54 protein-coding genes and 1 riboswitch (2 of these 55 only partly in view) are annotated in these 56110 nt (G+C 72.1%); of the genes, 23 read left to right on the forward strand and 31 right to left on the reverse strand.

Annotated features, from left to right (window positions below; genetic code table 11):
- A protein-coding gene (locus ACZ67T_RS07240) for an MFS transporter (protein WP_469982089.1) crosses the window boundary here: on the reverse strand, nucleotides 1-13 show its start. 1166 nt of this gene lie to the left of the window's left edge; the window shows 13 of its 1179 coding nt (coding positions 1-13); the start codon lies at nucleotides 11-13; the stop codon falls past the left edge of the window.
- 154 nt (nucleotides 14-167) lie between these two features.
- Between ACZ67T_RS07240 and ACZ67T_RS07245 the strand changes: the two genes are divergently transcribed.
- The 4 genes from ACZ67T_RS07245 (at nucleotide 168) to ACZ67T_RS07260 (ending at nucleotide 3980) form a co-directional block, all read left to right on the forward strand.
- Complete coding sequence (locus ACZ67T_RS07245; RefSeq protein WP_469982091.1) at nucleotides 168-785, forward strand: TIGR03086 family metal-binding protein; 618 nt, start codon at nucleotides 168-170, stop codon at nucleotides 783-785.
- Between the two features lie 156 nt (nucleotides 786-941).
- Entirely contained in the window at nucleotides 942-1739 is a 798-nt protein-coding gene (locus ACZ67T_RS07250) for an HAD family acid phosphatase (protein ID WP_469982093.1), read from the forward strand.
- Nucleotides 1740-1846: 107 nt separating this feature from the next.
- Entirely contained in the window at nucleotides 1847-3250 is a 1404-nt protein-coding gene (locus ACZ67T_RS07255; protein ID WP_469982094.1) for an NCS2 family permease, read from the forward strand.
- A gap of 28 nt (nucleotides 3251-3278) precedes the next feature.
- Entirely contained in the window at nucleotides 3279-3980 is a 702-nt protein-coding gene (locus ACZ67T_RS07260) for a hypothetical protein (RefSeq protein ID WP_469982096.1), read from the forward strand.
- 53 nt (nucleotides 3981-4033) lie between these two features.
- Here ACZ67T_RS07260 and ACZ67T_RS07265 read toward each other — a convergent pair whose 3' ends face one another.
- Both ACZ67T_RS07265 and ACZ67T_RS07270 read right to left on the reverse strand, forming a co-directional pair.
- A complete protein-coding gene (locus ACZ67T_RS07265; RefSeq protein ID WP_469982098.1) occupies nucleotides 4034-5497 on the reverse strand; it encodes a penicillin-binding transpeptidase domain-containing protein in 1464 nt (487 codons plus the stop codon).
- A 247-nt stretch (nucleotides 5498-5744) separates the two neighbouring features.
- Nucleotides 5745-6518 carry an IclR family transcriptional regulator gene (locus tag ACZ67T_RS07270; protein ID WP_116502788.1) on the reverse strand — a complete coding sequence of 258 codons (774 nt, stop codon included), beginning with the start codon at nucleotides 6516-6518 and terminating at the stop codon, nucleotides 5745-5747.
- 134 nt (nucleotides 6519-6652) lie between these two features.
- Between ACZ67T_RS07270 and ACZ67T_RS07275 the strand changes: the two genes are divergently transcribed.
- From ACZ67T_RS07275 to ACZ67T_RS07290, 4 genes are all read left to right on the forward strand, one after another.
- Nucleotides 6653-8185, forward strand: a complete 1533-nt coding sequence (locus ACZ67T_RS07275) for an aldehyde dehydrogenase (NADP(+)) (RefSeq protein ID WP_469982099.1) — start codon at nucleotides 6653-6655, stop codon at nucleotides 8183-8185.
- A 69-nt stretch (nucleotides 8186-8254) separates the two neighbouring features.
- Nucleotides 8255-8863 carry a DUF1349 domain-containing protein gene (locus tag ACZ67T_RS07280; protein WP_100592461.1) on the forward strand — a complete coding sequence of 203 codons (609 nt, stop codon included), beginning with the start codon at nucleotides 8255-8257 and terminating at the stop codon, nucleotides 8861-8863.
- 116 nt (nucleotides 8864-8979) lie between these two features.
- Nucleotides 8980-9696, forward strand: a complete 717-nt coding sequence (locus ACZ67T_RS07285) for a DsbA family oxidoreductase (protein WP_469982101.1) — start codon at nucleotides 8980-8982, stop codon at nucleotides 9694-9696.
- A gap of 115 nt (nucleotides 9697-9811) precedes the next feature.
- The gene (locus ACZ67T_RS07290) at nucleotides 9812-10864 is read left to right on the forward strand and encodes an aminotransferase class V-fold PLP-dependent enzyme (protein ID WP_469982103.1); all 1053 of its coding nucleotides are present in this window, start codon (nucleotides 9812-9814) and stop codon (nucleotides 10862-10864) included.
- A gap of 79 nt (nucleotides 10865-10943) precedes the next feature.
- Here ACZ67T_RS07290 and ACZ67T_RS07295 read toward each other — a convergent pair whose 3' ends face one another.
- Entirely contained in the window at nucleotides 10944-11444 is a 501-nt protein-coding gene (locus ACZ67T_RS07295) for a MarR family winged helix-turn-helix transcriptional regulator (protein ID WP_469982105.1), read from the reverse strand.
- A 179-nt stretch (nucleotides 11445-11623) separates the two neighbouring features.
- Between ACZ67T_RS07295 and ACZ67T_RS07300 the strand changes: the two genes are divergently transcribed.
- Complete coding sequence (locus ACZ67T_RS07300) at nucleotides 11624-12691, forward strand: alkene reductase (protein WP_469982107.1); 1068 nt, start codon at nucleotides 11624-11626, stop codon at nucleotides 12689-12691.
- Nucleotides 12692-12773: 82 nt separating this feature from the next.
- Here the strand turns inward: ACZ67T_RS07300 and thpD are convergent, their stop codons facing one another.
- The 5 genes from thpD to ACZ67T_RS07325 form a co-directional block, all read right to left on the reverse strand.
- Nucleotides 12774-13667 carry an ectoine hydroxylase gene (gene thpD, locus ACZ67T_RS07305; protein WP_469982109.1) on the reverse strand — a complete coding sequence of 298 codons (894 nt, stop codon included), beginning with the start codon at nucleotides 13665-13667 and terminating at the stop codon, nucleotides 12774-12776.
- Between the two features lie 5 nt (nucleotides 13668-13672).
- On the reverse strand, nucleotides 13673-14071 hold the full coding sequence (locus tag ACZ67T_RS07310; RefSeq protein ID WP_100592467.1) for an ectoine synthase: 399 nt from the start codon (nucleotides 14069-14071) through the stop codon (nucleotides 13673-13675).
- Nucleotides 14072-14131: 60 nt separating this feature from the next.
- Entirely contained in the window at nucleotides 14132-15403 is a 1272-nt protein-coding gene (gene ectB, locus ACZ67T_RS07315) for a diaminobutyrate--2-oxoglutarate transaminase (protein ID WP_469982111.1), read from the reverse strand.
- A gap of 107 nt (nucleotides 15404-15510) precedes the next feature.
- Nucleotides 15511-16005, reverse strand: coding sequence for a diaminobutyrate acetyltransferase (gene ectA / locus ACZ67T_RS07320; RefSeq protein ID WP_469982302.1), 495 nt, complete (start codon nucleotides 16003-16005; stop codon nucleotides 15511-15513).
- A gap of 387 nt (nucleotides 16006-16392) precedes the next feature.
- Nucleotides 16393-17511 carry a pyridoxal-phosphate-dependent aminotransferase family protein gene (locus tag ACZ67T_RS07325; protein WP_469982304.1) on the reverse strand — a complete coding sequence of 373 codons (1119 nt, stop codon included), beginning with the start codon at nucleotides 17509-17511 and terminating at the stop codon, nucleotides 16393-16395.
- A 111-nt stretch (nucleotides 17512-17622) separates the two neighbouring features.
- On the opposite strand from ACZ67T_RS07325, the gene ACZ67T_RS07330 reads away from it, so the two are divergent.
- Nucleotides 17623-18717 carry an amidohydrolase family protein gene (locus tag ACZ67T_RS07330; protein WP_469982113.1) on the forward strand — a complete coding sequence of 365 codons (1095 nt, stop codon included), beginning with the start codon at nucleotides 17623-17625 and terminating at the stop codon, nucleotides 18715-18717.
- A 332-nt stretch (nucleotides 18718-19049) separates the two neighbouring features.
- Nucleotides 19050-19982, forward strand: a complete 933-nt coding sequence (locus ACZ67T_RS07335; RefSeq protein WP_469982115.1) for an SCO1860 family LAETG-anchored protein — start codon at nucleotides 19050-19052, stop codon at nucleotides 19980-19982.
- A gap of 75 nt (nucleotides 19983-20057) precedes the next feature.
- On the opposite strand, the gene cobC is transcribed toward ACZ67T_RS07335, so the two are convergent.
- From cobC to cobM, 5 genes are read right to left on the reverse strand one after another with little or no spacing between them, the layout of a single operon-like run.
- Nucleotides 20058-21116 carry an Rv2231c family pyridoxal phosphate-dependent protein CobC gene (gene cobC / locus ACZ67T_RS07340; RefSeq protein ID WP_469982116.1) on the reverse strand — a complete coding sequence of 353 codons (1059 nt, stop codon included), beginning with the start codon at nucleotides 21114-21116 and terminating at the stop codon, nucleotides 20058-20060.
- A complete protein-coding gene (locus ACZ67T_RS07345; protein WP_469982118.1) occupies nucleotides 21106-22038 on the reverse strand; it encodes a sirohydrochlorin chelatase in 933 nt (310 codons plus the stop codon). Before ACZ67T_RS07345 ends, cobC begins: the two co-directional genes overlap by 11 nt.
- Entirely contained in the window at nucleotides 22035-23783 is a 1749-nt protein-coding gene (cobJ, locus tag ACZ67T_RS07350; protein WP_469982119.1) for a precorrin-3B C(17)-methyltransferase, read from the reverse strand. Before cobJ ends, ACZ67T_RS07345 begins: the two co-directional genes overlap by 4 nt.
- The gene (gene cbiE, locus ACZ67T_RS07355; RefSeq protein ID WP_469982121.1) at nucleotides 23780-25081 is read right to left on the reverse strand and encodes a precorrin-6y C5,15-methyltransferase (decarboxylating) subunit CbiE; all 1302 of its coding nucleotides are present in this window, start codon (nucleotides 25079-25081) and stop codon (nucleotides 23780-23782) included. The genes cobJ and cbiE overlap by 4 nt, the downstream gene beginning before the upstream one ends.
- A complete protein-coding gene (cobM, locus tag ACZ67T_RS07360) occupies nucleotides 25078-25905 on the reverse strand; it encodes a precorrin-4 C(11)-methyltransferase (RefSeq protein ID WP_469982122.1) in 828 nt (275 codons plus the stop codon). The genes cbiE and cobM overlap by 4 nt, the downstream gene beginning before the upstream one ends.
- A 161-nt stretch (nucleotides 25906-26066) precedes the next feature.
- On the opposite strand from cobM, the gene ACZ67T_RS07365 reads away from it, so the two are divergent.
- The gene (locus ACZ67T_RS07365) at nucleotides 26067-26798 is read left to right on the forward strand and encodes a ZIP family metal transporter (RefSeq protein ID WP_469982123.1); all 732 of its coding nucleotides are present in this window, start codon (nucleotides 26067-26069) and stop codon (nucleotides 26796-26798) included.
- A 23-nt stretch (nucleotides 26799-26821) separates the two neighbouring features.
- On the opposite strand, the gene cobI is transcribed toward ACZ67T_RS07365, so the two are convergent.
- The 10 genes from cobI to ACZ67T_RS07415 all read right to left on the reverse strand — a co-directional run bounded on the left by cobI (nucleotide 26822) and on the right by ACZ67T_RS07415 (nucleotide 40660).
- Nucleotides 26822-27586 carry a precorrin-2 C(20)-methyltransferase gene (gene cobI / locus ACZ67T_RS07370; protein ID WP_469982124.1) on the reverse strand — a complete coding sequence of 255 codons (765 nt, stop codon included), beginning with the start codon at nucleotides 27584-27586 and terminating at the stop codon, nucleotides 26822-26824.
- Nucleotides 27583-29037: a cobyrinate a,c-diamide synthase gene (locus ACZ67T_RS07375; RefSeq protein ID WP_469982125.1), complete on the reverse strand. Its 1455-nt coding sequence runs from the start codon at nucleotides 29035-29037 to the stop codon at nucleotides 27583-27585. The genes cobI and ACZ67T_RS07375 overlap by 4 nt, the downstream gene beginning before the upstream one ends.
- 8 nt (nucleotides 29038-29045) lie before the next feature.
- A complete protein-coding gene (cobO, locus tag ACZ67T_RS07380) occupies nucleotides 29046-29645 on the reverse strand; it encodes a cob(I)yrinic acid a,c-diamide adenosyltransferase (protein ID WP_469982126.1) in 600 nt (199 codons plus the stop codon).
- Nucleotides 29645-31705, reverse strand: coding sequence for a putative cobaltochelatase (locus ACZ67T_RS07385; protein ID WP_469982127.1), 2061 nt, complete (start codon nucleotides 31703-31705; stop codon nucleotides 29645-29647). The genes cobO and ACZ67T_RS07385 overlap by 1 nt, the downstream gene beginning before the upstream one ends.
- Entirely contained in the window at nucleotides 31702-35382 is a 3681-nt protein-coding gene (gene cobN / locus ACZ67T_RS07390) for a cobaltochelatase subunit CobN (protein WP_469982129.1), read from the reverse strand. Before cobN ends, ACZ67T_RS07385 begins: the two co-directional genes overlap by 4 nt.
- Entirely contained in the window at nucleotides 35379-36914 is a 1536-nt protein-coding gene (locus ACZ67T_RS07395; protein WP_469982131.1) for a cobyric acid synthase, read from the reverse strand. Before ACZ67T_RS07395 ends, cobN begins: the two co-directional genes overlap by 4 nt.
- Nucleotides 36911-37852: a cobalamin biosynthesis protein gene (locus ACZ67T_RS07400; protein ID WP_469982132.1), complete on the reverse strand. Its 942-nt coding sequence runs from the start codon at nucleotides 37850-37852 to the stop codon at nucleotides 36911-36913. Before ACZ67T_RS07400 ends, ACZ67T_RS07395 begins: the two co-directional genes overlap by 4 nt.
- Before the next feature lie 111 nt (nucleotides 37853-37963).
- Nucleotides 37964-38105: riboswitch (cobalamin riboswitch) on the reverse strand.
- Nucleotides 38106-38215: 110 nt separating this feature from the next.
- Complete coding sequence (locus tag ACZ67T_RS07405) at nucleotides 38216-38437, reverse strand: hypothetical protein (protein ID WP_469982134.1); 222 nt, start codon at nucleotides 38435-38437, stop codon at nucleotides 38216-38218.
- A 15-nt stretch (nucleotides 38438-38452) separates the two neighbouring features.
- Entirely contained in the window at nucleotides 38453-39727 is a 1275-nt protein-coding gene (locus ACZ67T_RS07410) for an inorganic phosphate transporter (protein ID WP_469982136.1), read from the reverse strand.
- Nucleotides 39728-39916: 189 nt separating this feature from the next.
- Nucleotides 39917-40660: a lysozyme gene (locus ACZ67T_RS07415; protein ID WP_469982137.1), complete on the reverse strand. Its 744-nt coding sequence runs from the start codon at nucleotides 40658-40660 to the stop codon at nucleotides 39917-39919.
- 203 nt (nucleotides 40661-40863) lie between these two features.
- Here ACZ67T_RS07415 and ACZ67T_RS07420 point away from each other — a divergent pair, with 203 nt between their 5' ends.
- The 3 genes from ACZ67T_RS07420 (at nucleotide 40864) to ACZ67T_RS07430 (ending at nucleotide 44309) form a co-directional block, all read left to right on the forward strand.
- Nucleotides 40864-41541, forward strand: a complete 678-nt coding sequence (locus ACZ67T_RS07420; RefSeq protein WP_469982138.1) for a class II aldolase/adducin family protein — start codon at nucleotides 40864-40866, stop codon at nucleotides 41539-41541.
- A gap of 67 nt (nucleotides 41542-41608) precedes the next feature.
- Nucleotides 41609-42736, forward strand: coding sequence for an alpha/beta hydrolase (locus tag ACZ67T_RS07425; RefSeq protein WP_469982139.1), 1128 nt, complete (start codon nucleotides 41609-41611; stop codon nucleotides 42734-42736).
- Between the two features lie 157 nt (nucleotides 42737-42893).
- Nucleotides 42894-44309, forward strand: a complete 1416-nt coding sequence (locus ACZ67T_RS07430) for a hypothetical protein (RefSeq protein WP_469982141.1) — start codon at nucleotides 42894-42896, stop codon at nucleotides 44307-44309.
- Between the two features lie 16 nt (nucleotides 44310-44325).
- Here ACZ67T_RS07430 and ACZ67T_RS07435 read toward each other — a convergent pair whose 3' ends face one another.
- Together ACZ67T_RS07435 and ypfJ are read right to left on the reverse strand one after the other, a co-directional pair.
- Entirely contained in the window at nucleotides 44326-44742 is a 417-nt protein-coding gene (locus ACZ67T_RS07435; protein ID WP_469982143.1) for a VOC family protein, read from the reverse strand.
- Between the two features lie 100 nt (nucleotides 44743-44842).
- On the reverse strand, nucleotides 44843-45721 hold the full coding sequence (gene ypfJ, locus ACZ67T_RS07440) for a KPN_02809 family neutral zinc metallopeptidase (RefSeq protein ID WP_469982144.1): 879 nt from the start codon (nucleotides 45719-45721) through the stop codon (nucleotides 44843-44845).
- A 223-nt stretch (nucleotides 45722-45944) separates the two neighbouring features.
- Here ypfJ and ACZ67T_RS07445 point away from each other — a divergent pair, with 223 nt between their 5' ends.
- From ACZ67T_RS07445 to ACZ67T_RS07455, 3 genes are all read left to right on the forward strand, one after another.
- The gene (locus ACZ67T_RS07445; protein WP_469982145.1) at nucleotides 45945-47543 is read left to right on the forward strand and encodes an ABC-F family ATP-binding cassette domain-containing protein; all 1599 of its coding nucleotides are present in this window, start codon (nucleotides 45945-45947) and stop codon (nucleotides 47541-47543) included.
- Between the two features lie 417 nt (nucleotides 47544-47960).
- A complete protein-coding gene (locus ACZ67T_RS07450; RefSeq protein WP_189492003.1) occupies nucleotides 47961-48185 on the forward strand; it encodes a helix-turn-helix domain-containing protein in 225 nt (74 codons plus the stop codon).
- A gap of 129 nt (nucleotides 48186-48314) precedes the next feature.
- Complete coding sequence (locus ACZ67T_RS07455) at nucleotides 48315-49127, forward strand: enoyl-CoA hydratase/isomerase family protein (protein ID WP_469982147.1); 813 nt, start codon at nucleotides 48315-48317, stop codon at nucleotides 49125-49127.
- Between the two features lie 33 nt (nucleotides 49128-49160).
- On the opposite strand, the gene ACZ67T_RS07460 is transcribed toward ACZ67T_RS07455, so the two are convergent.
- The gene (locus ACZ67T_RS07460; protein ID WP_469982149.1) at nucleotides 49161-49895 is read right to left on the reverse strand and encodes an Asp23/Gls24 family envelope stress response protein; all 735 of its coding nucleotides are present in this window, start codon (nucleotides 49893-49895) and stop codon (nucleotides 49161-49163) included.
- Nucleotides 49896-50012: 117 nt separating this feature from the next.
- On the opposite strand from ACZ67T_RS07460, the gene ACZ67T_RS07465 reads away from it, so the two are divergent.
- From ACZ67T_RS07465 to amaP, 5 genes are read left to right on the forward strand one after another with little or no spacing between them, the layout of a single operon-like run.
- A complete protein-coding gene (locus ACZ67T_RS07465; protein WP_469982151.1) occupies nucleotides 50013-50474 on the forward strand; it encodes an Asp23/Gls24 family envelope stress response protein in 462 nt (153 codons plus the stop codon).
- Nucleotides 50475-50533: 59 nt separating this feature from the next.
- Complete coding sequence (locus ACZ67T_RS07470; protein ID WP_356289619.1) at nucleotides 50534-50719, forward strand: hypothetical protein; 186 nt, start codon at nucleotides 50534-50536, stop codon at nucleotides 50717-50719.
- A 3-nt stretch (nucleotides 50720-50722) separates the two neighbouring features.
- A complete protein-coding gene (locus tag ACZ67T_RS07475; protein ID WP_469982153.1) occupies nucleotides 50723-51067 on the forward strand; it encodes an Asp23/Gls24 family envelope stress response protein in 345 nt (114 codons plus the stop codon).
- Complete coding sequence (locus tag ACZ67T_RS07480) at nucleotides 51064-51726, forward strand: DUF6286 domain-containing protein (protein WP_469982155.1); 663 nt, start codon at nucleotides 51064-51066, stop codon at nucleotides 51724-51726. Before ACZ67T_RS07475 ends, ACZ67T_RS07480 begins: the two co-directional genes overlap by 4 nt.
- Nucleotides 51723-52310, forward strand: coding sequence for an alkaline shock response membrane anchor protein AmaP (amaP, locus tag ACZ67T_RS07485; protein ID WP_469982157.1), 588 nt, complete (start codon nucleotides 51723-51725; stop codon nucleotides 52308-52310). The genes ACZ67T_RS07480 and amaP overlap by 4 nt, the downstream gene beginning before the upstream one ends.
- A 91-nt stretch (nucleotides 52311-52401) precedes the next feature.
- On the opposite strand, the gene ACZ67T_RS07490 is transcribed toward amaP, so the two are convergent.
- From ACZ67T_RS07490 to ACZ67T_RS07505, 4 genes are all read right to left on the reverse strand, one after another.
- Nucleotides 52402-53157 (reverse strand): SDR family oxidoreductase, encoded by a 756-nt coding sequence (locus tag ACZ67T_RS07490; protein WP_469982158.1) that lies wholly within the window; start codon nucleotides 53155-53157, stop codon nucleotides 52402-52404.
- 5 nt (nucleotides 53158-53162) lie between these two features.
- On the reverse strand, nucleotides 53163-54947 hold the full coding sequence (locus tag ACZ67T_RS07495; RefSeq protein ID WP_469982160.1) for a glycoside hydrolase family 15 protein: 1785 nt from the start codon (nucleotides 54945-54947) through the stop codon (nucleotides 53163-53165).
- A gap of 89 nt (nucleotides 54948-55036) precedes the next feature.
- Nucleotides 55037-55831: an SURF1 family cytochrome oxidase biogenesis protein gene (locus ACZ67T_RS07500; protein ID WP_469982162.1), complete on the reverse strand. Its 795-nt coding sequence runs from the start codon at nucleotides 55829-55831 to the stop codon at nucleotides 55037-55039.
- A 55-nt stretch (nucleotides 55832-55886) separates the two neighbouring features.
- Nucleotides 55887-56110, reverse strand: partial view of a hypothetical protein gene (locus ACZ67T_RS07505; RefSeq protein ID WP_100592621.1) — the 3' portion only. Its footprint extends 10 nt past the window's final position; 224 of the gene's 234 nt are visible here — the last part of the coding sequence; the start codon falls outside the window, past its right edge; the stop codon is at nucleotides 55887-55889.

Genomic DNA, 56110 nt, shown 5'->3' on the forward strand with positions numbered 1-56110 from the left:
AAGTGAACGTCATGCCAGGTCATCGTGGTGCTAAGGCCCCCGGCGGGGGATCGGGAGGATGCCCTAGGCGGATACGCCGATGACTTTCGGGCGGGGCCGGGGTCTACAGATGAGTACGCAGTGCGAGTCCTGGATTCGTGAGTCCTGAAACAGGCAAGGAGCCCGACATGTCCGACGCGACCGATGTCACCGATCAGACGGCTCAGCAGATGGTGGACTTCGGCCCGCAGACGCGGATCGTGGCGCGCCTCGCGGACGGAGTGGGCGAGGACCAGCTGGACCTGGCGACCCCGTGCCCGGAGTACGCGGTGCACAACCTGCTCGGGCACATCCTCGGCCTGACCGTCGCCTTCGCAGACGCCGCCCGCAAGAACCTGGGCCCGACGACGGACACGAGCCCGACGGCGTTCCTGCCCGACATCACGGACGGCTGGCGCGACGCGCTGGCCAAGGCGCTCGACGACCTCGCGGAGGCCTGGCGCGACCCGGCGGCCTGGCAGGGGATGACCCGGGCGGGCGGGGTCGACCTGCCCGGAGGGGTGGCGGCGACGGTCGCCCTGGACGAACTCGTCGTGCACTCCTGGGACCTGGCGAAGGCGACGGGCCAGGACTACGCCCCCGACGAGGCCGCCCTGCGCGCCGCCCACACCTTCCTGCTCCAGTCCGCCGAGGGCCCCCGCCCCGACATCTTCGGCCCGGTGGTCCGGGTGGAGGACTCCGCGCCCCTGCTCGACCGGGCGGTGGGCCTGAGCGGCCGGGACCCGGGCTGGAATCCGGCTTCCTGACACGTCACGTCAGTTCAGGTGACACAGGGCGTACGAGGCGGCCGGCAGGACGAGTCGGGCGAACGCCATGCGGGCGCCCAGGAACTGCTGTGGATCAGATATCGATCGGGCAAAGGGCCTCGCGTCCGGTGGTGTGACGCGCGTAGAAAACGTGTCATGCAGAAGCCCCTACGTATCGCGGCCGTTGCTGCCGCATCCTGTGCCCTCGCCGGTGCCGCCCTCTACGGGACCGGTGTCGCGAACGCCGGTGGAGAGTCCGCGCACACCACCGCCGAGCCCAAGAACATCGGGCAGCTCGTCAAGGAGATCGACTCCTACTACGGCACCGCCCTCGACGCGGACGGCGTCTACCAGGCGTCTCCGTCCAGCCAGTACGCCCAGGACCTCGGTCGTATCGAGGCGGGTGCGAAGAAGCAGATCGCCAACGCTGCCGCCGGGCACCACCGCAAGGGCGACAGGCCCGCCGTCGTCTTCGACATCGACGACACCCTTCTCCTCAGCCTCGACTATGAGAAGAAGACCAACTACGTCTACAACGACGCCACGTGGAAGGAGTACGTCGCCAAGGCGAACCGGCCCGCCGTGTTCGGGACGCCCGACCTCATCGCGTACGCGCAGAAGAAGGGCGTCGAGGTCTTCTACAACTCCGGGCTGAGCGAGGCGCAGCGCGCGTCCGCCGTCGAGAACCTCAAGAAGGTCGGCATCGGCGTCAACCTCGACGCCGCCCACATGTTCCTCAAGGACAAGGCCAACCCGCCCGCCTACCTGAGCGGTTGCGCCACCGCGAGCGCCTGGAACTGCACCACCGTGCAGTACAAGTCCGGCACCCGTAAGCACATCGAGTCCCTCGGCTACGACGTCGTCGCCAACTTCGGCGACCAGTACTCGGACCTCGAGGGCGGCCACGCAGACCGGACGTACAAGTTCCCGAACCCGACGTACTTCGTCGAGTGATCACGGCCGTCCGCGCCCGCATTCTGTAACACCGCGAAAACCTGAAACGGGCTCCTCGGGGGAACAATCCAGCCACCACTCGGCACGGCTGACCCGAGGAGCCCGTCATGCTCGCCCCGTTGGACCGTTACTTCCGTATCTCCGCACGTGAATCCACGTACATTCGCGAAGTACGCGGCGGATTCGCCACGTTCTTCACCATGGCCTACATCCTCGTCCTGAACCCGATCATCCTGGGCAGCGCGAAGGACAAGTTCGGGCATCAGCTCGACGGGGCCGAACTCGTCACCGCCACCGCCCTCGTGGCCGCCGTGATGACCGTCATCATGGGCGTCGGCGGCAATCTGCCGCTCGCCCTCGCGGCGGGCCTCGGCCTCAACGCCGTCGTCGCCTTCCAGATAGCCCCGCTGATGAGCTGGCCGGACGCGATGGGGCTCGTCGTCCTGGAGGGCCTGCTGATCTGCGTCCTCGTCGTCACCGGGCTGCGCGAGGCCGTGATGCGCGCGATACCCCAGCCGCTGAAACAGGCCATCAGCGTCGGCATCGGACTGTTCATCGCGTTCATCGGCTTCGTCGACGCCGGGTTCGTGACCCGGATCCCCGACATCGCCAACTCCACCGTGCCGGTGCAGCTCGGCGGCACGGGCACCCTCTCCGGCTGGCCCGTCCTCGTGTTCTGCCTCGGCGTGCTGCTGACCATCGGCCTGCTCGCGCGCAAGGTGAAGGGCGCCATTCTCATCAGCATCGTCGTGATGACGGTCGTGTCCGTCATCATCAACTCCCTTGCCGATGTGAAGAGCTGGGGCCTGACCACGCCCGAGATCCCGGACGACGTGTTCGCCGCGCCCGACTTCGGGCTGCTCGGCGACTTCAGCCTCTTCGGCGCCTTCGGCAGAACCGGCGTCGTCACCGTGGTCCTGCTCGTCTTCACCCTCATCCTGTCGGACTTCTTCGACACGATGGGCACGGTCGTCGGGATCACGGCCGAAGCCGGGCTGCTGGACGAGAAGGGTCAAGTACCCGATCTCGGCCGGGTGTTGTTCATCGACGGTGCCGCCGCCGTCGCGGGCGGCGCGGCCTCCGCCTCCTCCTCGACCACCTACATCGAGTCCGCCGCCGGTGTCGGCGAGGGCGCCCGTACCGGATTCGCCAACCTCGTCACGGGCGGCCTCTTCGCGCTCGCCCTCTTCCTGTCCCCGCTCCTGACCATCGTGCCGCTCCAGGCCGCGGCCCCAGCCCTCGTCGCGGTCGGCTTCCTGATGATGACGCAGGTCAAACACATCGACTGGGACCGGTACGACATCGCGGTGCCGGCGTTCCTGACCATCGCCGTGATGCCGTTCACGTACTCGATCACCAATGGCATCGGCGCCGGATTCCTCGCGTACGTCGTCATCAAGACCGTCGTCGGCAAGGCGCGTGAGGTGCACTGGCTGCTCTGGGGCGCCTGTGCCCTCTTCCTCGTGTACTTCGCGATCGACCCCGTGGAGCAGCTGCTCGGCGTCGGGTAGGCGTGATCCGGTGATCTACCGTGGTGCGATGACCGGCTATCTCGACCGCCTCGCGGAGCTGCTGCGCGAGGCGCACGGGCTTCCGCCGGACCATGTCGCCGCCACGGTCGCCGATCTCGCGACGTATCTGGCGCAGGCCGGGGGAGCGGACCCGCAGGACGCGTTCGGTCCGGTCGACGCGTTCGCCCGGCGTCTCGCCCCGTCCGGGACGTCCGCGGCCGACGAGCACCTGGAGACCTGGCGCTGGCTCGCCGACACGTATGCCGACGAGCACCTCCTGAACCGCTTCGGCGGCGAGGGCTGGGAGGTCGAGCGGGTCGACCCGCTCGGCCGCTTCGTCAGCCACCGCGACCCGGAGCGGCCGCGGCGCTGGGAGTACCGGCGCGAGCTGATCACCGGGGGCGGCGAACGTCTCGGCGAGCGGCTCGCGCGCGACGGCTGGGAGCCGTGCGGCAGCTGGGCCGTGTACGCGTGGTTCAAGCGGGAGAAGGCGGTCGGTGCCGGCCAGGCGCCCGCGCCACCCGAACCGCCGCCGGTCCCGCGGCGCCCCGCGTTCCCCGGGCGCCGGCGCGGCTACGTACTCATGGGTGCCGCCCTGGCCCTCGTCGCCGCCGTCGTGGTGGCGGCGAGCACCGGCACGGGCTTCGGCGTCGGTCTCGCGCTGGGCCTGCTGGTGGGAGCGGTGGCGCCGCCGGTGACGGTCTGGGCGGTACGCGCCCGGCGCCGCTAGGGCCTTCACGGCGAGGGGCCGGGACACCTGCTCCGGCCCCTCGCCGAGCCCGCCTACCCCTTGAGCGCCGCCGACATCATCGCCTTCGCGATCGGCGCCGCCAGACCGTTGCCGCTCACCTCCGAGCGGGCCGCGTCCGACTGCTCCACGACGACCGCCACAGCGACCTCCTTGCCGGTGGAGTCGTCCTTCGCGTACGACGTGAACCAGGCGTACGGCGTCTTGCTGTTGTTCTCGCCGTGCTGGGCCGTGCCCGTCTTGCCGCCCACCGTCGCGCCCGCGATCTGCGCGTTCGTACCGGTGCCCTGCCCCACGACCGTCTCCATCGCCGACTGGAGCTGCGAGGCCGTCGACGTGCTGACCACGCGCGTGTCGTCACCGTCGGCGAAGCTCTTGATCGCGTTGCCGTCGGCGTCCGTGACCTGCGAGACCATGTGCGGGGATGCCTGCTCGCCGCCGTTGGCGATCGTCGCCGAGACCATCGCCATCTGCAGCGGCGTCGCCGTCACGTCGAACTGTCCGATGCCCGACAGACCCGTCTGCGCCTTGTCCATGTCCTTCGGGTACACGCTCTGCGAGGCCCTCACCGGCATGTCCTGCTCGGCGTCGTTGAAGCCGAACTTCTCGGCCATCGCCCTGACCTTGTCCTGGCCCAGGTCGACGGCGATCTTCCCGAAGACGTTGTTGCAGGAGTACTGCAGCGCCGTACGGATCGAGGCGTCCTCGCAGGGCGCGGACGCGCTCTCGTTCTTCAGGTCGGTGGTCGTGCCCGGCAGGCGGAACGGGTTCGGGCTGTCGGTCTTCGCGTCCACCGACGAGTAGAGCCCGTCCTCCAGTGCGGCCGCCGCCACGACCAGCTTGAACGTGGATCCCGGCGGCAGCGCCTGCTTGATCGCGCGGTTCAGCGTCGGCTGGTCCTTGTCCTTCGACAGCGCCGTCCACGCCTTGCCGTCGGTGGACGAGTCCGAGCCGCTGATCTTCGACGGGTCGAACGACGGCGTCGAGACGAGACCGAGCACCTTCCCGGTCTTCGGATCGATCGCGACGGCCGCGCCCTTCTTGTCGCCGAGCGCGCGGTACGCGGCCTTCTGTACGGACGGGTCGATGGTCGTGACCACGTCACCGGGCTCGGTGTGCTTACCGGTGACCGCGTCGACGGGGTTCTTGAGCCGGGTGTCCGTGCCGTCGAGGATGTTCCGGTAGATGCCCTCGAGCTGCGTCTGGCCGTACACCTGGGAGCTGAAGCCCGTCACACCCGCATAGAGATCGCCGTCCTTGTACGTGCGCTTGTACGCGAGGTCGGTGCCGTCGGCCGTTCTCTTCGAACCGGTGACCGCTTTACCGCCCACGATGATGTCGCCCAGGGGATACGCGTACTGCTTCATCACGTTCCGCCGGTTGTTCTTGTTGTCCGCGAGGGCCTGGCCGTCGTAGTACTGCACCCACGTCGCCCTCACCAGCAGAGCGAGCACGAGGAGCAGACAGAAGACCGAGGCGCGTCTGATCGTCTTGTTCATCCCGCACAGAAGACGAGCGGCTACGAGCGAATCGTTCCGTTCCGGCCCGGTTTCTCAGTGAATCCTCATCATGAGATCCGTGTCACGCGCGCCAGGGCGTGGCCGTTCTTGATGAGGCCCAGGAGCGCGCCGCCGGGGATCCCGACGGCCTTTGACGCGTTCGGGAGACGGGGCCGCCCCCGCCGACGGCCCCGCCCGCCTCCGCCGTGCGGGGGAGACGGGGCCGCCGCCCGGGAAGGCTTGCGTGTCAGAGCCGGCGCGTCGCCAGGGTCAGCCGGTCGCGGGCGTCGAACAGGGCGTCCTTCACCATCTGCTCGTGCGCGGGCGTCAGGCGCGCCACCGGCACCGAGCAGCTGATCGCGTCGCGCGCCGGCGTGCGGTACGGGATCGCGACGCCGAAGCAGCGAAGCCCCAGCGTGTTCTCCTCGCGGTCCACCGCGATGCCCTGCTCGCGCACCGCGTGCAGCTCCTCGATGAGCTTCTCGCGGTCGGTGATGGTGTGCTCGGTGAGCGCCGGGAGCGTCTCGGGGAGCATCTTGCGGACCTGCTCGTCGGTGTGGGTCGCGAGCAGCGCCTTGCCGAGGGACGTGGAGTGCGCGGGCAGCCGGCGGCCGACGCGGGTGAAGGGCCGCAGGTAGTGCTGCGACTGGCGCGTGGCGAGATAGACGACGTTCGTGCCGTCGAGGCGCGCCAGGTGGATGGTCTCCGTGGTGTCGTCGGAGAGCCGGTCGAGGGTCGGGCGGGCCGCGGCCACCACCTCGTCGCCGTCGATGTACGACGTGCCGACGAGCAGGGCGCGTACGCCGATGCCGTACCGCGTGCCCGTCGCGTCCGTCTCCACCCAGCCGAGCTCGACGAGCGTGCGAAGGAGCATGTACAGGCTGGACTTGGGGTAACCGACCGCTTCCTGGACGGCCGCCAGGGAGTGCATTCCGGGCCGGCCCGCGAAGTATTCGAGCAGTTCCACGGTCCGTACCGCGGACTTGACCTGAGCCCCGCCGCCCGTCTCACCTGCCGACATTCCCTTGACCCCTTCGTTCGACCAGAATTAGTGTCCCGAGTCCGTAGCGTATTCATCATCAGGGACAGCGTTCAGCATATCGAACAGCTGCTGTTCGTCGTCAGGTGAGCGGCACAAATCTGGAGGAACCCGCGGTGGCAGCAGCACCAGTCTGGAGTGTCGACCCCCGAACCGGGAAGCAGCGGGAGCAGGTTGCGGTGGAAGCCACAGCCGAAGAGGTGGACCAGGCGGTCCGCGCCGCGCGCGCCGCCACGGGCGCCCTCGCGGACCGCACCGTGCGCGCCGCCTTCCTGCGCAGCGCCGCCGAGCTCCTCGACGCCTCCAAGGACCACCTGGTGGAGGCCGCGGACGCGGAGACCGCGCTCGGTCCCGTCCGCCTCACGGGTGAACTCGCCCGCACCAGCTACCAGTTGCGCGCCTTCGCGGACATCGTCGACGAGGGCGCCTTCCTGGGCATCGTCATCGACCACCCCGACGACTCGGCGACCCCGCCGATCCCGGACCTCCGCCGCTACAAGGTGCCCCTCGGCGTCGTCGCCGTCTACTCGGCGTCGAACTTCCCGTTCGCCTTCTCCGTGCCCGGCGGCGACACCGCGAGCGCGCTCGCCGCGGGCTGCCCCGTCGTCGTCAAGGCCCACCCCGACCACCCGGCCACCTCCGAACTGGTCGCCTCGGTGCTGCGCAGGGCCGCCGCCCGGCACGGCATTCCGGAGGGCGTACTCGGCCTGGTCCACGGCTTCGAGGCGGGCGTCGCGCTCGTGAAGCACCCGCTGGTCTCGGCCGCCGGATTCACCGGTTCCGTACGGGGCGGGCGCGCCCTGTTCGACGCGGCGGCCGCCCGCCCCGTGCCGATCCCCTTCCACGGCGAACTCGGCTCCCTCAACCCCGTGGTCATCACGGCGCAGGCCGCGGCCGAGCGTGCCGAGCAGATCGGCGCCGGGCTCGCGGGCTCCATGACGCTCGGCGTCGGCCAGTTCTGCGTGAAGCCCGGTCTCGTCTTCGCGCCCAACGGTGCCGACGGCGACCGTCTCGTCAAGTCCCTCACGGACGCCGTCAGCGACACCGACGCGGGCGTGCTCCTCGACCACCGCATGCGCGACAACTTCGTCGCGGGCGTCGCCGAGCGCGCGGAGCTGCCCGACGTGGACGCCCCCGTGACTCCGGGCGCGGGCAGCGAGCACACCGTCAGTCCCGGCTTCCTCACGGTCCCGGCCCAGCGCCTGGCCGCCGACGGCGGCGGCCACGACCTCCTCCTGGAGGAGTGCTTCGGTCCGGTGACGGTCGTCGCCCGCTACGAGGACGACGCCGAGGTCACCTCCGTGCTCTCGCGGCTGCCCGGCAACCTCTCGGCCACCGTCCACCTGTCCGAGGGCGAGGCCGCGGGCCAGGGGCGCGGGGCCGAGATCCTCGCCGAGCTCACCCCGCTCGCGGGCCGCGTCCTGGTCAACGGCTGGCCCACCGGCGTCGCCGTCGCCCCCGCCCAGCACCACGGCGGCCCGTACCCGGCCACGACGTCCACCTCGACGTCCGTGGGCGGCACCGCCGTCGAGCGCTGGCTGCGCCCGGTCGCGTACCAGAACACCCCCGAGGCACTGCTGCCGCCGGAGCTGCGCGACGACAACCCGCTGAGCCTGCCGCGCCGTTACGAAGGCCGCCAGGAACTCTGACCCCGCCCGCCTCTCACCGGGGGCCCGGCCCAGGCCGGGCCCCCGACCCTCACCTGGAAAACTGACCCGATGGACATCGAACTCCCCGAACTCCCGTTCCCGCTGCGCACCTACGGCCCCGACGGGCACTGGTCGTACGAGGACGGGGTGCTCACCGGCTGGGCCGGACCCCGCCAGGACCGCTTCGTGCCGCCCACCGGCACGGCCCTGGACCCGGCGTCCGACGCGCCCCGCCTGCTCGGGGCGCCGAAGGGCGACTTCCAGCTGCTCGCCCGGGTCACGGTCGGCTTCACCGCCGCCTTCGACGCGGGTGTGCTCTATCTGCACGTCGGCGAGCGCGAGTGGGCCAAGCTCTGCCTGGAGCGCTCGCCCGACGAGCCGACCGTCTGCACCGTCGTCACGCGCGGCCACTCCGACGACGCGAACGCGTTCGTCGTGGGCGGCAGCACGGTGTGGCTGCGCATCAGCCGCACCGGTTCGGCGTTCGCCTTCCACGCCTCGCCGGACGGCGAGAAGTGGACCTTCGTCCGGATCTTCTCGCTGGGTGACGAGGAGTCCGCGGGCGCGGCCCTGGTCGGCTTCATGGCGCAGGCCCCGGTCGGTGACGGCTGCGTCGTCACGTACGAGGCCATCGAGTTCCGCCCGAGCTGGCCGCAGGGCCTGAAGGACGGTTCCTGACACCTCGGGAACCCAGGGGCACCTGACCGCCCGGCCCGGGGAATGAGCCGCCGGAGCCGGGCGTTGAAGGGGGTCGCAGGGCACACCCTGCGCCGTACGAATCTGGAGTGACCCCCATGCGCGTCGAGATCTGGTCCGACATAGCCTGCCCCTGGTGCTACGTCGGAAAGGCCCGTTTCGAGAAGGCCCTGGCCGCCTTCCCGCACCGTGACGGCGTCGAGGTGGTCCACCGCTCCTTCGAGCTCGACCCGACGCGCGCCAAGGGCGACAGCGGACTCGTCATCCCGATGCTCGCGCAGAAGTACGGCATGACCGAGGACCAGGCGCAGGCCGCCGAGCGCAACCTCGGCGAGAACGCCGCCTCCGAGGGCCTCGCCTACCTCACCGAGGGCCGCGACCACGGCAACACCTTCGACATGCACCGCCTCCTCCACTTCGCGAAGGAGCAGGGCCGCCAGGACGAGCTGATCGGCCTCCTGTACCGCGCGAACTTCGCCGACGAGCGGTCCGTCTTCGCCGACGCCGACGAGCACCTGATCGGCCTTGCCACCGAGGCCGGACTCGACGCCGACGAGGCCCGCGCCGTCCTCGCCGACCCCGCCCGGTACGCCGACGACGTGCGCGCCGACGAGCGCGAGGCCGCCGAGCTCGGCGCGAACGGCGTGCCTTTCTTCGTCCTCGACCGCAAGTACGGCGTCTCCGGCGCCCAGCCCGCCGAGGTCTTCGCCCAGGCCCTGGAGCAGGCGTGGGGCAGCCGCTCGCCGCTCCAGGTCATCGACAGTGGTGACGCCAAGGCCTGCGGCCCGGACGGCTGCGCGGTCCCGCAGAACTGACACGGGCCGCGGGAGCGGCGCGCGGCCCCGGGAGCAGCACTGATAAGAGACGCTTAGGAGTACTGCTCAACAACGCGCAATGGACCGACAGTTGGCCAGGCGGCACAGTGGGCTCATGGAGACTCTCGATCACGCGCTCGTGCGCGCCGAGTTCGCACCCGTCACCAGCTATCTGAACACCGCGAGCACCGGGCTGCTCCCGTCCCGCACGGTGGCGGCCATGAAGGACGCGGTCGCCTCCGTCGCGGCCGGCCGCCCCGCCGACATGTTCGCGGACGTCGAGGCCGCCCGCGCCGCCTTCGCCCGGCTCGCCGGGGTTCCGGCCGACCGGGTGGCGGCCGGCGCCTCGGTGGCCGTCTACACCGGAGTCATCGCCGCCTCGCTCCCGGCGGGCGCCGAGGTCCTCACCGCGCAGGACGACTTCAGCTCCACCGTGAACCCCTTCTACGTACGCGGTGATCTCAAGGTCCGCACCGCGCCCCTGGAAGGGATCGCCGACGCCGTCCGGTCCGGCACCGCGCTGGTCGCCGTCAGCGCGGCCCAGTCCGCCGACGGACGCGTCGCCGACCTGCCGGCGATCCGCGAGGCGGCCCGCGCCCACGGCGCCCGCACCTACATCGACTGCTCCCAGGCCGCGGGCTGGCTGCCCGTCGACGCGGACGCGCAGGACTACACGTCCACCGTCGGCTTCAAGTGGCTCCTGTGCCCGCGCGGCGTGAGTTTCCTCGTCGTCCCGCAGGACATGGGATCCCTCAGCGCGGTCTTCGCCGGCTGGGTCGCGGGCGAGCGTCCGTGGGACAGCTGCTACGGACCCGTCGAGGAGCTCGCCCGCTCCGCGCGGCGGTTCGACGAGAGCCCCAGCCTCTTCTCGTACGCGGGCGCGCGGCACTCCCTGGCGCTCATCGAGGAACTCGGCGTCGACGCGATCCGCGCCCATGACCTCGCCCTGGCGGATCGCTTCCGTGCGGGCCTCGCCGCACTGGGCCACGAGCCCGTGCCCGCGCCGGGCTCGCCCGTGGTCTCCGTCCCGGGCCTCGGCGCACGGCAGCCGGAGCTGAGCCGGGCCGGCATCGAGGTCTCCGACCGCGCGGGCAATCTGCGGGCGGCCTTCCACCTGTACAACACGGATTCCGACGTCGACCGGCTCCTCGAGGCGCTGACGGGCTGAACCCTGCGGGCCGGACCTGCCCGTCGGGCCGCTCCGGCTCCGCCACCCATCCGGACCAGGCCCGCCCGCGATCCCCGGATCACCCGTCGGCGGGCTCCGCCCCCGGGCAGCTCGCCGGATCCGTGCACAGATTCGCCTCGACCTTGGCGAGCAGCCGCAGGAGTTCGCTCCGCTCCTCCTTGTCGAGGCCGCGCAGCGTGTGGTCCTCCAGGTCGCCCCACTTGTGCTGCACGTCACCGAGCAGGCCGCAGCTGGCGTCCGTCGTCTCCACGAGCACCGCCCGCCGGTCGCGCGGGTCGGGGGAGCGGCGTACATGACCGGCCTGTTCGAGCCGCTGGAGCATCTTCGTCACCGTGGACGGGTCCAGGTCGACGGCCTTGATCAGCTCCGACTGGCGCACGGGCCCCCTGTCCCACAGGTGCATCATCAGGAACTCCTGGCCCGGATAGAGGCCGAGCCCGCGCAGCAGCTTTCCCGCGGTGATCCGGTGCAGCCGCGCCACACGGGAGAGCGCATGGCTGACGGGTCCGCAACGGGCCGCCTCGGGCAGGTGCTCACTACGGGCTGGCTCGTCCGTCATGGCGACTCCTGATCGCTTCCGGCCTGGCCGTGGAGTCCGGTCTCTCCACGGGGGGTTCGGTCTTCACCCAGAGATTACCTTGGTCGGCCAATGAATGGGTTACAGTGGCACGCGGCTCGATTACTTGGCCGACCACATATTGGTCGGCGTTACGTTGCCTGCCCTTGGATGGAGTAGCCATGACCACCGCCTTCGATCCGATCGACCTCTCCGGCGTCCAGCTCGCCAACCGCATCGCCATGGCCCCGATGACCCGCAGCCGGGCCGGCGAGGGCGGCACCGCCACCGACCTGACCGCCGAGTACTACGCGCAGCGCGCCTCGGCCGGCCTGATCATCACCGAGGGCATCCAGCCGTCCGCCGTCGGGCAGGGCTACGCATGGACCCCGGGCCTGCACAGCGACGAGCAGATCGCCTCGTGGCGCAAGGTCACCGACGCCGTGCACGCCAAGGGCGGCAGGATCTACGCGCAGATCATGCACGCGGGCCGGATCAGCCACCCCGTGCTGCTGCCCGAGGGGGAGACCCCGGTCGCCCCGTCCCCGGTCGCCCCGGCGGGACAGGGCTTCACCACCGAGGGCATGAAGGACTTCACCACCCCGCGCGCGCTGACCGGCGACGAGGTCCGCGCCACCATCGCCGACTTCGCCACCGCCGCCCGCAACGCGATCGAGGCCGGCTTCGACGGCGTGGAGCTGCACGGCGCCAACGGCTATCTCATCCAGCAGTTCCTCGCGCCCAACACCAACCTGCGCGACGACGAGTGGGGCGGCAGCGTGGAGAACCGCATCCGTTTCGCCGTCGAGGTCGTCAAGGCCGTCGTCGCCGAGATCGGCGCCGAGCGGACCGGCCTGCGGATCTCGCCCGGGAACGCGTACAACTCCATCGAGGAGAGCGATCCGGCGCCGACGTACACCGCGCTGGTCAAGGAGATCGAGCCGCTCGGCATCTCCTACCTGCACGTCCTCGAGAGCTCCGACATCCGCGAGCTGACCCTGGCGCTGCGCAAGCAGTTCTCGGGCACGTTCGTCCTCAACGTCCTCAGCGACGGACCCACCGGGCACGGCGACCTCTCGGTGATCGAGGACGGCATCGCCGACATCATCACGTTCGGCGCGCTCTTCCTCGCCAACCCCGACCTGCCGGCCCGCCTGAAGACGCAGGGTCCGTACAACACCCCGGACCCGGCCACGTTCTTCGGCGGCGACGCGAAGGGCTACACGGACTACCCGGCGCTCACCGCCTGATTCCTTCGGCCTGACCGCTTCCGCAGACGCGAGTCGGGGCGGCTCCCGACCGGGAGCCGCCCCGACTGTGCGCGCACGAAGGTCACTTCACCGGGGTGAAGTCCCGGGCCCCGATGAACTCGGGCCGTCGCACCGGAGCCGCGAACGGCTCCACCGCCGTGTTCTCCACGCTGTTGAACACGATGAAGACGTTCGAGCGCGGATACGGGGTGATGTTGTCCCCGGAGCCGTGCATGGCGTTGCAGTCGAACCACGTTGCCGAGCCGGCGCTGCCCGTGAACAGGCGGATGCCGTGCCGGTCCGCGAACTTGGTCAGCGCCTCGTTCGACGGCGTGCCCGCGTCCTGCATCTGGAGGGACTTCTTGTAGTTGTCCCTCGGCGTCTCGCCCGCGCAGCCCAGGAACGTCCGGTGCGAGCCCGGCATGATCATCAAGCCGCCGTTGGTGTCGTAGTTCTCGGTCAGCGCGATCGAGACGGACACGGTCCGCATGTTCGGCAGGCCGTCCTCCGCGTGCCAGGTCTCGAAGTCCGAATGCCAGTAGAAGCCACTCGCCCCGAAGCCCGGCTTCACATTGATCCGTGACTGGTGGACGTACACGTCCGAGCCGAGGATCTGCCGCGCCCGGCCCACGACCCGCTCGTCGTGCACCAGCTTCGCGAACACCTCGCTGATCCTGTGCACCTCGAAGACGGACCGCACGTCCTGCGACGTGGGCTCGACGATGGAACGCTCGTCGGCCTTGACCGCAGGATCCGTGACCAGCCGGTTCAACTCGGCCTGGTACGTGCCGATCTCGTCCGGACCGATCAGCTCCTCGATCGCGAGGAAGCCGTCCCGCTCGAAGCCCGCGAGGTCCGACTGGCGGATCGGACCGCGCGCGCCCGGCGGCGACCAGACCACGGGGTCGACACGAGGCGTCGCCACCTCGGAGGCGCCACGGGTCGGGTAGAGGTCGGTACGTGTCTGCGTGCTCATCGAGATCAGGCCTCCTCGGTCAGTAGCGGGTAGACGCCGTTCTCGTCGTGGTCCTCCCGTCCGGTCACGGGAGGGTTGAACACGCACACGCAGCGGAAGTCGGTCTTGGGGCGCAGGGTGTGGCGCTCATGGCCGTTCAGGAGGTACATCGTGCCCGGCTCGATCCAGTGCTTCTCGCCGGTCTCCTTGTTGGTGAGCTCGGCCTCGCCCTCGACGCACAGCACGGCCTCGATGTGGTTGGCATACCACATGTCGGTCTCCGTGCCCGCGTAGAGGATCGTCTCGTGCAGTGAGAAGCCGACCTTCTCCTTGGCAAGGACGATGCGCTTGCTCTCCCAGGTGCCGGTCGCCGACTTCACATGCCGGTCGGTGTTCTCGATCTCCTTGAACGAACGGACAATCACGGTGGGTTGCTGCCTTTCTCTTCTACGTGGTGAGGGGGCGCCTGCCCGCTCGAGCGGAGGTCAGGCGGTCTCGCGCACGGCCCGGGTGAGCGTGCGCAGTCCCTCTTCCAGCTCCTCGGGCGTGATCGTCAGTGCCGGAAGCAGCTTGACGACCTCGCTCTCGGGGCCGGAGGTCTCGATGAGCAGACCGAGTTCGAAGGCGCGCTTGGCGACCTTGTTCGCCCGGTCCTTGTCGCGGAATTCCAGGCCCCACACCAGGCCGCGTCCGCGGTACTCGACGGTGTCGTCGCGGAACTCGTCGCGGAGCGCGCCGAGGGCCTCGTCGATCTGCTGGCCGCGGGCGAGCGTCTGCTTCTCCATGGCGGGGCCGTCGGTCCAGTACGTCTCCAGGGCGGCGGCGGCCGTCACGAACGCGGGGTTGTTGCCGCGGAACGTGCCGTTGTGCTCGCCCGGCTCCCAGATGTCGAGCTCAGGCTTGAACAGGCACAGGGACATGGGGAGCCCGTACCCGCTGATGGACTTCGAAACGGTCACGATGTCCGGCGTGATGCCCGCCTCCTCGAAGGAGAAGAACGCACCGGTGCGGCCGCAGCCCATCTGGATGTCGTCGACGATCAGGAGCATGTCCCAGCGCTCGCAGACATCGGCCAGCTTGCGCAGCCACTCCGCGCGGGCGACGTTGATGCCGCCCTCGCCCTGCACGGTCTCGACGATCACGGCGGCGGGCGTGTTCAGGCCCGAGCCGGAGTCCTCGAGGAGGCGCTCGAACCAGATGAAGTCCGGGGTCTGCCCGTCGAGGTAGTTGTCGAACGGCATCGGGGTGCCGTGCACCAGCGGGATGCCGGCGCCCGCGCGCTTGAAGGCGTTGCCGGTCACCGCGAGGGAGCCGAGCGACATGCCGTGGAAGGCGTTCGTGAACGACACGATCGACTCGCGGCCCTTGACCTTGCGGGCCAGCTTCAGGGCCGACTCGACGGCGTTGGTGCCCGTCGGGCCCGGGAACATGACCTTGTACGGCAGGTCGCGCGGGCGCAGGATGATGTTCTGGAACGACTCCAGGAAGGCGCGCTTCGCCGTCGTCGACATGTCGAGCCCGTGCGTGACGCCGTCGCGCTCCAGGTAGTCGATCAGAGCGCGTTTGAGGACCGGGTTGTTGTGCCCGTAGTTGAGCGATCCCGCGCCCGCGAAGAAGTCGAGGTACTCGTGGCCGTCCTCGTCGAACATGCGGCTGCCCTGCGCCCGGTCGAAGACGGTGGGCCAACCGCGGCAGTAGCTGCGCACCTCCGACTCAAGGGTCTCGAAGACGCTCAGGTCCGGCTGGGTGATGGTCACAGCGAATCTCCTGGGAGATGGGAGTGGGGGTGGCTTGAAAGAGGTCGAGCGGTCATGCGGTGATGCGGTCTTGCGGTGACGAGAAGTGATGAGGGGCCGGTCGTGGGTCAGGCGATCGGCCCGATGCGGTGGAGCACCTCGGGCTCGTGCCCGTCGTCCGGGAAGAGGCCCGCGTCGAACAGCACCGTCTGCGCGACCTGCGCCCCGTTACGGCGCGCGAACGAGGCGAACAGGCGCTGCGAAGCGGTGTTGTCGGGAGAGATCGTCGTCTCGAGCACGGTGGTCGCGCGGTCGGCGGCGACCTTCGCCCAGAGCCCGTCGAGCAGTGCCCCGGCCAGACCGCGCCCCCGGTGCGCATGGTCGACGGCCACCTGCCACACCACGAGGGTGCGCGGGTTCTCCGGCCGGATGTACCCGGTGATGAACCCGGCGACGGAGCCGGCGGAGTCCCGCGCCACGACGGACGTGGCGGCGAAGTCCCGGCACCACAGCAGATAGCTGTACGAGGAGTTGAGGTCGAGCACCTTCGAGTCGCGGGCGATGCGCCAGATTGCGGCTCCGTCGGCCACGTCGGGCCGGTCGATCCGCAGGCTCTCGGGCATTTCCAGGAATTGCGCGGTCATGGGAATTCAATTTACCGAGCAAGTTCGGGGATTGCATCGCGAGGGAGGGTTACGTAAATGCCTCTTCTGTGTTATCGCGCGGGTGGGAGCGCGCACGCGAGACGTTGAGGGGTATGTGGCGATTCGCCTGGGACAAACTGCGCAGATCGCGTATCATGTGGAATGCGTCACAGGCGCGTAACCGGCATGAGACGCGTCCGAATTACGCCGTTTCCCGTTGTTGAAATCTTAGTGTTTACGTCTCCGGAAAGCGGGCAGACGAATATGGGAAGCTGTGCTGAGAAATGCGCGAGAATTGACTCGGAAAACATAAAGAAGGCGCCACCCCATTGAAGGGGCGGCGCCTCGCTTTGTGAAGTCGGGGGACTACAGGGGCTGCACCCAGGCCGCCGCGACGGCCCTGCGCGCGCCCTCCAGGTCCACCGGCGCGCCGGACCCCTCCATCTCGGCGAGCGCGCCGCCGAGCGCCGCGAGCGAGGACTGCACGACGCCCCGGGTGGCCTGCGGGCCGTAGTGGTTGACGCGGATCATCTCCTTGGCGAGCGCCCCGCCGCCGGCCACCAGCGGCAGCACCGGGTCCACCGCCAGCGCCCGCGCGACCAGCTCCGAGGCGTCGATCCCCGCCGGGGCACGCAGCGTCGTCGCGACCGGCGCCGCGTCGCGGGCCTCGTACACGTACGGCTCGATGCCGCCGCCCAGCGCGAGCGCGCCCGCCCGCGTGGCCGCGGCGGCGCCGGCGTGACGGGCCGTCAAAGCGTCGAGGCCCTCCGCCTCGATGCGCTCGACACACGCCTCGAGGGCGAGCATCTCCAGCTGGGCCGGCGCGTGCAGCAGCGCCTTGCGCCCGCCGTCGATCCAGCGGTGCTTCCAGTCGAGCAGCGACAGGTACGAGTGGCGCGGCGCCTGCGGGTTGGACTCCATCCGCTCCCACGCCCGCGCGCTGACGGACACCGCGGAGACGCCCGCCGGGCCGCCCATGGCCTTCTGCGCGCCGATCACGCACAGGTCCACGCCCCACGCGTCGGGCAGGACCGGCTCGGCGGCGATCGACGCCACCGCGTCCAGGTAGAACAGCGCGCCGTGCTCCCGCACCACCTCGCCGATCTCGGCGACCGGGTTCGTGTTGCCGGTCGCGGCCTCCGCGTGCACGAGCGAGACGAAGTCGGTCTCGGGGTGCTCGGCGAGCGCGTCACGCACCTGCTCGGCCGTCACGGCGGTGTGGAACGGGACCGCCAGGTCGTACACCGTCGCGCCGCTGTCCCGCAGCCAGTCGCCGAAGGTCTGGCCGTAGGGGCCCGTGATGATGTTCAGGGCCACGGTGCCGGGGCGCGCGGTGCCGCGGATCGCGCCTTCGAGGGGCAGCAGCGCCTCGCCCTGCATGATCACGACGTCCTGCGAGGTGTCGAGCAGCCCGGCCACGCGCCGCTCGATGGAGGCGAAGTGCTCGGCGCTCAGGGGTGCCAGGTCAAGAAAAGGGTGGGTCACGATCGTGCTCTCTTCGCTCTCTTCGCTCACATCGCCCGTGATCTTCGTTCACGAGTTCGTACGGCGGGGCTGCCGCTCCGAGCGTACCCACCTGCCTCATAGGCTTCAGACATGAGTGAGCGCGCGGTGCTGCACGTGAAGGGGCGGGTCCTCGTCGGGCCCGACGACGTCAGGGACGAGCTGTGGGTCGTGGGCGGGCGGGTGACGTACGACCGGCCTGCCGGGCCCGGCCTCGACATCACCACCGTCGGCGGGTGGGCCATGCCCGGACTCGTCGACGCGCACTGCCATGTCGGCCTGGACACGCACGGCCCGGTGCCCGCCGACGTCGCCGAGAAGCAGGCCCTCACCGACCGCGAGGCCGGCACGCTTCTGATCCGCGACGCGGGCTCCCCCTCCGACACCCGCTGGATCGACGACCGCGAGGACCTGCCGAGGATCATCAGGGCCGGACAGCACATCGCCCGCACCCGCCGCTACATCCGCAACTACGCGCACGAGATCGAGCCGCCCGAGCTGGTGGCCTACGTGGCACGGGAGGCGAAGCGCGGCGACGGCTGGGTGAAGCTGGTCGGCGACTGGATCGACCGGGACGCGGGCGACCTGACCGCGTGCTGGCCCCGCGAGGAGGTCGAGGCCGCCATCGCGGAGGCGCACCGGCTCGGCGCACGCGTCACCGCCCACTGCTTCGCCGAGGACTCGCTGCGCGACCTCGTCGAGGCGGGCATCGACTGCATCGAGCACGCGACGGGCCTCACCGAGGACACCGTCCCGCTGTTCGCCGAGCGCGGCGTCGCGATCGTCCCGACCCTCGTCAACATCGCCACGTTCCCGCAGATCGCGGCGGCCGGCGAGACCAAGTTCCCCCGCTGGTCGGCCCATCTGAACCGCCTGTACGAGCGCCGCTACGACACGGTGCGCGCGGCGTACGACGCCGGGGTGCCGGTCTACGTCGGCACCGACGCCGGCGGGTCGCTCGCGCACGGCCTGGTGGCCGGGGAGGTCGCCGAGCTGCTCAAGGCCGGACTGCCGGCCGTGGACGCGCTCTCCGCGACGTCGTGGGGCGCCCGCGCCTGGCTCGGCCGCCCCGGCCTGGAGGAGGGCGCCTCGGCCGACCTCGTGGTCTACGAGTCGGACCCCCGCGCCGACGTCCGGGTGCTGGCCTCGCCCCGGCGCGTGGTGTTGCGCGGGCGCATCGTGGGCTGAACCCCTGCCGGCGGACCCGGGTTGACGGAACGTGACGCCGACGCCCGCCCGCTCGTTGCACACCACTCGTGCGCGCCCGCGCGGCCACCCGCGCGTTCGGCACGCGCCCGTCGGCCGGGTGACAGCAGTGGGGCAACAGGGAACAACCGAGCCCAGAGATTCGAAGACCAGCTCGGAAACCCCACTTTGGAGTGAACTCACCTCAGGTTGCTGCCCGTTCACTCTCGGTGCGTAAAGATTCCCTCCATCGAGGCCGACGGCGCGCCCCAGCGATGTCCCCCATGGCGGGGCGGGGCCGACGGCTCCATTTCTCTCGTGGGGGTCCCATCAGCATGCCCAGCACCACCTTTCGCGCGCCCGCACACCGCCTCGCCGCGTCGGCTGCCGCCACGGCCCTGGCCGTCGCCCCGGCGCTCCTCGCCACCGCGGGCACCGCGCACGCGACGGGCGGCCACGGCGGCAGGTCGAGTGCCGTCGTCCTCCGTACCGGCCTGGACGTCTCCCTGCTCAACAAGACGGTGAACGTCCCGCTCACGGCCACGCTCAACGAGGTGCGGGCCCCCGCCAGTGCCGAGAAGACCGCCCTCACCGTGAAGCTGGACGGCGTCGACGGCGGGCGCCCGTTCAGCGTCCTGCGGGCGGACGTGGCGACCGCGAAGGCCACCGTCGACGACCACGAGGCGGCGGGATACAGCAACCTCGCCCACGCCAAGGTCCACATTCCGGGCCTGCCGCTGCTCTCGCTCATCGAGGTCGGCCAGGTCACGTCGAAGGCGGTCTGCGAGACGGGTGAGCGGCCCGTCGCCGAGTCGAACGTCCTGGGTGCGGTCAAGGTCCTCGGCAAGAGGGTGACCCTGTCGGCCGGTGGCACCACGGAGGTGAAGGTCCCGGGCGTGGGCGAGGTCCGGCTCGACCTCTCGAAGACGCACACCACCTCCCGTACGGCTGCCGCCTCGGCGCTGGAACTGAAGGTGTCCGTCAACCCGCTCAAGCTGAACGTGGCGGAGGTGGAGGGCACGGTGACCCTCGCGGGCGCGACCTGCGAGACGCCCGCGGCGGCGCCCTCGCACAAGCCCCCGGCCAAGCCGGCCGACGACGTGAAGCCCCAGGGCGGCGCCGCCGAGCCGATCGCCAAGCCCGCTGCCAAGACCGACCTGGCCGAGACCGGGGGGAACTCGATGACGCCGTACCTCGCGGGCGGCGCCATCGTGCTGCTGGTCGCCGGTGGCGGGGCCGTCGCCGTCGCGCGCCGCGTGCGCTCCTGACCCGAGGGCCCGAGGGGGGACCGGAGGGGAGCGCAGGGGCGGGAGTCGGGGACTCCCGCCCCTGCGCATGTCCTGTCAGGCGCTCGTCAGCGCCTGGTCGAGCGCCTGGAGGAACCGGCCCGTCGTCGCCCTGTCCCGCACCGCGAGACGCAGCCACTGCGTGCCGAGGCCCGGGAACGTGTCGCCTCTGCGCACCGCGAAACCCCGCTCCCGCAGCCGCGCGCGCAACCCTGCCGCACCGGGGGCCCGTACGAGCACGAACGGACCCTCCGCAGGGCCCGCCACCGACACGCCCTCCGCCGCGAACTCCGCGAGTCCCGCGACCAGATGGGCCCGGTCCGCCGCGATCCGGTGCGCCGCGTGCGCGGCCTCCGCGAGGGCGCGCGGCGACACACAGGCCTCGGCCGCGGCCAGCGCCGGCGTGGACACCGGCCACAGCGGCTGCGCCCGCTCCAGCTCCGCGATCGTGTCCGGCTCCGCCAGCACATAGCCGATCCGTAGCCCCGCCAGCCCCCATGTCTTCGTCAGGCTGCGCAGCACCACGAGCCCCGGCACGTCGCTCCGGCCCGCGAGGGCCTCGCGCTCGCCGGGGACCGCGTCCATGAATGCCTCGTCCACGACCAACACCCGCCCAGGGCAGGCGAGTTCGGCGATGAGTGCGGCCGGGTGCAGGACCGACGTCGGGTTCGTCGGATTGCCGATCACCACCAGGTCCGCGTCCTCGGGCACGGCCGCCGGGTCGAGCCGGAAGCCGTCCTCCTCGCGCAGCAGCACCCGGTCCACGGCATGCCCCGCGTCCCGCAGTGCCGCCTCCGGCTCCGTGAACTGCGGGTGCACGACCACCGGATGACGGACCTTCAGGGCGCGGGCGAGCAGTACGAACGCCTCCGCGGCCCCCGCCGTGAGCAGCACCCGTTCCACGGGCAGCCCGTGCCGGCGGGCCACCGCCTCGCGGGCCGCCCGCCCGTCCGGATACGCGGCGAGCCCGCCGAGCGAGTCCGCGATGTGCTCGCGCAGCCACACCGGGGGAGTGTCCGAGCGGACGTTCACCGCGAGATCCGTGAGGTCCGCGCCCGTGCCGCGGACCTCGGCGTCGCCGTGGTGGCGCAGATCGTGGCCGTCGTCAGTGCGCATGCGAGTGGGAGTGCCCGTGACCGTGCGCGTGGCCGTGGCCGTGGTGGTCGCCGTCGTCGTCCGGGTGGAAGTGCGGCTGCTGCGGAAGCCCCACCTTGTCCTCGAAGCCCGGCAGCGCGATCCGGTACACGCAGGTGTCGCAGTTCATCCGCAGGTCGCCGCGGACGGCCTCCTCGTACCGCTCCATGACCAGGTCGATCAGCTCGGGCTCCGGGCCGATCACGTCGGCGGAGAGCACCTCGACGTCCGGGTGGGCCGACGCCCAGCCCTCCGTCTGCTGCCGCACCCGGTCCGGCAGGATCCCCGTGAACAGGAAGTACGGCAGGACGACGACGCGCCGCGCGCCGAGCTTCACGCACCGGTCGAGGCCCGACGGCACGTCCGGCGCGGCCAGCGACACGAACGCCGTCTCCACGCCCGCGTAGCCGCGGCCCTCCCACAGAAGCCGCGCCGCCTTGTGCACCTCGGCGTTGGCGTCCGGGTCCGTCGAGCCGCGGCCCACCAGCAGGACCGTCACGTCGGCCCGGTCCTGCGGCGTGCGCGCCCCGCCGCCCAGCGCCTCGTCGAGACGCCGCTCGAGCACCTGGAGCAGCGACGGGTGCGGACCCAGCGGACGCCCGTACGTGTAAGAGATCCCCGGGTGCCGCTCCTTCTCACGGGCGAGCGCCGCCGGGATGTCGCCCTTGGCGTGCCCCGCCGACACCAGCATCAGCGGCACCGCCGCGAACCGGCGCACCCCGCGCTCCACGAGCTCGCCCACCGCCTCCGTCAGCGGCGGCGGCGACAGCTCGATGAAGCCGCCCGCCACGGGCAGGTCGGGACGGCGGCGGCCGAGCTCCCTGACGAAGTCGCGGAAGGCTTCGGCACCGGCCTCGTCGCGGGTGCCGTGTCCGGCGATGAGCAGAGCGGGAGGGGTGGTCACGAGGACTCCTTATGGGTGGTGCTGGTGGTGTTGTCGGGAGCGGCGCAGGCCGGCTGCTGCCAGCGGTAGCCGCGCGGGGTGACCATGCGGCCCGCGATCCGCCGCGTGGCCGTGTTGCCGACGGTGACGACGGTCATCATGTCGACCCAGGCCGGGTCGAGTTCGCCGAGCGTGGTCAGCCGGCTCGACTCGTCGGCGCGGGACGCGTTGCGCACCACGCCCACGGGCGTGCCCGGCTCGCGGTGCCTGGCGAGGATGCCGAGGGCCTTCGGCAGCTGCCAGTCACGGCCCCGGCTGCGCGGGTTGTAGAACGTGACCACGATGTCCGCCTCCGCGGCGGCCCGCACCCGGCGCTCGATGACCTCCCACGGCGTGTGCAGGTCGGACAGGCTGATCGAGACATGGTCGTGGCCGAGCGGCGCGCCCAGGATCGCGGCCGCCGCGAGCGCGGCCGTCACGCCCGGTACCCCCACCACGTCGATGTCGTCGGACGCCTCGGCGAGCGCGGGCGACGCCATCGCGTACACGCCCGCGTCCCCGCTGCCGATCAGCGCGACGGCCTGCCCCTTGCGGGCCTCGGCGACCGCCGTGCGGGCCCGCTCCTCCTCGGCGCCGAGCCCGGACTCCAGGATCCGGGTGCCGGGCCGCAGGAGGTCCCTGATCTGGTCGACGTACTGGTCGAGGCCGACGAGCACGGATGCGGCGCGCAGCTCGTCGCGGGCGCGCGGCGTCACGAGGTCACGGGCGCCGGGACCGAGCCCGACGACGGCGAGCCGGCCGCGCGAAGCGGTGCGCACGACGGCGCACGTCGCCATCGCGGGCTTCCCGTCGGCGCGCACCGACTTCCGCTTCGGTACGAGGAGTTCACCGCCGGCGGCCAGCGCGGCGGCCTCCGCCACGGAGGGCGTGCCGACGGCGTCGAGCGGCGCGTCCGACGGGTTCGGCACGGCGACCGCGGCGAGGGTCCCGGCGCCGTAGGTCACGACGGGCACGCCCAACTGCTCGGCGGCCCCGACGATCCCCGGCTCACCGGCCTTGGCGTCGACGGTCGCGAGCCGCGCCACGGACCGCGGCGAGAGCCCCGCGTCCCGCAGCGTGTCGCGCACGAGCCCGAGGACCTCGTCCACGGGCACGCCCTTGCTGGCGCCGACGCCCACGACGAGCGACGGGGGCCGCAGGACGACCTCGCGGTCGGCGGGCTCCACGGCGCGGTCGGTGACGCGGATCGTGTGCGCGGCCGCCTGGTCCCGCGCGACATTTGCCGGCAGTGCGGGCAGCGGGTGGGTCAACTCGGCCTGCAGGAAGACCGGTTCACCGTCGAGGACCGCCCGGGTGACCCCGGCGACGTCCCCCTCGACGGGCAGGCCCAGTGTGTCGAGCCCGGGCACGTCCACGGCGTCCGTCGCCGTGGTCACCACCGGCTCGGCCTCCAGGACTGCGGCCACCTCACGCGCGAGCGCGTTCGCCCCGCCCTCGTGCCCCCCGAGCAGCGACACCGCGAAGCGCCCGGCCTCGTCGACGCACACCACGCCGGGGTCCGCGTGCTTGTCCCGCAGCAGCGGCGCGACGAGCCGGATCACGGCCCCCGTCGCCAGGAAGCACACCACCTGCTCGCACTCCGTGAACGCGCGCCGTACGGCGTCCCCCACAGAACCCTCGTACACGCGGGTACGCGACGGCCACGCCGACGCGAGCCGGTCGCGGGACACCGCCCCGGCCGCCGTGGCGGAAATCAGGCCGATCACTCAACTACTCCTTCGTTCAAGGAAGTCACGGAAGTCAGGGAAGTCAGGGAAGCCGCGGAAGCGGCGCCCTCCGTATCGGGCCGCACACCCCACACCAGGAACACCGGATTGGCCGCGGCGAGCCGCGACACGTCGCCCGGCAGCGGCGCGAGCCGGGACGACTGCAGCAGCACCCCGTCGCTGACGAACCCGGCCGCGCCCAGTGCGTCCCGCACCGCGCCCACCCGGTCCACCGCCGCCACCGCGACCACCACGGACCGCCGCGTGCGCCGCGCGCACGCCGTCACGATCGCGGCCAGCTCACGCCCGCCCCCGCCGATGAACACCGCGTCGGGGTCGGAGAGATCGGACAGGACGGTGGGCGCCGCGCCGTGCACGACGCGTACGTCGACGCCGTGGGCGGCGGCGTTGCCCCGGATCCGGGCCACGCCGTCCACGGTCTTCTCGACGGCCACGGCCGCGGCACCGAACCGCGCGCACTCCACGGCGACCGAGCCGGAACCGGCCCCGATGTCCCACACCAGGTCGCCCGGGCGCGGCCCGAGCCGCGCGAGCGCGAGCGCCCGCACCTCGAACTTGGTGATCATCGAGTCGCGGTGTTCGAACTCGCCCTCGTCCAGGGCCCATCGGGCCGGGGGGCGGCCGGGACCCGCGAGAGTGCGCACCGGTGCGAGCACCCGCTTCTCGTCCAGGCAGAGGACCACGCTCACCGCGTCGCCCCAGTCACGGGCGGCGGCCTCCGACGGCGTGACGCGTTCGACGCTCTCGTGCTCGGGGTCGCCGAGGCGGGACGCGACGACGAGGACGCGGTCCCTGTTCCTGTGCGCGAGTTCGGCGCCCAGCTCGGCGGGGCCCGCGCCAGGACCCGTCAGGACGGCGGTCTTGGGGTGCGCGCGGCACACGTTGACCGCGGTCCGCAGGTCACGGCCGTGGGCGCTGACCACGGCCGCGTCGTCCCACGGGAGGCCGACGCGCGCGAACGCCGTCGCCACCGAAGACACCCCCGGCCGCACGTCGAGCGCCGCGGGCCCGAACCGCTCGGCCAGCGCCCGCACCACGCCGAAGAACCCCGGGTCGCCGGACGCCAGCACCGCGACGCCCTGCCCCTTCTCGGTGTACCGCTCGACCGCGTCCAGCGCCGGAGCCAGCGGCCCGAGCGCGACCCGCTCCGCGCCGGGAGCCAGCAGCGCCCCGGCCGCGTCGAGATGACGCCGCCCGCCGACGACAAGAGCGGCGGACGACAGGGCCGGATCCGGGGACAGCGGCGCCCCCGTCCCCGTACCGAAGACCGTGATCACGACTGGGCCTGCGCGGATTTCCCGGCCCGCAGCGCCGCCCGCGCCTCGGGGTCGGCCTTGCGGAAACCGTGGAAGTGGCCCGGGTGGTAGAGGTGTGAACGCGTGCCCTCCGCGTCCAGGGCGGGGCCGACCAGGAACAGCGTGTGCTTCCACAGCTTGTGCTGCTTCACGGTCTCCTCCAGCGTGCTGATCGTGCACTTCACGATCAGCTCCTCCGGCCAGGTCGCCTGGTACGCGACGACGACCGGCGTCGACGTCGGGTAGCCGCCCTCCAGCAGCTCACGCACCAACTGCCCGCTGCGCGCCGCCGACAGGAACAGCGCCATCGTCGTGCCGTGCCGCGCGAACTCCCGCACCTCCTCGCCCGGAGGCATCGGCGTCTTGCCGCCGCCGAGGCGCGTCAGGATCACGGACTGCGCGACCTCGGGGATCGTCAGCTCGCGCTGGGCGAGCGCCGCCACCGCGGAGAACGACGAGACACCCGGGATCACCTCCGTCGCGATACCGAGCCGCGCGCACCGGTCGACCTGCTCCTGCGTGCCGCCCCACAGCGCCGGGTCCCCGGAATGGATGCGCGCGACCCGCAGCCCGCCGCGGTGCGCCCGCTCGTACACGGCGACGACGTCCTCCAGCGACATCGTCGCCGAGTCCAGGATCTCCGCGCCCTCGCGCGCGTGGTCGAGGACCTCCTCCTGCACCAGGCTGGCCGCCCAGATGACGACATCGGCGTCCGCGATGGCGCGCGCGGCGCGGAACGTGAGCAGATCGGCGGCGCCGGGCCCGGCACCGACGAAGGTCACCTTGCCGGTGGTTGCTTCGGGCATGACTGGGGTCCTCTCGGGATGGACGTCGTACGCGTGAGGATCACGCGGTCGTACACGGTTCGGTCGTACGGAGGTACGGGAGCGGTATCGGACGGGTCGCAAGGTGCGGCTCAGCCGGTCCCGGGCGTGCGCGGACCGTACCGATCCGCTAGCAAGGGACCATGGCCGTCCTCGTCGCACTTGGCTCGTTCGTGATGACACTCGTCGGCGGCTGGACCGCCCACCACGTCACCGACCGGCGCCACTTGGTGCTCGGATTCGCCGGCGGCCTGATGCTCGGCGTGGTCGGCTTCGACCTGCTTCCGGAGGCCCTGCACGGCGCGGGCGACGAGATCTACGGAGTGCCGGCCGCGCTGCTCCTGTTCGTCGCGGGCTTCCTCGTCGCGCACGTCGTCGAGCGGCTCCTCGCGATGCGCCAGGCCGCGCACGGGGCTCAGGAGGGCGAGGAACAGGTGCCCCAGGTCGGCCTCGGCGCCGCCGCCGCGATGGTCGGGCACAGCGTCGCGGACGGCGTCGCGATCGGCGCCTCGTTCCAGGTGAGCAGCACCATGGGGTACACCGTCGCGCTCGCGGTGATCACGCACGACTTCGCCGACGGCTTCAACACGTACACGATCACGCGCGCCTACGGGAACGCCCGCCGCAAGGCACTCGCGATGGTCGGCGCGGACGCGCTCGCCCCGGTGGTGGGCGCCGCGTCGACGCTGCTGTTCACCATTCCGGCGCCGGCCCTCGCCTGCTACCTCGGGTTCTTCGGCGGCGTTCTGCTGTACATCGCGGCCGCGGAGATCCTGCCGGAGGCCAGCCACCACCACCCGGCGCGCTCCACGCTCCTGTGCACGATCGCGGGCGCCGCCCTGATGTGGCTGGTGATCGGCGCGTCGGGGGAGTAGCGCCGGGCCCGCCCCCCGGCGGGTCACAGTTTCCCGCCCCGTCCGCCGTCGCGCCGGGCGGGCGCGATCAGCGTCGACAGGTACGGCAGCGCGGCATCGGTCTCCAGTTCGGCGGCGGCCCTGATGGACTCCTCGGGCAGCCCGAGCGCGGACCCCCACACGGCGTTCTGCGTCCGCCCCGTCTCGCGCAGCGCCGCCGCGACCTCGCCCGCGAGCCGCCCGAACTTGTACGCGACGACGGTGCCGGGCCCCGCGAGCGCCTCCTTGAGCACGGCCGAACCGGCGGTCACCGGCACGAGCGTCAGCGGCTCGGTGCCCTCGGTGAGCACGGCGCCGGACCGCGCGGCGAGGTCCTGCATGGCGGTGATGCCCGGCACGGTCGCGACGACGGTTCCCGCCACCAGCTCCTCGACGGTCAGGGCGAGATACGTGAACGTGGAGTACACGTTCGGGTCGCCGATCGTCGCGAACGCGACGGAGCCGTGCTCCCGCAGGAGCGCCGCGACACGCTCACCGGCCGCGTCCCAGGCGGCCTCGCGCCGGGCCCGGTCCGAGCGCTCGTTGAGCGCGAAGACGACGCGGACGACTTTGTCGGCGGGCACGTAGTGCAGGACGGTCGCCTCGGCGCGTCCGGGCTCGCCGCCGTCGGTCCCGTCGGCCGCGGCCATCACCGGTACGACGACGACGGCGGCCTCGCGCAGGGCGTTCACGCCCTTCACGGTCACGAGCTCGGGGTCGCCGGGACCCACGCCGACGCCGGTCAGCCGGTGCGTGGTGTTGCTGGTCATGACGGGGTGGCTCCTTCGGTTGCCCGCGCGACTTCGGTTGCCTGCGCGACGATGCGCCGCGCCGCCTGGGGCACGGCGGCCCAGTGCACATGCAGATACGAGGCGTGCACCCCGCCCTGCACAAACCCTTCGACGCGCCGCCCGGGACGCGTGATGCCCCACGCGGGGGAGGCGCCGGCCCCGGGATCGACGACGGTGCGATGGAACTCGTGACCGCGCACGCGTGTCCCGTTCGCGGCCAGCACGCTGTCGGACACGGCCACGGCGTCCCGGTATCCGAGCGTCAGCCGCTGCGACATCCGCGCGTCGGTGTCCAGAACCCCGCACATGGGCTGCCCGTCCAGGGACCGCGCCAGGTACAGCAGCCCCGCACACTCGGCGACGACCGGAGCCCCGGACCGCGCGAGCTCCGCGACGGCCTTGCGCAGCGGTTCATTGGCGGACAGCTCGGAGGCGTACACCTCCGGAAAACCCCCGCCGATGACCAACGCCCGTGTCCTGTCCGGGAGTTGCTCGTCCCGGAGCGGGTCGAAGGTCACGACCTCGGCTCCGGCGGCGGCAAGCAGCTCGCTGTGCTCGGCATAGGAAAACGTGAAAGCGGCCCCACCGGCGAGAGCGACGACGGGCCGCGGCCCGTCGGGCCCCGTCAGCCCGTCCGGCGTCCGAGGACCGGGGTCCGGGGCAGAGCCCCGGTTCCGGGAGGGGGCGGGCTGGGGGACAGAATCCAGAGCCTCGGCCGCATCCCAAGCCGCACAGTCCAACGGCCCGGCACCACGAGCCACCGCATGGAGCGCGTCCAGGTCACATCCGTCCCGCACCAGCTCCCCCATCGCGGCGACAGCCGCAACCGCCTCCGCCCCCCGCTCGGCCACCGGCACAAGCCCCAAGTGCCGCGAGGGAGTGACCACTTCCCCACCCCGGCGCAAGGCGCCGAAAACGGGCACCCCCGCCTCGTCGAGCGCCTCCCGCAGCAACTCCTCGTGCCGCTCGGACCCCACCTTGTTGAGGATCACCCCGGCGAGCCGCACCTCAGGATCGAACGACGCGAAGCCATGCACGAGCGCGGCCACGGACCGGGCCTGCGACGAAGCGTCGACGACCAGCACGACCGGCGCCCGGAGCAGCTTCGCGACATGTGCGGTCGACGCCAGCTCCCCCTGGCCGGAGGCCCCGTCGAAAAGCCCCATCACGCCCTCGACGACGGCGAGATCGCACCCGCGCGCCCCGTGCGCGAAGAGCGGCGCCACCTGCTCGGGCCCGCACAGGTACGCGTCGAGGTTGCGCCCCGGGCGCCCCGTGGCGAGCGCGTGGTACCCGGGGTCGATGTAGTCGGGCCCGACCTTGTGCGGCGACACGGCGAGCCCGCGTCCGGCGAACGCCGCCATCAGACCCGTCGCGACGGTCGTCTTGCCGCTGCCCGACGAGGGCGCGGCGATGACGAGCCGAGGCATGTACGTACTCACCACTCGATGCCTCTCTGGCCCTTCTGGCCGGCGTCCATCGGGTGCTTGACCTTGGACATGTCGGTGACCAGGTCGGCGAAGTCCATCAGCTTCCCGGGGGCGTTGCGTCCGGTGATCGCGACGTGCTGGGTCCCGGGCCGGTCCCGCAGCACGGAGATGACCTCGTCCGTGTCGATCCAGCCCCAGTGCATCGGGTAGGCGAACTCGTCGAGCACGTACAGCTGGTAGGTCTCGGCGGCGAGGTCGCGCTTGACCTGCTCCCAGCCCTCGCGGGCCTTCTCCTCGTTGTCCATCTGCGCGTCGCGCTGGACCCAGGACCAGCCCTCGCCCATCTTGTGCCAGTCGACGGTCCCGCCCTCGCCGCTCGCGCCGAGGACGCGCAGCGCGTTCTCCTCGCCGACCTTCCACTTCGCCGACTTGACGAACTGGAACACCCCGATGGGCCAGCCCTGGTTCCAGGCGCGCAGGGCGAGCCCGAAAGCCGCCGTCGACTTGCCCTTGCCGATGCCGGTGTGGACGACGACGAGCGGCCGGTTGCGCCGCTGCCGCGTCGTGAGCCCGTCGTCCGGCACGACGCTCGGCTGTCCCTGAGGCATTACGCGACCCTCCTGCTGTTCGACTGCAGACCCTGCATGTGCCGGACGTCCTTCACGAGCCCGGCGATCGAGTCGGCCCGCAGCTCGTCGAGCGTCACCGCCGTCCCGCCCAGCTCGCCCGCCAGCTGACCGGCGAGCCCGAGCCGCACGGGGCCCGACTCGCAGTCCACGACGACCGACGCCGTTCCCTCGGCGGCGAGCAGCCGCGCCGCACGCCCCGCGAGCGCCACCGGCTCAGGACCGCCCGTCGCGCGCCCGTCGGTCACCACGACGAGGAGCGCCCGGCGCGCCGGGTCCCGCAGCCGCTCCACGCGCAGCACGTCGTGCGCCTTCAGGAGCCCCGCGGACAGCGGCGTACGTCCACCGGTGGGCAGCGACTCGAGCCGTACGGCCGCCGCGTCCACGGAGGACGTCGGCGGCAGTGCCACATCGGCCGAGGACCCGCGGAACGTCACGAGCCCCACCTTGTCCCGCCGCTGGTACGCGTCGAGGAGCAGCGACAGGACAGCGCCCTTCACGGCGCTCATCCGCTGCCGCGCAGCCATCGACCCGGAGGCGTCGACCACGAAGAGCACGAGGTTGCCCTCGCGGCCCTCCCGGGTCGCCTGCCGCAGATCGTCACGCCGCACCACGAGCCCGGGACCGGAACGCCCCCGCGCCCGCTGGTGCGGGGCCGCGGCCTGCACGGTCGCCGCCAGGTGCAGCTTGGTGAGCGCGCCGCGCGGGCGCCGCGCACCCGTCGTACGCCCGTGCTCCGTGCGGGCCCGCGAGCGCCGCCCCGCGGCCCCCTCACCGAGTCCGGGCACGCTCAGCGTCTTCGTACGGAACGGCTCGGAGGCCCGGGCGGCCGCCTGCTCGCCGCCGCCCGCGGGAGCCTTCCGCTCGCCGCTGTCGGAGGGCTCGCCCTGCGCGGGGATGTCGGCGGCCCGGTCGCCGCCCGTGTCGGGGCCGCTGCCCTCGGGCGCGTCCTGCGGCGGCTGCCCGCCCCCGCCACCGGGCCCGTCCCCGCCGCCGTCACCGTCACCGTCCGGATCCGGTTCGTCGTCCTGGCCGCCGAACTCCTCCAGGGTGTCGTCGAGCTTGTCCTCGTCGAGCCCGGGCGCGTCGAACGGGTTGCGGCGCCTGCGGTGCGGCAGCGCGAGGAGCGCGGCCTGCCGCACGTCCTCGGCCAGCACGTCCGTGCGGCCGGCCCAGGCGGCGAGCGCCGTCGCCGTACGCGCCATCACGATGTCCGCGCGCATCCCGTCGACCTCGAACGCGGCGCACGTCGCGGCGATCTGGCGCAGCGCGGCGTCGCCGAGCCGCACCGAAGGCAGCAGGTCACGGGCCGCGACGATCCGCGCCCGTACGGCGGACTCCTCCTGCTCCCACTTCCCGGCGAAGCCCTCCGGGTCGTCGTCGTACGCGAGGCGCCGCTTGACGACCTCGACGCGCTGGTCGGGCTCGCGGGAGGCGGCGACCTCCACGGTGAGGCCGAACCGGTCGAGCAACTGCGGCCGCAGCTCGCCCTCTTCGGGGTTCATGGTGCCGACGAGCAGGAAGCGCGCGGCGTGCCGTACGGAGACGCCCTCGCGCTCCACGTACGAGGCGCCCATCGCGGCCGCGTCGAGCAGCAGGTCCACCAAGTGGTCGTGCAGCAGGTTCACTTCGTCGACGTACAGGATCCCGCGGTGCGCGTCGGCGAGGAGTCCCGGCTCGAAGGCCTTGACGCCCTCGGCGAGCGCCCGCTCGATGTCGAGCGCGCCGACGAGCCGGTCCTCGGACGCGCCGACGGGCAGCTCGACCATGCGGGCGGCACGTGAGGCGCCGGGTCCTCTCTCGTGCGGGCCGTCCGGGCACGCCGGGTCCGGGGCGCCGGGCGCACACGAGAAGCGGCACCCGGCGACGACCTCGACCTCGGGCAGGAGGGCCGAGAGGGCGCGTACGGCCGTGGACTTGGCCGTGCCCTTCTCGCCGCGCACGAGCACCCCGCCGACGGCGGGGCTGACCGCGTTCAGCAGCAGCGCGAGCCGCAGGTCGTCCTGCCCGACGAGCGCGGTGAACGGATAGGGGGTACTCACTGGTCGTCGCCCTCCAAGTCGCCCTCAAGTTCCAGATACGTGGCCCGCAGCCGCTCCAGCGTCTGCGCGTCCGGCTCGGCCCACAGGCCGCGCTCGGCCGCTTCGAGCAGCCGCTCGGTGATGCCCCGCAGGGCCCACGGGTTGGACTTCTTCATGAAGTCCTGGTTCTCCGCGTCGAAGACGTACTCGGCCGACAGCTTTTCGTACATCCAGTCGTCGACCACGCCGGCCGTCGCGTCGTACCCGAAGAGGTAGTCGACGGTGGCGGCCATCTCGAAGGCGCCCTTGTAGCCGTGGCGGCGCATCGCGGCCATCCAGCGCGGGTTGACCACCCGGGCGCGGAACACCCGGTGGGTCTCCTCGCCCAGCGTGCGGGTCTTCACCTGGTCGGGCACGGCGGAGTCGCCGACGTACGCCTCGGGGGAGGTCCCCGTCAGATGCCGCACCATGGCGACCATGCCGCCGTGGTACTGGAAGTAGTCGTCGGCGTCGACGAGGTCGTGCTCGCGGGTGTCGACGTTCTTCGCCGCCACGTTGATGCGCCGGAACGCCGTCTCCATGTCGCCGCGCGCAGCCCGCCCGTCGAGCCCGCGCCCGTACGCGTAACCGCCCCACACCGCGTACACCTCGGCGAGGTCCGCGTCCGACTGCCAGTTGCGGGCGTCGATCAGCGGCAGCAGACCCGCCCCGTACGCGCCCGGCTTCGACCCGAAGATGCGGGCCGTGGCCCGCCGCCGGTCGCCGTGCTCGACGGTGTCCTGTTCGGCATGGGCGCGTACGTAGTTCTGCTCGGCGCTCTCGTCGAGCGCGGCGACGGCCTGCACGGCGTCGTCGATCAGGCCCACGACGTGCGGGAACGCGTCGCGGAAGAAGCCGGAGATACGGACCGTCACATCGATGCGCGGGCGCCCGAGTTCGGCGGCCGGCACGATCTCGAAGCCGGTGACACGGCGCGAGGCGTCGTCCCACACCGGGCGGCAGCCGAGCAGCGCGAGGATCTCCGCGATGTCGTCGCCCTGCGTGCGCATCGCGGAGGTGCCCCACACCGTCAGGCCCACGGACCTGGGGTACTCGCCCGTGTCGGCGAGGTAGCGCGCCACCAGTGAGTCGGCGAGCGCCTGCCCGACGTCCCAGCTCAGCCGCGAGGGGATCGCCTTCGGGTCGACGGAGTAGAAGTTGCGGCCCGTCGGCAGCACGTTGACCAGGCCGCGCGTCGGCGACCCGGACGGTCCCGCCGGCACGTATCCGCCGTCGAGCGCCCGCAGAATGTGCCCGATCTCGTCCGTGGTGCGCGCGAGCCGCGGCACGACCTCACGGCACGCGAACTCCAACACCGCCACGGCGTCCGGGAGTTCGGTTCCGACGATGTCGCGGACGAGAGCGGGGACGGCAGCGGTGTCCCAGCCGCGCTCCTCCATGCCCTCGGCCGCGCGCCGGCACAGCTGCTCCAGGAGGTCGATCGCGTCGGCGGCGCTGCGGGCGGGACCGCTGACGAGGTCCGTCAGTTCGGCCGGCACCTTCACGGGCGCGCCGGGCTCGCCGAGCAGCTCCTTCTCGACCAGGCCGAAGTGCTCGGCCAGGCAGGCGCGCAGGCCGGGCAGCGCGTTCGCGGCGCCGCCCCACACCTGCGAGGCGCGCAGCACGGCGAGTACGAGGTTCACGCGCGGCTCGCCGACCGGGCCGCCGCCGAGGATGTGCAGACCGTCGCGGATCTGCACGTCTTTGATCTCGCACAGATAGCCGTCGATGTGCATCACGAACTCGTCGAAGTCGCCGTCGTCCGGCTGCTCGTCGACATGCAGGTCGTGGTGGAGCTCGGCCGCCTTCACCAGCGTCCAGATCTGGGCGCGCACGGCCGGGGCCTTCGTCGGGTCCAGGTCGCAGACGAGCGCGTACTCGTCGAGGAGCTGCTCCAGCTTCGCGAGGTCGCCGTACGTGTCGGCGCGGGCCATCGGCGGGACCAGGTGGTCGACGACCGTGGCGTGCCCGCGGCGCTTGGCCTGTGTGCCCTCGCCCGGGTCGTTCACGATGAACGGGTAGATCAGCGGCAGCTCGCCGAGGACCGCGTCGGGCGCACAGCTCCCGCTCAGACCGAGGCCCTTGCCCGGCAGCCACTCCATGGTGCCGTGCTTGCCCATGTGGATGACGGCGTCCGCACCGAAGGAGTTCTCGAGCCAGCGGTACGCGGCCATGTAGTGGTGCGACGGCGGCATGTCCGGGTCGTGGTAGATCGCGATCGGGTTCTCGCCGAAGCCGCGCGGCGGCTGGATCATCACGACGACGTTGCCGAACTGGAGCGACGCGAGCACGATGTCGTCGCCGTCGACGTAGAGGGAGCCCGGCGGCTCGCCCCACGCCTCCAGCATCCCGTCGCGCAGCTCGGGCGCCAGCTTGTCGAACCAGGCGCGGTAGTCGGCGAGCGGCACGCGTGCGGGCGCCGACGCCAACTGGTCCTCGGTGAGCCACTCGACGTCGTGGCCGCCCGCCTCGATGAGCCGGTGGATCAGCTCGTCACCGTTGTCGGGGTAGCCGTGGACGCCGTATCCGGCCTCGCGCAGCGCGTCCAGGACGCGGACGGCGGAGGCGGGCGTGTCGAGGCCCACCGCGTTGCCGACCCGCGAGTGCTTGGTCGGGTAGGCCGTGAAGACGACGGCGAGCTTCTTCTCGCCGTTCGGCTTGTGGCCGAGACGCGCGTGGCGTACGGCGATCCCGGCGACGCGCGCGGCCCGCTCGGGGTCGGCCGCGTACACCGGGACGCCGTCGGGGCCCTCCTCCTTGAAGGAGAACGGCACGGTGACGATCCGGCCGTCGAACTCGGGGATCGCGACCTGCATCGCCGCGTCCATCGGCGACAGCGCGGCGTCCGACGCCTCCCAGACCGCCTTCGACGACGTGAGGCACAGACCCTGCAGGACAGGGACGTCGAGGTCGGCGAGCGCGCCGATGTCCCAGGCCTCCTCGTCGCCGCCCGCGGACGCCTGCGAGGCGTGGGTGCCGCCCGCCGCGAGGACGGTCGCCACGAGGGTGTCGGCCTCGCCGAGCAGCTCGTACAGGCCGGGGTCGGCGCCGCGCAGCGAACCGCAGTACACCGGAAGGGAGTTGACGCCGCGCGCCTCGATCGCGTCGCACAGGGTGTCCACGAACGCGGTGTTCCCTGACAGCTCGTGGGCGCGGTAGAAGAGCACGCCGACCGTAGGACGGCCCTCGACGCGCGGACGGCGGCCGTGCACCCCGTACTCGGGCATCTTCTGCGGCTCGGCGCTGTGCCGCTCCGGCGCGCTCCCGGCCCGGCCGTGCCCGCCCCACAGCACGTCCTGGACGAGGAAGCGGGCCAGCTCGACGAGGTTGCCGGGACCGCCCTCGACGAGGTAGCGCAGCGCCTCGGCCACGGCGCCCGCGTGCACGGTCGACTCGGCCATCAGCTCCGCGTCCGGGACGCTCTCGCCGCCGAGCAGGACCGTCGGCACGCCGGACGCCTTCAGCGCCGCGAGCCCGTCCTCCCAGGCGCGCTTGCCGCCGAGGAGCCTGACGACGGCGATGTCCACGCCGTCGAGCAGCCCGGGCAGTTCGCTCCGGACGTCCACGCGGGTCGGGTTCCCGATCCGGTAGGGGGCGCCGGAGGCCCGGGCCGCCAGCAGATCGGTGTCTGCGGTCGACAACAACAACACTGTGCTCATGCGGGCGCTCCCGGTGGAATGAAAGGCAGTCCTGACGGAGCGCCGGACTCGATGAGCCGCCACAGCGCGTCCGTGTCCGCGTGTTCTTCGATCAGATCGCCGAGCCGGTCGAGCTGCTCCTCGCGCAGCGCGCCGAACGACGTGTCGGGCGCCGGTACGAAACGGCGGCCGGCGGCGGCCGCGACCTCGCGCAGGAACGCCCGGCGGAAGCCGTCCGCCTCCAGCGAGCCGTGCCAGTGCGTGCCCCAGACGGAGCCGACGCGGCATCCGTCCAAGCCGTGTCCATGGTCATCAGAGATGAACCCTTCTCCGCCCGTGACCTCGGCGACCCCGTGATGGATCTCGTAGCCCTCGACGCGCTCACCGAGCGCCTCACCGACGGGCCGGGCGAGGGTCTTCTCGCGCGCGAAGCGCACCCGTACGGGCAGCAGTCCGAGCCCGTCCACGGCGCCCAGGCGCGACTCGACGTCGTCCTCGATGCGCTCGCCGAGCACCTGGAAGCCGCCGCAGATCCCGAGGACCGGCCGGCCCTCGGCGGCCCGGCGCGCGAGGGCGTCGGCGAGGCCGCGCTCGCGCAGCCACTGAAGTGCCTTGACGGTGCCGCGCGTTCCCGGCACGACGACCAGGTCCGCGTCGACGAGCTCCTCGGCCCGGTCGACGAACCGCACGACGACGCCCGGCTCCGCGGCCAGGGCGTCCACGTCGGTGAAGTTCGACATCAGCGGCACGGCGCACACGGCTACGCGCAGCACGTCCTCGCCGACGGGGGCCGTCGTCCACGACTCGCGCACGGAACCGCGCAGCGACACGCGCAGCCCGTCCTCCTCGTCGATGCCGAGGCCGTGCTGGAAGGGGAGAACCCCGTACGTGGGGCGCCCGGTCAGGTCCTTGAGCATGTCGAGGCCGGGTTCGAGCAGCGAGACGTCCCCGCGGAACTTGTTGACCAGATAGCCGGCCAGCAGCTCCTGGTCGTCGGGGGCGAGCAGCGCCGTCGTGCCGAAGAACGACGCGAAGACGCCGCCGCGGTCGATGTCGCCGACCACGAGCACGGGCAGCCGTGCGGCCCGGGCGATCCCCATGTTGACGATGTCGGTGCGGCGCAGGTTGATCTCGGCGGGAGAGCCCGCCCCTTCACAGATCACGGCGTCATAGCTGCCCCGGAGTTCCTCCAGGCATCCCACGACGGTGTCCAGAAGTGCCGCCTGCCGTCCTCCGTGGTAGCCCCGCGCACTCAACTCGCCCACCGGCTTGCCCATGAGCACCACCTGGCTGCTGCGGTCACTGCCCGGCTTCAGCAGCACGGGGTTCATCAGGGCGCTCGGCTCGACGCGTGCGGCCTGCGCCTGCATGGCCTGCGCCCGCCCGATCTCGGCGCCCTCGCGCGTCACGAAGGAATTGAGGGACATGTTCTGCCCCTTGAACGGCGCGACTTTCACCCCCTGCCGCACCAGCCACCGGCAGATCCCCGCGGTGACCACGCTCTTCCCGGCATCGGACGTGGTCCCTGCCACCAGCAGTCCGCCACCACTCACGACTTCCCCCTCCGCAACAGTGCCCGCCCGGCGGCGCACACGCCGAGGGCCAGCCAGCTCACGCGCCGCGAGAGCCGCGCCGCCCGCTCGATGTCGGCGGTCTCCACGGCCCGGCCCGACGCGTTCAGTACGGGCCGGTGCTCGACCCGCCCGCCGTACGACAACGTGCCTCCCAGGCGCACTCCGAGCGCCCCCGCGAACGAGGCCTCGACGACACCGGCGTTGGGGCTCGGGTGCAGTCGCGCGTCCTCGCGCCACGCCGTGAGCGCGCCGCGCGGACGGCCGCCCGCGATTGCGGCCAGCACGCCGGTCAGCCGCGCCCCGGGCCAGCCGGCCACGTCGTCGAGGCGTGCGGAGGCCCAGCCGTAGCGGCGGTACCTGGCCGACTTGTGCCCGACCATGGCGTCCAGCGTGTTCACGGCGCGGAACGCGACGAGCCCGGGGACGCCGGCGACGGCGCCCCACACGAGCGCGCCCACGACGGCGTCGGAGGTGTTCTCGGCGACGGATTCGACGACGGCCCGCGCGATCCCGTCCGCGTCCAGGGCCTGCGGGTCGCGCCCGCACAGATGCGGCAGCCGTTCGCGCGCCGCGTCCACGTCACCGGCGGCCAGCGCGCTCCCGATGGCGCGCGCCTCGCGCCCCAGCGACGTACCGCCGACGACCGCCCAGGTGGCGGCGGCGGTCAGCGCGACGGAGGCGGCGGGGGAGCGGCGCGCGGCGCGCGCGGCGAGGCCACCGGCGAGGGCGGCGCCCCCGGCGCACACGGCGGTGTGCACGGCGCCCCACCCGCGGTGGTCACGCCACAGCACGCGCTCGACGGCGCCCGCGGCCCGTCCGAACGCGGCGACCGGATGCCCGCGGCGCGGATCGCCGATCAGGAGGTCGCCGAGGAGTCCGGCGGCGCTGCCGTACGCGAAGACGCGCTCGGCCCGCACGGTCAGCCCGCCGCTACGGCGAGGGGAACCCTTGTACTCGCTCTGAGCGGGAGCACCCGCAACTGGCAGCCGCGCATGGCGATATGTCCTCACTCAGGGTGTCCACGCCCTGGTTGGAAGAGACCGGCGGCGAGAGTTCCTGGCTCGCGGGGATCACTCCCCGGTGACAGTGGCGGGACCGCGCCGGATTCGCACCGGCTTCCTCTCCTGCTGCCGTAGATGGCCCCGGAAGTCCACCACGCCCCCCGAACGCCCGTCAACTTGCCGTTGACCTGCGAAGGGAGAGTGTGCTGAGGCCCACACGAAGCGGGGTGCGGGACGCCGTCGCGTCCCGCACCCCGCACTTCTGCCGGTTACCTCCGGTCAGGCGACGATCAGGAAGATCCCGTAACCGACGGCCGCCGCGCACAGGGCGAAGCAGGCGTACGCGCCGGAGACGGCGAGCCCCGCCGAACCGCCCTGGGCCGTCGCCGACTCCCGCTTGGCGAGCCCGACGATGCCGAGGGTGAACAGGCCCACGAGGGCCACCGTGATCACGAGGCTGACTCCGAACACGGAGCCGAGTGCTGCCCAGTCGATGTGCATAGCGCTGCTGCTTCCTTAGACCGTGGCCGGTCGCGCGGACTCCGCCGAGGGCGGGGCGGGCGAGGCGGGGATGGTGGTCTTCACGTCGGTGTCCAGGTCCGCGACCGTGCCGGCGGGCGGCGGGGTGACGGCCGCGATCGCGGTGGTCACGACGCCGGCGGGCTCGGCCGGGACGTCGACGCCGTCGATGTCGTCGTCCGTGACGTTCGTGTGGTCGATCGCGTTGCGCCGGGACAGCGCCCAGATGGTGCCGGCGCCGGCGATCAGGAGCAGCGCGGTGACGGCGACGCCCCACGAGCCCTGCTTGGTGAGGAACTCGGCGCCCGCGCCGACCAGACCGGCGGCCGGCAGGGTCAGGCCCCAGGCGATGAACATGCGGGTCGCGGTCGACCAGCGGACGACGCCGCCCTTGCGGCCGAGGCCCGCGCCCATGACGGCGCCGGAGCAGACCTGCGTCGTGGAGAGCGAGAAGCCGATGTGCGAGGAGGCGAGGATCGCGGTCGCGGCGCTGGTCTGGGCGGCGAAGCCCTGCTGCGGCGCGAGGTCCGTGAGGCCCTTGCCCATGGTGCGGATGATGCGCCAGCCGCCGAGGTAGGTGCCGAGCGCGATGGCCGTACCGGCCGAGACGATGACCCACATCGGGGGGTTGGCGCCGGGGCTGAGAACGCCGCCCGTGATCAGGGCGAGCGTGATGATGCCCATCGTCTTCTGCGCGTCGTTCGTGCCGTGCGCCAGCGAGACCAGGCCCGCGGAGGCGATCTGCCCGGCGCGGTAGCCCTTGGCGGTCGCCTTCTGGTCGGTCTTGCTGCCGATCCGGTACGTGAGCCGGGTGGCCAGCATCGCGGCGATGCCCGCCACGAGCGGCGCGGCGACGGCCGGGAGCAGGATCTTGGTGACGACGGTGCCGCCGTTGATCGACGACCAGCCCATCGACATCACGGCGGCGCCGATGAGGCCGCCGAAGAGCGCGTGGGACGAGCTGGAGGGGAGGCCCACCAGCCACGTCAGGAGATTCCAGAGGATGGCGCCCACCAGCGCCGCGAAGATGACCTCGGTCTTGAGTCCGTCCTCGTTGATGATCCCGCCGGAGATCGTCTTGGCGACCTCCACGGAGAGGAAGGCTCCGACGAGGTTCAGCACGGCGGACATGGCCACCGCCGTCTTGGGCTTGAGAGCGCCGGTCGAGATGGTGGTGGCCATCGCGTTGGCTGTGTCGTGGAAACCGTTCGTGAAGTCGAACACGAGAGCGGTAACGATCACGATCCCGAGGAGAAGCGTGATGTGTTCCATTTACCCAGGCTTCTGTTGGACGTCAGTGGCTCGGTGAACGTAGGCAACCTGAGTGAACGGAAGATGAACTGGGGCAGGCGGTGCGGTGACCCGAAGCGGAGTGCCGCCACTCCGTTGGAATCGGGGTGGCGGCACGGGGTCGTTCGCGAAGCGGAACGGCGGCTCAATTAAGCGGAAGTAAGCCTTCCGCTAGCCGCGGGCGAACCTCCGCAACTGCCTCGGTGAACCGTTGAAGAGATTCTGGTCACCCGGCAGTCCGCCGCTGTTGTCGTACTGCCAGAACGTCCAGTACGACCAGCCCGACGGCAGTGTCCCGGCGGACTCGGCGTAGCGGGCGAGCCATAGCGCGTGGTTGCGCGCGAAGGCCGCGCTGTTGCCCGTGCACTTCTTCCACCAGCGGTAATTGGTGTAGATCACCGGCCGGCGGCCCGTCCTGCGCCGCACCTCGTCGCTGAACGCCCTGATCCAGGAGATCATCTTCCCCTTGCTCAGGCCGTAGCACTTCTTCGAGCTGTACGGGTTGTACTCGATGTCGAGCGCCGGCGGCAGCGTCCAGCCGTCCGCCCGCCACCCGCCCCCGTTGCGCACGAAGTACGAGGCCTGCGTCCGGCCGGACGACTTGTTCGGGAGCGCGAAGTGGTACGCCCCGCGGATGACGCCCGCGCTGCGCGCTCCGTCGTACTGCCGGCTGAAGTAGGGATTGCGGTAGGTGGCGGACTCGGTCGCCTTGACGTAGACGAACCGTGCGCCCTTGCTCTTGGCCTTCTGCCAGTTGATGTTCTTCTGGTGCGACGAGACGTCGTGCCCCTTCGTGACGCCCGCCGCGGACGCCGGAGCCTGTGCGAGAGCGGTGCCCCCGAACGTCAGGGCGGCGAGTGATGTCGCGGTCGCGATGTGCGCGCGGCGACGGGACGGTTTGTGACCACGAGCCATATTTCCCCCCGGAATGGCGACGTGCATGACAAATCCCACCGGAGGCTACCGGAAGATCCCTCTGAGCCCGTCGACCTCCAGCCAATCGTCTCCAGACCGGCATTCATGCCCATGCGTGCGCTTTTGGACTCCTCGGCTCCGCACGGAAGTGCCCGGGCGCCACGATCGGCGCGGGCCCGCCGAGCGGCTGGCAGGATGCGGGCATGGCGCAGGAACCGGGCGAGGCAGGGCGGGGCGCGGACGGACTCGCGCAGGCATGGAGCGCGCTCGTGGCGACGGCCCGGCGCACCGTCTCCGACGGCCTCGTCGTCGGGACCTCGGGGAACGTCTCGGTGCGCATCGGCGACACCGTCCTCGTCACACCCAGCGGGGTCCCCTACGACGAGCTCGCCCCGGACGACCTCGTCGCCGTCGGCCTCGACGGCGGGCAGCGCGCCGGAACCCTGACCCCGACCAGCGAACTCCCGATGCATCTGGCGGTCTACCGCGCGACGCCCGCCCGCGCCGTCGTCCACACCCACGCGGTCCACGCCACCGCCGTCTCCACCCTGGTGCCCGAGCTTCCGCTCATCCACTACATGGCCGCGGCCCTCGGCGGCCCCGTCCGGGTCGCTCCGTATGCGATGTACGGCACCGAGCGGTTGGCCGAGAACGTGCTCGACGCTCTCGAGGGGCGGACAGGCTGCCTGCTCCAGAACCACGGCACCCTCACCCACGGCGACACCCTCGCCGCCGCCTACGACCGCACGGCCCAGCTCGAATGGCTGTGCCGCGTCTGGCTCACCGCGAGCGCCCATCCCCACCACACGCCGACGCTCCTCACCCGCGACCAGGTGCGCGAGGTGGAGGAGAAGCTGCGGGGATACGGGCAGCCGGGCTGAACCGGCACCCGGCCGCCCCTGCCCCGCCCCACTGGCCGGTCGGAGCCGGGGCGCCGACACTGGGACGGTGCGCACCGCCACAGCGACGGCCGCTGCCGTCACCGCAGTCATCGGTGCCGGCGCGGCCGCGATCGCGGCCGGCCGGTTCGCCAGCGACGCCGCCCTCAAGGCGCCTGCGGGCCGGCCCCTGCCCACCGAGCCACGCCTGACCGTCCACGCCACCGCCGCGGGCCAGATCACGCTCACCCGCGACCTGGCCTCCCTGCGCCCGGGCACCTACGGCCTGAGCGGCGACGGATTCCACGCCGTGGTCGGGCCCGTCCTCGCGTCCGCCCCGCACGCGGCGGACGCCGTCGTACGCCGCCTGGAGCGCGTCACCCACGGCACCCTCGAACCCGGCGCCAAGGCATGGCTCACCGCCCAGGTCCACATCGGCGACCCCAAGGCGGCCCTCGGCCTCGACCACGCCGACATCGACATCCCCGGCGAACTGGGCGCGCTCCCCGCCTGGTTCGTCCCCGGCACCCGCCACACCTGGGTCCTCACCGTCCACGGCCTGGGCACCACACGCGAGCACCCCATGGTCCTCATGGACTTCCTGCACCGCCACCGCTTCCCCGTGCTCGACCTCGCCTACCGCGGCGACCTCGGCGCCCCCCGCTCACCGGACGGCCTCGGCCACCTCGGCGAGACGGAGTGGCGCGACCTGGACGCCGCGATCCGCTATGCCGTGCGCTACGGCGCGCAACGCGTCATCGTGCACGGCTGGTCGACCGGCGCCGCCATGGCGCTGCACGCGGCGGCGCATTCCGCTTTGCGGGACCGCATCTGCGGGCTCGTCCTCGACTCACCCGTCCTCGCCTGGGACGTGACGCTGCGTGCCCTCGCCGAGGCCCGCCATGTCCCCGGGCCCCTGCTGCCCCTCGCGGTCCGGGCCGCCCAGGGCCGCACCGGGCTGCAGGGCGACCGCCTCGACACCGCCGCCCACGCCGAGGCGCTCAAGGTGCCCACGCTCGTGATGCACGGCCCCGACGACGAGATCGCCCCCTGGGCCCTGTCCCGCGAACTGGCCGCCCGGCGCCCCGACCTGGTCTCGCTGCACACGGTGGACGACGCCCCGCACGGAGCCATGTGGAACGCCGACCCGCAGACGTACGAGGAGACGCTCCGCCGCTTCCTCACCCCCCTCATGTAGCTCCTCACGGCTCCGTCACACGCAGGGGACAGATGCGCAGGAAGGCCCGCGTAGACCCCCGGCGCACGCCGGTCCGCGGCCCCTCCCGCGAGGCCCGCAAAGAGCCCCGGAACGATTCCGTTTGGGTTTTCGGACCGTCAACCGGAAGACTGCCCCCGTGACGTCCCGTATCCCGCGCGACTCCAGGCTCCGACTCGTCCGCCCGCGCACCCTCGCCGCCGCCCCCGTGCGGACCGACGGAGTGGTGACCCAGGCACGCCCGCCCCGCCCGGCGCCCCGGCCGCCGGAGGGCACCCCACCCCCGGCGGAACTGGCCCGCATGGCCCGCCGCGGCCTCGCCGACGCCGTCCGCGTGGCCCGCTGGGCCGACGCCGTCCTCAGCCCCGGCAGCGGCCACGGCACCCCCGACGGCAGGGGCGCCCTGTCCCCGCCCACTGCCGAACGCGCGGCGGCCGACCTGGAGCTGACCCCGCGACAGGTCAGCGCCGACTGGGACACCGCACGCCTCGCGGGCCTCGTCGAGGTGCACGGTGACAGCGCGCGCCCCGGCTGGCGCCTGCGCGCCTGGGACCGCGACGACACCGCCGTGCTGCGCGGCTGGGTCGCGCTGTTCGACGCCTGGTCCCTGGCCCACCCCGCCGACGAGAGCCTGGAGGCCGCCGCGGTCGCCGAGGTCGTCTCGGCGATGCCCCAGGTGCTCTCCCTCCTCCAGCTCTCGGCCGGCCCGGTCCCCGTCCCGCAGCTCCTCGACCTGCTCGGCCAGCGCGTCGAGGAACTGCGCACGGAACGCTGCGAGATCCCCTACGGCCCGCAGCCCGAGCCCACCGACACCGCGAGCGCCGCCACCGGCACCACCCTCCCCCCGCTCCTCGACTGGGCCCTGCACGGCCTCGCCGCCGTCGGCGCCCTCACCTACGCCGACGGCCAGGCCACCCTCACGCCGCTCGGCAGCTGGGCGGTCTGGGTCAAGCTGGAGCAGATCTGCGTGGCCGCCCAGTCCCCGGCGGGCAACATCGAGCAGTCCGCCGACGCCATGCTCAGAGGCTGCGCACGGCTGCGCCCGAACGCGGCCCGCGCCGAATACCGCGCCTGGCTCGCCGCCCGCCCCGTCGGCAGCGCCGTCACCGAGCTGATCGCCGCCGCCCGAGGCGAGGACGCCCTGCTGCGCGGCCTCGCCTTCGAGGCCCTGCGCGTCGTGGGAGCCCCCGCAGAGCCCGTCGTCCGGTCCGTCGCAGACGAGCCGCCGCTGCGTCCCTACGCGCTGCTGTGGCTCGCCGAGTACGAGGGAGCCGACCCCGAGGACGTCCACATGGTGCTGACCCGCGAGGAGACGACCTGGCTGTGGGTGGACACCGCGGCGGCCGTCGCGGACCACGGCGAGGCCCAGCTCCTCGTACGCCACCTGGAGTCCGCCGTGCAGCCCACCGTGCCGGCCCTCCTCGACGAGGTCCGGGCGGCCGGGCACCCGCGCACTGTCCAGGTCCTCGTCGCGCTGGCCGCCGCGCACCCGGACCCGGCGCTCGCCAAGGCCGTCCGCCGGGCCGCCTTCCAGGTGCACACCGGGGGCGCGTGACGCCGCGCCCCCGCGATCAGGCCGGTATCCGCGGCGCGTACGTCCCGAAGCTCCACACGTTGCCCTCGGCGTCCTTGGCCATGTAGTCCCGGGAGCCGTAGCCCTGGTCCGTCGGGGGCATCAGGATCTCCACGCCGTGCTCGACGGCCCGGCGGTGATGGGCGTCGACATCGTCCACGACGACATAGATCCCGGTCGGGCCCGCGCCCTTCATGGCCTCGTCGAAGCGGCCACCGCGGCCCTTCGAACCGAGCATCACCGCGCCGTTCCCGTACGTCAGCTCGGCGTGCATCACCGAGCCGCCCTCGCCCTCGTGCACGGCCGTGGCTGTGAAGCCGAACGCCGAGGTCAGCTGCTCGATCGCGGCCTGCGCGTCGGCGTACAGCAAGGACGGGTAGAAACTCGCGCGCCCCTCGCCCTTCGTACCGCTCACCGTGCTCACTCCTTCATCACCCTCTTCGCCGGTCGGGACTGTGCTGCCGAGTCCAGACTGGCACCCGGCACTGACAATCCGCCCGGCGAGCGGGCCGCGCTCAGCGGAACGTGTTGCACCGCGCCATGTCGCCGGTGCGGTAGCCCTCGTAGAACCACTGCTGCCGCTGCTGGGCCGAGCCGTGCGTCCAGGTCTCGGGCGTCACCCGGCCCTGGAACCTCTCCTGGATGCGGTCGTCGCCGACGGCGGCCGCAGCGTCCAGGCCGTCGCGGATGTCCGCGTCGGTGAGGTTCGTGATCAGCGGCTTGCCCGTCTTGTCGTCGGGCGTCGTCGTCGCGTGGTGCGCCCACACCCCGGCGTAGCAGTCCGCCTGGAGCTCGACCCGCACCGCGTTGCTGTTCCGGCCCGTACGACCGTCCTGGGAGCGCTGGAGCGTCCCCATCAGGTTCTGGACGTGGTGTCCGTACTCGTGCGCCACCACGTACGCCTGCGCGAAGGGTCCGCCGCTGGAGCCGAACTTGGTGCGCAGCTCGTCGAAGAAGCCCAGGTCCAGATAGACCTTGCGGTCGCCCGGGCAGTAGAACGGCCCGACCGCCGAGGTCGCCGTGCCGCACGCCGTCCGGACCTGGCCGGTGAAGAACACGGTCTGCGCGGGGGAGTAGGTGCCCCGGCGGTCGCGGAACTCCTGACGCCAGTAGTCCTGGACGCTGTTGACGACCGCCACGACGCGGCAGTCCTCCTTGCTGTTCGCGTCCTGGCCCGTACGGCAGTCCTGGCTGACCTGGGCCGCGGACGAGACGGTGGTGTCGGGTTCGCCGCCGCCGGAGGACAGGCCGAATTCGTCGGTGCCGAAGAAGAGGCCGATCAGCAGGGCGAGCAGCCCCGCGAGGCCGCCGCCGACGGTCCGCCGGCCGCCGGGGACCCGGCGCCTGTCCTGGACCTCGGAGGTGTCCAGGTCGGCGTCGTCGTCGAACTGCATGGCCGCACCGTCCTCCGCCGCACGTCAGGGGCGGCGGCCCGCCGCCCAACGCCCACTATCGGCCACTTCGTGACGGTCTGCCCCTCGGCCCTGGAACAGCACGGCGGAAAACTGTTTGCATCCCCCCGTTAGACTTGGCCCATGGCCATTCTCCCCACGCACTAGACGGCTCATCGCCCTCAGTAGCCCTTCCGCCGTCCAATCCCTGCTCAGGAGTCTGTCCGTGATCACCGCTTCGGCCATCGAGTTGCGCGCCGGCGCCCGCATCCTCATCGAGAACGCCACTTTCCGTATCGCCAAGGGCGACCGCATCGGCCTCGTCGGACGCAACGGCGCGGGCAAGACGACCCTCACCAAGTGCCTCGCCGGTGAAGGCACGCCGGCCGGCGGCACGATCGCCCGCTCCGGAGAGGTCGGCTACCTCCCGCAGGACCCCCGCACCGGCGACCTCGACGTCCTGGCCCGCGACCGCATCCTGTCCGCGCGCGGCCTGGACACCCTGATCCAGAAGATGCGGGACAACGAGCAGCGCATCGCCAACGGCACGGGCGCCACGCGCGCGAAGGCCCTCAAGCAGTACGAGCGCCAGGAGACGGAGTTCCTCACCAAGGGCGGATACGCCGCCGAGGCCGAGGCCGCCACCATCGCCGCCGCGCTCAACCTGCCCGACCGCGTGCTCGGCCAGCCCCTGCACACGCTCTCCGGCGGTCAGCGCCGCCGTATCGAACTGGCCCGCATCCTCTTCTCGGACGCCGACACCCTGCTCCTCGACGAGCCCACGAACCACCTCGACGCCGACTCCATCGTCTGGCTGCGCGACTACCTCAAGACGTACCGCGGCGGCTTCATCGTGATCTCCCACGACGTCGACCTCGTCGAGACGGTCGTCAACAAGGTGTTCTACCTGGACGCGAACCGCTCCCAGATCGACGTCTACAACATGGGCTGGAAGCTCTACCAGCAGCAGCGCGAGGCCGACGAGAAGCGCCGCAAGCGCGAGCGCCAGAACGCCGAGAAGAAGGCCGCGGCCCTCAACTCCCAGGCCGACAAGATGCGCGCCAAGGCGACCAAGACCGTCGCCGCGCAGAACATGGCCAAGCGCGCCGACCGGCTGCTCGCCGGGCTCGAGGCGGTCCGCGTCTCCGACAAGGTCGCCAAGCTGCGCTTCCCCGAGCCCTCGCCGTGCGGCAAGACGCCGCTGATGGCCGAGGGCCTGTCGAAGTCGTACGGCTCCCTGGAGATCTTCACGGACGTCGACCTGGCCATCGACAAGGGCTCGCGCGTCGTCATCCTCGGCCTCAACGGCGCCGGCAAGACCACCCTGCTCCGGCTGCTCGGCGGCGCCGAGAAGCCGGACACGGGCGAGGTCATCGAGGGCCACGGCCTCAAGCTCGGCTACTACGCGCAGGAGCACGAGACCCTCGACCCCGAGCGCACGGTCCTGGAGAACATGCGTTCCGCCGCCCCCGACCTGGACCTGGTCGAGGTGCGCAAGACGCTGGGCTCGTTCCTGTTCTCCGGGGACGACGTCGACAAGCCGGCCGGTGTCCTGTCCGGCGGTGAGAAGACCCGCCTCGCGCTCGCGACGCTCGTCGTGTCCTCCGCGAACGTGCTGCTCCTCGACGAGCCCACGAACAACCTCGACCCGGCCAGCCGCGAGGAGATCCTCGGCGCGCTGCGCACCTACAAGGGCGCCGTCGTCCTCGTCACCCACGACGAGGGCGCCGTGGACGCGCTCCAGCCGGAGCGGATCATCCTGCTGCCCGACGGCGTCGAGGACCTCTGGGGCCAGGACTACGCGGATCTGGTCAGCCTCGCCTGACCCGCCCGCGTCCGCTTCTGGGTCTGCTGCCGCGCCCGCTTCCGGGCGCGGACGATCACGGTCGGCCGTCACCACGGCTTGATCGAAAGCCTGATCCACTCGGTATGGATCATTCGGCCGATCCGTGATCCATCATCTGAGTGAGATCTCCTCGTACCGCGGTGTGTCCTACACGCATCCCGTCGCCGCACCGCCGCCGGGGCCCTTGTGCTGCCTGGCAAGGCGCTGACCTGGCCCTTCGCAGGGAACCCCGTTTCCCGCCCCGCCCGGGTGTGCCCGGAACCCTCCATTCCACTCGTGTCGGCCGCTTCCCGGCCGCACAAGCTCGTCGTACGGACCTTGCCGAATGGGTGGCCAGGAAGCCCGGGAGGGGTGATCATGAGAAGTCCAGAGCGCACTTCCCATGAGGAGGCACGGGTGGCCGAGACTCTGAAGAAGGGCAGCCGGGTAACCGGCGCCGCGCGCGACAAGCTCGCGGCAGACCTGAAGAAGAAGTACGACTCCGGTGCGAGCATCCGAGCGCTGGCCGAGGAAACCGGCCGCTCGTATGGGTTCGTGCACCGGATGCTCAGTGAGTCGGGAGTCACGCTGCGAGGTCGCGGCGGGGCTACACGCGGCAAGAAGGCGACCGCGGCCGGCTGACCCGGGCAGTGCACAGGCTTCGATGGTGACCACCCGGTCGGTCCGCCGACCGGCCGGGTGGTTACTGTGCAGTAGTTTCGAGGGCGTCGAAACGTCCTCGACCGACTGCGCACACCATCGGAGGCACACATGGCTTCGCCCGACAGCGGATCCGGCTCGCTCGCGCCGGTACTCGACAAGGACGGGGTCCGCCTCACCGTCGACGGCTCCATCGCCACGGTGACGCTGACCAACCCGGACAAGCGCAACGCCCAAAGTCCCGCTCTGTGGCGGGCGTTGGCCGACGCCGGGAAGTCCCTGCCGGGCAGCGTGCGCGTCGTCGTGCTGCGCGCGGAGGGACTCTCGTTCTCCGCGGGCCTCGACCGTCAGGCGTTCACGCCCGAGGGTTTCGACGGCGAGCCGTCCTTCATCGACCTGGCGCGCGGCTCCGACGAGGTACTCGACGACACCATCGCCGAGTACCAGGAGGCGTTCACCTGGTGGCGGCGCAGCGACCTCATCACGGTCGCCGCGGTGCAGGGACACGCGATCGGTGCCGGCTTCCAGCTCGCCCTCGCCTGCGATCTGCGGATCGCCGCCGAGGACGTGCAGTTCTCCATGCGCGAAACCAGCCTCGGTCTGGTGCCCGACCTCACCGGCACGCACCCCCTCGTCTCCCTCGTGGGATACGCGCGCGCCCTGGAGATCTGCGTCACCGGCCGCTACGTCCACGCCGACGAGGCCGGCCGCATCGGCCTGGCCAACCTCGTCGTGCCCGCCGACCAGCTCGACGCCGCCGCGCGCGACCTCGCCGGCGCACTCGTCGCCGCCCCCCGCGACGCCGTCATCGAGACCAAGGCCCTGCTCCAGGGCGTCTTTGGACGCTCGTACGAGGAGCAGCGCACCGCCGAGCGCGCCGCACAGGGACGGCGGCTCCGGGACCTCGCGGGCCTCGGCGACTGACGCGACCCACGCATGACCCGGGCCGGACGGCCCTCAGCTCACGGCGGTCACCAGAACGGCCACTGACGGATCATCCGCCAGGGCCTCGGTGACCGCCGTCCGCACGTCCCGCGCCACATCGAGCACCCGCCGCCCGCCCGACACGGCCAGTTCGATCCGCACATGGCGGCGCGGCAGCGTGGCCGCACCCTCGGGACGCTCCTCGATGTGCACCGCGCGCCCCAGGCCGCCCAGCGAACCGGTCAGCCGCGCCACCCCCGGCACGGAGAGCGCGGCCTGCCCAGCCCGTTCCTCGTCACTGTCGGCCTGCGCCTGACGGCCGTCCGCGACATCCGAATCCGTATCTCCCGAGGCGGTCTCGGCTTCCGGACCGTCGTCGAGCAGCGCCGTCACCCGCAGGTCCACCGCCGCCACCGCGAGCCCGAGCCCGTCGGACGCCGCGCCGCTCAGGGCCGCGCGCAGCCGGGACGCGGCCGTGGGCAGCGGTTCGTCCGGCGCCGCCGCACAGTCCGCGACAATCCTCAGCGGCCCCGGCGGCAGGGCACTCGGCGGCGCGGGCACCGCGGACTCGTAGGAACTGTCGGGGTCGGCGAGCTCGATGCGCAGGCTTCCCAGCCGCACCCCGGGCACCGATCGCACTGCCTGGCGCAACGCCGACCGTGCCGCCGACTCGGCCAGCCAGCAGCCGTCTCGCGGCCCTCCGAGCGGTACCAGCCTGCCGAGTCCGAGCTGGTGCCGTACTGCCTGCGTCCATCGGTCAGCGCTCATTGCCCCAGCCTGCCGCATCCCTGGCGCGCGACCGGGCAACCGCACTTAGTGTGGGCGAAAGAGCAGTGACTCCCAGAGAACGGTCTGAGAGAACCTCTTCGAAAGGGACGACCCGCGATGAGCGACACCACAGAGAAGCCGGGGGAAGCGACCGGGAGCAGGACCAGTGTGACCAAGCGGGGCGGGGGATCAGCCGGGACGCGGGGGCGCACCACCATCGCCGACGGTGTGGTGGAGAAGATCGCCGGCCTCGCCGCGCGGGACGTCATGGGCGTGCACGCGATGGGCAGCGGTCTGTCCCGCACCTTCGGAGCCGTACGCGACCGGGTGCCCGGTGGCACCAAATCCGTGTCGCGCGGAGTGAAGGCCGAGGTCGGTGAGGTACAGACGGCGCTCGACCTGGAAATCGTCGTGGAGTACGGGGTGTCGATCGCCGACGTCGCCCGCGACGTGCGCGAGAACGTGGTCGCGGCCGTCGAGCGCATGACCGGCCTCGAGGTCGTCGAAGTCAACATCGCGGTGAGCGATGTGAAGCTGCCCGACGAAGAGGACGAGGAGCCGGAGTCCCGGCTTCAGTGACCATCCATGACCATCCATGACCATCCGCTCGCGAGCTTGCCCTTGAGGAGGAGCGCTCGATGAACCTGGCCGTGATCGGCATGATCGCCGGAATGGCTCTCGCATTCGCCGGATACTTCGGTGGCTTCGGGGCCTTCCTGCTGGTGGCGGCGCTCGGCGCCGTCGGCTTCGTCGCCGGCCGTTTCCTCGAGGGGGACCTGGAACCCGGCGACTTCTTCCGCACGCGCGGCGACCGGCGGCGGTGACCGGTGGCGACGCAGGTCGCGCCCGCCGAGCGCGGCGCGACCCGGATCGCCGACCGGGTCGTCGCGAAGATCGCCGCACAGGCGGCGCGCGAGGCGCTCCCCGCCGTTCCCACAGGCGGCAGCGCCCCGCACGCCACCGTCTCCGTGCGCCACGACATCGCCCATGTGCGCATCAGCGTCGAGCTGGACTATCCCGGCGACATCGGGACGCAGTGCGGTGCCGTGCGTCGCCAAGTCGCTGAGCGGGTAAAGGCGTTGGCGGGAATGGAGGTGCCCGAGGTGGCCGTACAGGTGGAGCGGCTGCACTCGGAGCACGATCGCGGCGCGGCACAGCGGAGGATCCGATGAGCGAGCCCACACAGCCCCTGCCCGTCGTCGAACGCGGGCAGGACGAGCTCGACCAGTTCGGCCAGTCGGGGTCTGCGGCCACGTACAAGGCACTGCCCACGCCGGAGGGCGGGCACGGCAGCGGCCGCTTCTGGTCGCCGCGCCGGATCCCCGCCGCGCTGGTCGCGGCCGTCCTCCTCGGAGCCTTCGGGATTCTGCTGTACGACATCGCCGCCGTACGCGCCGGTCACTCGGCGATGCACTGGCGGCGCGCCCTCGCCGGCGAACTCGCCGAGCGGCCCCTGGACAACGTGTGGGTGCTGGTCGGGGCGGGGGTGGCCGCCGCGCTCGGGCTGTGGCTGATCGTGCTCGCCGCGACGCCCGGCCTTCGCGCCGTCCTGCCGATGCGCCGCATCCACACCGACGTACGTGCCGGACTGCACCGCGACGCGGCCTCCATGGTCCTGCGCGACCGGGCCATGGAGGTGGCGGGCGTGCAGTCCGTACGCGTCCGGATGAAGCGCTCCAAGGTCGAGGTGCGGGCCCTCTCGCACTTCCGTCAGCTCGACGACGTACGCGCCGATTTGGACACCGTGACCGGCGAGGCCGTCAAGGGTCTCGGTCTCACCTCCACGCCCGGCCTCTCCGTGCGCGTCGCGCGGCCCGGAAAGAAGGGATGAGCCCCGTGCTCAGGACCGTGAACCGGGTCGTCATCGGCCTCGCCGGACTGATCCTCTTCGTGTTCGGAGGGTCCGTACTCGCCGTCGGACTCGGCGCGCCCCCGCCGTCCTGGTGGATCTACAACGGCCGGCACGACGTGCTGCTGAGCAAGGCGGACCGCTACCGGTGGCGCGACGACGGCTGGTGGTGGCCGGTCGTCATCGCCGTGCTCGCCGTCTGCGTGCTGCTCGCCCTGTGGTGGCTGGTCGCCCAGCTGCGCAGGCGCCGCCTCACCGAGGTTCTCGTCGACACCGGTGACGGCGAGGGCGCGCTGCTGCGCGGCCGTGCGCTCGAAGGGGTCCTGGTCGGTGAGGCCGAGTCGCTCGACGGCGTGGAGCGCGCCGGGGTCGTCCTGACCGGGCGGCGCTCCGCACCCCATGTACGCATGGGTCTGCTTCTCGAACCGCACGCGGAGCCGGGAGCGGCCCTCCAGCAGATCAGCGAGGAGGCCCTGGGCCACGCGCGGGACTCCGCCGGGCTCGACGCCCTGCCGGCCGAGGTGCGGCTCCGCGCGGTGAAGCACCGCGCGGAGCGCGTGAGCTGACCCCGTGTCTGAGCCCAGTGGCAGAGCCTGTGATTCAGCCCCGGTGTCTCAGAGCCCGTGACTCAGAACCCGTAATTCAGCGCCCGACCGCTCAGAATCCGTGTCGGGAGCCGCCGTCCACCGGGAGCATCACGCCCGTGAGGTACGACGCGGCGGGCGAGAGGAAGAACGCGGCGGCGCGGCCGAACTCCTCCGGTCGGCCGTAGCGGCGCAGCGGGATGCGCGCCTCGTTGGCGGCGCGGGTCGCCTCCGGGTCGGCGGACAGGCCGTCGAGCTCGCGGACCCGGTCCGTGTCGATGCGCGCCGGGAGCAGCCCGACGACGCGAATGCCGCGCGGACCCAGCTCGTCCGCGAGGGACTTCGCGAAGCCGGCGAGTCCGGGGCGCAGACCGTTGGAGATGGTCAGGCCGGGGATCGGCTCGTGCACGGAGCCGGAGAGCACGAAGCCGATGACACCGCCCTCACCGAGCTCCGCCGCGGCCGAGCGGGCGAGCCGCACGGCGCCGAGGAAGACCGACTCGAAGGCCGACTCCCACTGCTCGTCGGTGTTGTCCGCCAGGAAGCCGGGGGCCGGCCCGCCGACGCTGATCAGTACGCCGTCGAAGCCGCCGAAGTTCTCGCGCGCGGCCTCGATCAGGCGCCGCGCGACGTCGGGGTCGGCGTTGTCGGCGGTGACGCCCACGGCGTTCTCGCCGAGCGCTTCGGCGGCCTCGGCCACCCGCTTCTCGTCCCGCCCGGTGATGATCACCTTCGCGCCGTCGGCGACGAGTTCACGCGCGGCGGCGTTGCCCAGGCCGCGGGTGGCGCCGGTGACGACGTAGACACGGTCCTTCAGTCCAAGATCCATGGGTCCTATCCTGCCTCGCCGGTCCCGAACAGCGTGAGGGCGGTCCCCACCAGGCCGATGTGACTGAAGGCCTGCGGGAAGTTCCCGAGCTGGCGCCCCGACCCGGGGTCGTACTCCTCGGCGAGCAGCCCCACGTCGTTGCCGAGCGCGCAGAGCTGGTCGAACAGCTCGCGGGCCTCCTGTGTGTGCCCCGTCAGATGCAGCGCGTCCGCGAGCCAGAACGAGCAGACGAGGAAGGTGCCCTCGCGGCCCGGGAGCCCGTCGACGCCCGTCGCCTCGGCGCTGTAGCGGCGCACGAAGCCGCCGTCGGAGAGCTCGTCGCGCACCGCCTGGACGGTGCCGAGGACGCGCGGGTCGTCCGGCGGCAGGAAGCCGACGCGGGGGATGATCAGCAGTGACGCGTCGAGCTCGGTCGAGCCGTAGTACTGGGTGAACGTGTTGCGTTCCGCGTCGTATCCGCGCTCCAGCACGTCGCGGTGGATGTCGTCACGCAGCTGCCTCATGGCGTCGAGATCGCCCGGCAGACCGGGCTCGTCCTCAAGGGCGCTGACCATACGGTCGGCGGCCACCCACGCCATCACCTTCGAGTGCACGAAGTGCCGGCGCGGCCCACGGACCTCCCAGAGCCCCTGGTCGGGCTGGCGCCACGCGGTGCTCAGGAAGTCCATGAGGGCCAGCTGGAGCCGCCACGCGTGCGGCTCGGACGGCATACCCGCGAGCCGTGCCAGGGCGAGCGAGTCCATCACCTCTCCGTACACGTCGAGCTGGAGCTGGTGCACGGCGTCGTTGCCCGCGCGTACGGGGACGGAGTGGCTGTATCCGGCCAGCCACGGGAGTTCGATCTCGGGCAGGCGGCGCTCGCCCGAGAGGCCGTACATGATCTGCAGGTCCGCCGGGTCGCCCGCGACCGCGCGCAGCAGCCAGTCCCGCCACGCCTCGGCCTCGTCGAGATAGCCGGCCGACACGAGCGCGCCGAGGGTGAGGGTCGAGTCGCGCAGCCAGCAGTACCGGTAGTCCCAGTTGCGGACGCCGCCGAGCTCCTCCGGCAGCGAGGTCGTCGGCGCGGCGACGACCCCGCCGGTCGGCTCGAACGTGAGGGCCTTCAGGGTGAGCAGGGAGCGCAGGACCGCGTCCTTGTGCGGGCCCTCGTAGCGGCACCGCGCCGACCACTCCTCCCACTCCTCCTGCGAGTGGCGCAGGGACTCGAACGGGTCGATGAGGCGGGGGCGCGGCTCGTGCGACGGGTGCCAGGTCAGCACGAACGCGACGGACTCACCCTCCTCGACGGTGAACTCGGAGTGGGTGGTGAGGTCCTTGCCCCAGGTGTGTACGGGGGGTTCGCAGCGCAGCCACATCGAGTCGGGCCCCGCGACGGCCACGCGGTGGCCGTCGGACTTGCGCATCCACGGCACGATCGACCCGTAGTCGAAGCGCAGGCGCAGGGTGCCGCGCATCGTGACGCGGCCCCTGAGCCCCTCGACGATACGTACGAGGTCGGGGGCCTTGTCGCGCTGCGGCATCAGGTCGGTGACCCGGACGCTGCCCTCGTCGGTGTCCCACTCCGTGTCGAGGATCAGGGTGCCGGGGCGGTAGGAGCGACGGGTGCAGTCGCCCGCGCCCTTCGGGGTGAGCTGCCAGTGGCCGTTGTCCTCCTTGCCCACGAGCGCGGCGAAACAGGCCGCCGAGTCGAAGCGGGGGAGGCAGAGCCAGTCGACGGAGCCGCCACGGGAGACGAGGGCGGCCGTCTGCTGGTCGCCGATGAGCGCGTAGTCCTCAAGGGGTCGGTGCACGTGAGGCGGGTTCCCGGCGGACGGGGCCGCCAATCCCACCGGGGGCCGGGCGGGTGAGGGCGAATGTGCGTACGGCGGCGGGCCCGGGTCTACACGGTGGCGGGCTCGGGGCCCGCCGGGGTCTCTTCCGCCGTCGCCGCCTCGGCGCGGTCGCGGCGCTCGCGCCGGACGAGGACGACGAAGCCGACGGGCACGGCCGCGGCGAACAGCCACCACTGGACCGCGTACGCCATGTGCGGGCCGATGTCGCTGTGGTTGGGCGTGGGAATCAGCTGAGGGGTGTTGCCCTTCGGCTCGGGCGACGTCTGCTCGATGAAGCCGCCGAGGACCTGCTTGCCGAGCGCCTTGGCCTGCTGGCCGCTGCTGATCAGCATGATCTGACGGTCCGGCAGGCCCTTGATGTCCTTGATGCCGCTCGCGGCGGTCGTCTCGTCGGCCATGAGGCGGCCCGTGACGGTGATCTCGCCGCGCGCGGGCGCCGGGATCTTCGGGAACGCGGTCTGCGCGCCGTCGGCCGGGATCCAGCCACGGTTGACCAGGAGCACCTTGCCGTCGTCGAGGACGAACGGGGTCAGGACATGGAAGCCGACCTCGTCGTCGGTGTTCGTACGGCGCCGCACGACGACCTCGTGCGCGGTGTCGAACGTCCCCTTCGCCAAGACCCTGCGGTGGATCTCGGCCTTGGGAACGGGCTTCCCGGGGGAGGTGAGCTGCTCGGCGGGCAGCGGCTTCGCGGCGAGCGCGGCACCGATCTGGTCGTTCTGCGCGACGCGGTGCTCGTGACGGTGCAGCTGCCAGAAGCCCAGCTCGATCATCGTGGGGATGAGGAGAAGGGTGATGAGGGTGAGGATCACCCACTGCCGGGACAACAGGAAGCGGTACACCCCACGACCGTACAACTCGGTCGTGGGGCGACATCACGGGGGTGTGCCCGAGGGGTCAGACCTTGTCGACGATCCCCACCTTCCCCTCCGCGCGGGAGCAGTGCGCCCCGCAGTACCAGTGCCCGTCGACCTCTACTCCCTGCCCGACGATGCGGCACCGGCAGTGCTCGCAGATCGGTGCCATGCGGTGGATGGCGCAGGAGAAACAGTCGAAGACGTGCACCGCGCCCTGCGCGTGCACCTCGAAGGACATTCCGTAGTCGTTTCCGCAGACCTCAC

Source organism: Streptomyces sp. NPDC107517 (genome assembly GCF_055582645.1).

Coding starts and splice junctions, on each gene's coding strand:
- ACZ67T_RS07460 (WP_469982149.1), bottom strand. CDS start 49,895: ATGAGCGCTGACCGATGGACGCAGGCAGTACGGCACCAGCTCGGACTC.
- ACZ67T_RS07255 (WP_469982094.1), top strand. CDS start 1,847: ATGCTCGCCCCGTTGGACCGTTACTTCCGTATCTCCGCACGTGAATCC.
- ACZ67T_RS07365 (WP_469982123.1), top strand. CDS start 26,067: ATGGCCGTCCTCGTCGCACTTGGCTCGTTCGTGATGACACTCGTCGGC.
- ACZ67T_RS07330 (WP_469982113.1), top strand. CDS start 17,623: ATGAGTGAGCGCGCGGTGCTGCACGTGAAGGGGCGGGTCCTCGTCGGG.
- ACZ67T_RS07480 (WP_469982155.1), top strand. CDS start 51,064: ATGAGCGAGCCCACACAGCCCCTGCCCGTCGTCGAACGCGGGCAGGAC.
- ACZ67T_RS07375 (WP_469982125.1), bottom strand. CDS start 29,037: ATGCCTCGGCTCGTCATCGCCGCGCCCTCGTCGGGCAGCGGCAAGACG.
- cobI (WP_469982124.1), bottom strand. CDS start 27,586: ATGACCAGCAACACCACGCACCGGCTGACCGGCGTCGGCGTGGGTCCC.
- ACZ67T_RS07280 (WP_100592461.1), top strand. CDS start 8,255: ATGGACATCGAACTCCCCGAACTCCCGTTCCCGCTGCGCACCTACGGC.
- ACZ67T_RS07290 (WP_469982103.1), top strand. CDS start 9,812: ATGGAGACTCTCGATCACGCGCTCGTGCGCGCCGAGTTCGCACCCGTC.
- ACZ67T_RS07245 (WP_469982091.1), top strand. CDS start 168: ATGTCCGACGCGACCGATGTCACCGATCAGACGGCTCAGCAGATGGTG.
- ACZ67T_RS07410 (WP_469982136.1), bottom strand. CDS start 39,727: ATGGAACACATCACGCTTCTCCTCGGGATCGTGATCGTTACCGCTCTC.
- ACZ67T_RS07270 (WP_116502788.1), bottom strand. CDS start 6,518: ATGTCGGCAGGTGAGACGGGCGGCGGGGCTCAGGTCAAGTCCGCGGTA.
- cobM (WP_469982122.1), bottom strand. CDS start 25,905: ATGCCCGAAGCAACCACCGGCAAGGTGACCTTCGTCGGTGCCGGGCCC.
- ectA (WP_469982302.1), bottom strand. CDS start 16,005: ATGCCCGAGAGCCTGCGGATCGACCGGCCCGACGTGGCCGACGGAGCC.
- ypfJ (WP_469982144.1), bottom strand. CDS start 45,721: ATGCAGTTCGACGACGACGCCGACCTGGACACCTCCGAGGTCCAGGAC.
- cobN (WP_469982129.1), bottom strand. CDS start 35,382: ATGAGCACAGTGTTGTTGTTGTCGACCGCAGACACCGATCTGCTGGCG.
- ACZ67T_RS07300 (WP_469982107.1), top strand. CDS start 11,624: ATGACCACCGCCTTCGATCCGATCGACCTCTCCGGCGTCCAGCTCGCC.
- ACZ67T_RS07260 (WP_469982096.1), top strand. CDS start 3,279: ATGACCGGCTATCTCGACCGCCTCGCGGAGCTGCTGCGCGAGGCGCAC.
- ACZ67T_RS07265 (WP_469982098.1), bottom strand. CDS start 5,497: ATGAACAAGACGATCAGACGCGCCTCGGTCTTCTGTCTGCTCCTCGTG.
- ACZ67T_RS07420 (WP_469982138.1), top strand. CDS start 40,864: ATGGCGCAGGAACCGGGCGAGGCAGGGCGGGGCGCGGACGGACTCGCG.
- ACZ67T_RS07490 (WP_469982158.1), bottom strand. CDS start 53,157: ATGGATCTTGGACTGAAGGACCGTGTCTACGTCGTCACCGGCGCCACC.
- thpD (WP_469982109.1), bottom strand. CDS start 13,667: ATGAGCACGCAGACACGTACCGACCTCTACCCGACCCGTGGCGCCTCC.
- ACZ67T_RS07405 (WP_469982134.1), bottom strand. CDS start 38,437: ATGCACATCGACTGGGCAGCACTCGGCTCCGTGTTCGGAGTCAGCCTC.
- cobC (WP_469982116.1), bottom strand. CDS start 21,116: ATGCGCACTGACGACGGCCACGATCTGCGCCACCACGGCGACGCCGAG.
- cobO (WP_469982126.1), bottom strand. CDS start 29,645: ATGCCTCAGGGACAGCCGAGCGTCGTGCCGGACGACGGGCTCACGACG.
- ACZ67T_RS07250 (WP_469982093.1), top strand. CDS start 942: ATGCAGAAGCCCCTACGTATCGCGGCCGTTGCTGCCGCATCCTGTGCC.
- amaP (WP_469982157.1), top strand. CDS start 51,723: ATGAGCCCCGTGCTCAGGACCGTGAACCGGGTCGTCATCGGCCTCGCC.
- ACZ67T_RS07465 (WP_469982151.1), top strand. CDS start 50,013: ATGAGCGACACCACAGAGAAGCCGGGGGAAGCGACCGGGAGCAGGACC.
- ACZ67T_RS07415 (WP_469982137.1), bottom strand. CDS start 40,660: ATGGCTCGTGGTCACAAACCGTCCCGTCGCCGCGCGCACATCGCGACC.
- ACZ67T_RS07470 (WP_356289619.1), top strand. CDS start 50,534: ATGAACCTGGCCGTGATCGGCATGATCGCCGGAATGGCTCTCGCATTC.
- ACZ67T_RS07455 (WP_469982147.1), top strand. CDS start 48,315: ATGGCTTCGCCCGACAGCGGATCCGGCTCGCTCGCGCCGGTACTCGAC.
- ACZ67T_RS07285 (WP_469982101.1), top strand. CDS start 8,980: ATGCGCGTCGAGATCTGGTCCGACATAGCCTGCCCCTGGTGCTACGTC.
- ACZ67T_RS07295 (WP_469982105.1), bottom strand. CDS start 11,444: ATGACGGACGAGCCAGCCCGTAGTGAGCACCTGCCCGAGGCGGCCCGT.
- ACZ67T_RS07335 (WP_469982115.1), top strand. CDS start 19,050: ATGCCCAGCACCACCTTTCGCGCGCCCGCACACCGCCTCGCCGCGTCG.